The organism is Brucella sp. GW823-FHT04E01 (assembly GCF_058796175.1).
The window spans coordinates 931,352-988,589 of sequence record NZ_JBXAIK010000003.1; the positions used below are offsets into that span (position 1 = coordinate 931,352).

The following is a 57,238-nucleotide window of genomic DNA, read 5'->3' on the forward strand; positions in this document are numbered from 1 at the left end:
TTTCACCGTCCAGCATCTTCTGCGTCAGGGCCACGGTTTCCTTGTTCGCAGCCGCCTGATCCGGCAGAGTATAAGTAAAATCCGTGCCGTTCAGTTCCGCCTCGAAACGGGCCCGCCGGATTGCCATGGCAGTGATCTGCATCTGCAGGTCGACATATTCCTGCTGCGCGGAAATAAGCTGCATCCCGGCAGTCAGGGCTGGAGACTCCGCTTTTCCGGCTCCGCCACCCAGCGCCATGAGTTCAAGCACCACCATTCCGGGCCGGAACTGATATTTTCCCGGCGCCTTCACATCGCCAACGACAAATACCGGCGCATACTGATTGATCGTTGCTGTGACCGTCAGTCCCGGAATATGCTGGGATAGAGATCCCGCGATCTTCTCGCTGATCTCATTGGTAGTCAGCCCGGTGACGGAAATATTGCCCACGACCGGATAACCGATATTGCCGTCCACATCGACCGGGTAAAGCCCGGTGAGTGACGGTTGCCCATAAACGGTTACCTGCAGCACGTCATTTGCGCCAACCCGATAGGCTTGTCCGTCCGCAAGCGCTCCAAAAGTCCCGCCGACCAGAATGAGGCCCGAAAGCATAGTGGACCGAAGATGGGTACCAATGCGATTCTTGATGATCCTGTATGACATGGTTTGCCCTCACGCCTGTTCCTGTGCGCCATCCGCATCTGGTTTCCGGCGCCGCGCGAATATCGCGCTTATGCTCCGCCGTGCTTTCTGCAAGCCCAGTCCGCAAAGCACCACGGGGAGCACTATCCAGCTGCGATAAGACGAAGAATTATGGTTCACGACCGCCAGCGCGGGCTTGCGCCCGAACGACGCCATCGTCTGTATCAATGCATTGGTCGCAAGCTGGTCCTGTCGGTCGGACGGAACCACAAGAAGCGCCGTATCCGTCGCCCGCGACAGGAGAACCGAGCGCTTGTCTTCCATGACCGCCGGCAGATCGACGAGGATGATCTTGTGATCCGCGCGCAACTGGGCAATCAGCTCGGCCAGCCAGTCTCCGTCACGCATCTGCCTGTTCGGCTTGATGATATCGATCCCCGAACCGTGATCATGCACGAGCGTTGCACCGGAAAGCGGACGCCCTGTAGAAACAGCGCCGTAATCGCCATGCGGAAGCCCGAAGGCCTCCGACAGGCCCGACCGCTTGTTTGTCGCATCGATGACTGCAACCGTTAAGCCGGTCGCGGCGATCTGTTGCGCGAGCGCGGTGATCAACAGGGTCTTTCCCTCGCCATCGGACAGGGATACGACGGACAGCGCCAAGGAATCCCGGCCCCGTGTCAGTGCCCGCAGACGATCGTGCACGGATTTGATTGCACGACCGAACGGGCTTGCCGGATCGAGACCGCGATTGACGAGAAGCGGCACAGTCAGCTGCGGCGAAACCGGCAGCAACGTCGCAGCCGGAATGCCGGGCAGCATCAGAGATGCCGTCTGTGCGGGCCTGATCTTGTCGAATGTTTCCTTCAGCATGGTGCCTGCAAGTGAAACCAGTCCACCCAACCCCAGCCCCAGCAGCAGCCAGTTGGCGAGGTTCGGGCTGGCCTTGGCCATCGCCGGCTCCGCAGGCGAGATCATCTGCGCTTCGGGCGCGGCAATGCCGTCCTGTTCGATCAGCTGCTTGTAACGCGTGAGATAGCTTTCATAGACCGTGCGGCTGGCATTGGCCTCGCGGTCCAGCTGCCCGGCCCTGACTTGTGCCTGATTGGCTTCGGCAAGATCGGCTTCCGCATCTTTCAATGCGCCTTCCAGTCCGCTGCGCCGCTGACGCGCAATCTGGATTTCATTGCCAAGGCTCTTGATGATTTCGCCGACCTGGCTCGAAATCTGCTGCTTCAACGCTTCCTGTTCCGCCTTCAGCACAGGAATTTCAGCGCTCTTCAACGCGCCATTCGACTGCAATTCGCCAAGCTGGCGTTCGACGCGTGCTGCCTCATTGCGCAAGGTCTGGATCGCAGGCGAAGCCAGAACCTCGGCCAGTGCAGGCGCTTCATTGTTGTTCTTCAGCTCTGATGCCGTGCGCAATCGCGCTTCGGCGAGCGAAACTGCTCCCGTTGCGGCGACAATTTCATTGTTCAGCGCCGCGACGCGTTGGGCCTGAAAGCTGATCTGTCCCTGATCGCCCGCAAGCCGCGACTTCTGGCGGAACTCTTCCGCAGCACTTTCGGCACTTTCAAGATCGCTGCGCAAGGTACCAAGCTTTTCGCCCAGCCATTCGCTGATACGCCGCGTGGCCGATTGTTGCACGTCGATCTGATGATTGAGATAGGCCGTGGCAAAGGCATTGGCGACCTGGGCTGCATAAACCCGATCGGAAGCGCGATAAGAAATGAAGATCGTATAGGAACGGCCATCATTGGTGACCCGTAACCGCGAAAGAAGAAGGTCGATCTGCTGGCGTTCCCGCATGGCCGGATCGACATCGCGTGCGCTCTTCGCCTGCGATCCTGTATTCGAAGCAGACGACAACACCGTGCGCGAACGGAATTCCGTCGGCACGACAATGTTCTCCGCTTGCAGAATGTCGATGACCTTGCGCGCCATCATACGCGAATTGATGATATCGAGTTCGGAACGCAGAACCGGGCTGTCCTGCGGCAGTGGCGTGATCGCGCTTTCATTGGGAAGCGCCTGCAATCGCCGCATATCCAGCACCAGCACAGACTCCGACACATAACTGACTGGTGCTGTAAGATATCCTGCGAAGCCGACACCGATGCCTGCAAGCACCGGTACAATCAGCATCATCCTTCTACGTTTTATAGTGTCGAGCAGGTCAGCCACCGGCTGCCGCCCGTTTCCTGCTGAAACGTCGGAGATAATCACCAAAAGTCTCCTTCACGGAACAATTCTATCCGTCGGCCGGGCGGCTTCGCTGCCGCCAGTTGCGCCCTACTGCAAGTCGGAAAATGATGTTTCCGACGGGAACAGCTCGTTGATGATGCAAGCCACTTCGGTACGGTTGGACGCCTTCAGCTTCTTCATGATGTTGCGGATATGAACCTTGACCGTGCTTTCCCGCAGCTTCAGCTCATAGGCGATGATCTTGTTCGCCTTGCCCCGGCGCAGCGCATTGACCACTTCGGCCTGACGCTGGGTGAACATTCCGCCGAGAGGTTGCAGCCGCTGTGAGTTCGGATCGGTGGCGTGACGCAGAGCGAGCACACTGCTGGCTGGAACAAAGGTTCCGCCCGCCATGGCAAGCCGCAATGCTTCAACGCAGACATTCACATTCACCGATGTTGGAATATACCCCTTCACGCCATGGTCGAGCGCTTTGAGAACCTGCGAGATTTCTTCCTTGTCGGCCAGAAGAATGACCGGTGCCGGAGCGCAGTCAGTAACAATGCGATTGAGATAATTTCCGACAGCCGGGTCCGAAACCTTCTGGCCACCGATGTTGAAGAGCACGGCACCTGCGGTGCGGCCCTTGCGCTGATGTTGCCACTGCTCGAACGAGCTGAATGTGGCGATCGACATTTCGATGCTGTGGTTTGTCAGTCCATGTGCGAGGCATTCGCGATCCAACGCACGGTTGTCTATGATGACCAGTAGCGGCAACATGCTGTCGTTAGGCTGTTCAGGTTTAAAAGAACTATCTTTTGACGCCCCTAAGCCACTATTCTTTAATTCACTCGTCCTGCTACTGAATTGTGGAGAAATGTTCATCTGTTCGCCCTCTAATCCGACTTATGCGCACGACCCCATTGTTTGCACATCACAATCACGGAAGCGCATCGGTTACCTGTTTTATTTTTCTTCTTGAGATCTAGACAAAACCCCGGAAGCAATTCTTGTTTTTGTTCTTATTTTGATGAAAAGACTGCCTGAAAATTCTTTGAGTGTCATTAACCTAGATTAAGGGTTTCGGCAAAATATGGTTTAGACAAAGCGCGGATATATACCCAATTAGTGGTAGAAATTACTACCTTGCCAAAACAAATGGCCTCGCTGAAACTCTTTAGATACCTGGCCTCCTTGGAAGAGCCGGGGGAAACGAACCGTGGGGGGCGCTCGACTTAAAACTTATATGCACTCATGCTGGGCGAAACGGCAGGTAGGCTCTATGGTGGTAAATGCCGACGAAGCAAAAACGCTGCGCCATTTTCTGGAAAGCGCGCCTATCAGTGCGGTTTTCAATGAAAGCGACCTGAGCGTTCTTAGCGCCCTGCCCATATCCTCAAAAAACTATGCCCCGCACACCGTGGTGAGCAGCCAGGGAGACTGGGCCAATTCGGTTCACATAATAAAGAGTGGTTGGGGCTGCATCTATCGCGATCTTCCCGATGGTGATCGCCAGATTCTGGACTTTCCCATGAAAGGAGATTTTCTGGGTTTCCGAACCGGGCTCGGCTTCAACTATTATACCCTGATTTCGGTTACCGAGCTTTCTGTCCTCGAAATCTCCCTGGATCATCTCACCGAAAGCCTTCTCAACTCCCCTCGTCTTGCCATGACATTCATGGAACTGATGGCGCGTCAGCGTGCCATTCTGATTGAGCATCTCATCAGCATAGGCCGCCGAAGTGCACTTGTGCGTATCGCGCATCTCCTGCTCGAACTGGGGCACAGGGCGCGGATCAACGGAACGGGCGATGAAAACAGCTTTTTCTGTCCGCTGACACAAAGCGAGCTGGCCGATGCGCTGGGGCTTACGCCGATCCATATCAACCGGATGCTGCGTGAACTTCGTGAGGACGATCTTCTCGTCTTCCGCAACAATGAGGTCGAATTTCTGAACCGGTCAGCTCTCGTCCATATTTCAAGCTTCGATGAGCACTATCTGACCATGGAAATTTTCCCGCGCGTAAGGATCAGCCGGTGAGCGACACGCAAAATCACGGATTATTCCAGCAGGAAACTATCGTTGATAAGTCATCAAAACTCGCATACTAAAAATATTATTCATATATAAATTATACCTCAACTTACACACAGAACCAAAGATTAAAGCAGCTGTCATCGCACCGGATATATCGCTAAAGCCTCAAATACGTCGCCACATATTCATATATGCGCTATATATTTATCAGAGAATTGTGACTAGTTTCCGCTTCACCATCGTGCCCGGAGGGGCAGCATTGAGGAGGAGGCTCAACGATGCAAGACAATCTCGTCGATTCCGCCGTTGGCAAGGCGACTAAGCGACTTCTGCCATTTCTGGCAATCATGCTGATCCTGGCCTTTCTGGACCGCGCCAATATCGGTTTCGCCAAGTCCGAGTTTCAGGCTGACACGGGCTTAAGTGATGCTGCCTATGCATTCGGAGCCGGCATATTCTTTATCGGATATGCGCTTTTTGAAGTTCCCAGCAACATCATCATGCACAAGGTCGGCGCACGCCTCTGGCTGAGCCGGATCATGATTTCGTGGGGTATCGTCTCCGCCGCCATGATGTTCGCTCATACGGAAGGCGTCTTCTACACGCTGCGTTTTCTGCTCGGCGTTTGCGAGGCCGGTTTCTATCCGGGCGTCCTGCTTTATCTGACCTATTGGTTCCCCGCGAAGCAGCGCGCACGCGCGACCGGTATCTTCTATCTTGGCGTTCCGCTGGCGCTCGTCCTGGGAAGCCCGCTTTCCGGCTGGTTGCTGACCCATCACGGTATTTTTGGCCTCACCAACTGGCAATGGATGTTCGTGGTCGAAGGGCTTGGCGCATCACTGGTCGGGATCATTGCCCTTTTCTACCTGACGGATCGCCCCGAAAAAGCGCGCTGGCTCTCGGTCGAGGAGCGCGATGCCCTCACACGGGTTATCGCCGCGGAAGAAGCCGCAAAAGAAACACAGGCCCAGCATTCAGCCATGTCGGTACTGAAAGACCGCCGCGTCTGGGCTTTCATTGGCATCTACTTCTTTCTGCAGATCGGCACCGCGCCTTTGACCTTCTATTTCCCATCGCGCTTCGCACAGGCAGCATCGAATGGGCAGATGAATCTTCTTGTCGGCTCGCTTCTCGCCCTTCCCTGGCTGTGCTCGGTCATCGCAACCCGTTATTTCACGGTTCTGGCCGACCAGACCAATCAGCATCGGCTTGTCTGCATGGGCATGGTCATCGCTGGAACAGTGGCGCTCGCCGTCATCGGGCTTACCGGCAACCCATGGCTGATGCTTCTTGCGGCCTGCATTGCCGTGCCGGGCCTCACAGCTTCGCAACCTGTATTCTGGAGCCTGCCTACCCGTTATCTGGGTGGGATCGGTGCGGCCAGCGGCATCGCCTTCATTGTTTCCATCGGTAATCTCGGTGCATTCTTCGCGCCGCAAATCAAGAATTGGGCCGATGTCGCAGTGGGCAATCATGATGCTGGTTTCTACACGCTTGCGGCCCTTTGCGGCATCGCTGTTCTGCTTCTCGCAGGTGCCCGCAAGGCCGCTCCTGCAGAGCGAGTGGTCACTGCCAAATAAGGTTCATCTTCGCGAAATTATTGAAACAGAACCCTCGCTCCGGCGGGGGTTTTTCTGTTCCAAATATGTGAAGTCACTCTATATTCAGCGATCGAAATCAACCTTCGAAAGGACTGCACAATGAGGATAAGCGCCCGCAATCGACTAAAGGGAACAATCGTCGAAGTCACCAAAGGGGCAACCACATCCCATGTCCGGATCGATATCGGCAATGGTGTGATCGTTACCTCGTCCATCACCAATGAGGCTGTCGACGAGCTTGGCCTGAAGGCCGGCGCCGCCGCTTATGCCGTGGTGAAGGCATCCGACGTGATGATCGCAGTTGACTGAACTCTGCAATTGAAGCGTTTGTTGCGTGTGAAGAAAATTTTCTTCGCACGCAACCTCCCTTCTTCAACAGTTCGTCACTTGCGACGGGCTGGAATAGTTGCTCCCTTCGTCCTAGATTCAGGGCACATATCAAGGGAGCGCATATCATGACCTACAGCAAGAACCCCGAAGCGATTGCGAAGCTCACGCCGGAGCAATATCGCGTCACGCAGGAAAGCGGCACCGAGCGCCCCGGGACCGGTGAATATCTCTACAACAAAGAGCCGGGAATTTACGTCGATATCGTTTCGGGCGAGCCGCTCTTCGCCTCGGCCGACAAATATGAGTCCCATTGCGGATGGCCCAGCTTCACCAAGCCGATCGAACCCGCCAATGTTGCCGAACTGAACGATATCTCGCATGGCATGGTACGGACCGAAGTGCGCTCGGCACATGGCGACAGTCATCTGGGCCATGTCTTCCCGGATGGGCCGGTTGATCGCGGCGGCCTTCGCTATTGCATCAATTCGGCCTCACTCCGTTTCGTTCCAAAAGACCGGATGGAAGCGGAGGGATATGGTCAGTATCTCGATCAGGTCGAAGATATCGGTTGATTTCTATGTCAGGCCCGGACCCGTTTCGGGCCTGAATGCTCTCCAAAGATAGAGGCGACCTTGCCAGACGAAACAAAGAATTCCGTTCGGATTTTAAACCCTGACAATGTCGCACCGCCTATAGCGGCCTATTCACATCTGGCAGTCATTCCGTCCGGCACGGAACTTCTGGTTATTGCAGGCCAGGTCGGCATGGACTTGAGCCGTACAGTTCCCGAAGAGCCGGAAAAGCAATATGAGCTGGCTCTGCGCAACATTGTCGGCATCCTCGACAGTCAGGGCCTCACACCGGCCAGTCTGGTGAAGCTGAACATCTTCCTCGTGGACCGGCTCGACCCGGAACGCGCCAAAAAAATCCGCGCTGAGTTGCTGGGTGACAGCCTTCCACCGACCACGCTCGTTTATGTCGCCGGACTGGCACGGCCTGAGTTGAAGGTCGAAATCGAGGGCATGGCCGCGCGAAGTATTTGAAATAAAATGCCTGCGATATGAAAATAATTTGCATACAAATTAATTGATCCACAGGCATTACATCGGGCCATGAAGTAAGACTTCTTTCTGTCGCAATGATCACTAATCTGATCCAGCGCACCGCTTCGGCGGAATCAGGCAAATGCGCAGCCTCGGTATGATTATGCTATCACCACACATACCGAGGCTTTCCGGGGCTTTTGGCCGTTTCATGTCCATTACGCCGCCCCATTCCAGATAATTCTTCACTCTGTTAGGTAAATCAACCGACACAATGGTTGCAGCCACAGCATGATTTCCATTGCAAATAGCGAAAAACTATATTCAATATACTGTCTTACTATTAAAGGACGACCGATTTCGATAACGCAACATTTTGGGAGGCAGCTTGGACAGCGCAGTTGGGGCCTACCGGATTTATTCTGAAAAGGAGTGCTCGGACGCACCTGCACTCGACTGGCCCTATGTTTGCGCACTGCACCTGCTCCGAGAGCCCTTCGAGAACGCGATTTCGGAGTTTCTCGCCTTCGTGGGCAATGCATCGCGGGCTGATCGCGCCTGGATGATTGAGTATTCGCCTGATCTGCTGCGGTTTTGTAACACGCATGAATGGTGCAAAGGCGATACAACCGCCTATATTTCCGAACTTCAGGAAACCCCAACCACGCTGATTGGCTGGCTGCACCGCTATCTGACCGAAGGACAGGCCGTCGCCGTCCACGATGTCAGGGGGCTGCCGCGCACCGCGCGCGCCATCCAGGCTGAATTCCTGCGTCAGGGCAATCAAAGCATACTCAGCATACCGGTTTTTCATCAGCGTCGGCTGCGAGGGATCGTCGGTTTCGATACGACCGTGGAAGCCAGACACTGGTCGCGCGCAGAAATCAAAGCCATGTTCCAATGTGCGTGCCTGATCGCACAGGCGAAATATTCGACCTCCGATGAGGAAGCGGTGTCAGACGAAGAGCCCGACCCGACATCAGTAATCTATGTCAGCAAACGCGGAGTAATGCGCGGAGTGTCCCCGGAGGAAATCATCGGGGTGCGCTCGGCTGGCAATTACAGCGAGATATGGCTTGGCGATGGTTCCTCCGTTCTTGATTCCAGACCGCTTGGCATATGGGCAGGCATTCTTCCCGCTAGCGTCTTCTTTCGCATTCACCGCACGACGTTCATAAACGTGCTGCATGTATCGGACTTGGACAGAAGTACCATCGACAAATGGCTGGTCAGGATGCGCGGCATCGATCAGTCGTGGCCAGTCTCGCGATCCTATCGAAAAGCGTTGCGGGAGCGTCTGGGCTTCTAGCCTTTGTTTCGCCTTGTTTTCGTCCGCCCGTCGCCACAAAATTTGATGCAAAATAAGCAGGTTTTGCTCCAAGAAATGCCGCTTCAGCGCCGAACGGACACAAATCCCGAACTTGCCTTAATTTGAAATCGGCGCTTGGTGCATAATCCGATCGAAGTGAAAAGAGGATCGGTAAGATTATGCTTTGGGAAGAAAGGTTTAGAGCACCGATCTGATTGAATCAGATCGGTGCTCTAAGACAGGTCCAGATGTGCCTTGAGCGGCATGTCGTCATGAACCGGAACAGTCTGCCTTTCGATCATGCGATGGACGAGCGGCGGCTTGTCCCCCTTGTGCAAAGAAAGGAGCCGTTCCGACACTTCGGCATCGGCCTGGGTGCGACGCTGGTTATGGCGGACATACTCGACCCAGGTTGGCACGTGATAACTTTCCGTCCAGGTTTCCGGGTTCTCCAGATCACGCAGCAGCACCCATTGCCGGGCACCGTCGCGGATGCGCATACGGCGGCGCAAAGCCATGGCGGAAAGGAAGGCTGGAACATCTTCCTGTGCGATCTTATAGTCGACCATGATCATGATCGGACCGCTGCGCGAACGCAAATCCAGCCGAAGCTGCGGCTCGCTGAAACGGTTGAGCGGATCGAGATTGAGGTCTTCAAATTCAGGCTGCGGCAGGAGCAGACCGATCAGCGCGCCGAACATCAGCACCACGGCAGCAGCCAGAAGCGCGCCTGGCACGCCATATTCATCTGCGACAGAGCCCCAGAGCCAGCTACCTGCCGCCATCCCGCCGAAAGTCGCCGTCTGATAGAGCGCCAGAGCACGCCCCACCACCCAGCGCGGCGTGGAAAGCTGCACGGTGACGTTGAACAGCGACAGTGCCAGAACCCACGAAACACCGGCAGGCAGCAGGAAAATGCAGCTCAGCCACATATTCCGGCTGATCGACAGCAAGGCACAACTGATCGCAAAGGCCACGAAAGCACCGCGCACCAACCATTCATTGCCGAGAAGTTCGCGAAGCCGGGCACTGAGCAAGGCGCCGCCAATGGCGCCAAGCCCGAAAAAGCCCAGCATGATACCGTAGGTGAGCGCTGTTCCGTGGACGAGATCGCGCGCGACGAGCGGCAAAAGCGCCAGAATGACAATCGCGGACAGGCCGAACAGAAACCCCCGGAACATCACCTTGAGCAGGTTCGGCGACATGGCGACATAACGCAGCCCTGCCACCATGGCCGGTCCCAGCGTTTCGCGCGGCAGGGTGGATTTGACCGTTTCCGGCTTCCACTGCCATAGCGCCAGAATAAGCGCACAATAGCTGAACGCATTGAAAATGAAGGCAAAAGCAGCACCCGCTGCCGCAACGATGATGCCGCCGATGGCAGGACCAATGCTGCGCATGAGATTGAAGCTCATGCTGTTGAGCGCTACAGCTGCGGGCAGATTGGTGCGGGGCACGATGTCCCCCATCGACGCCTGCCATGACGGGTTGTGCAAGGCCCCGCCGCAGCCGATCAGGAATGTGAAGCTGAGCAGCATCCATGGTGTGAGAATGCCAAGATAGGCAAAAACCGCCAGTGCAACCGAAACAATCAGTAGTAAAACCTGCGCGGTGAGCATGATGCGGCGGCGGTCGAAATTATCGGCCAAGGCGCCTGCAGCAACTGAAAAGATCATCACGGGCAGAGTTGTCGAAGCCTGCACCAGTGCAACCATATCGTCCGAATGGGCGATGGTTGCCATCATCCAGCCAGCACCGACCGTCTGCACCAGACCGCCGAGGTTGGAAACCAATGTAGCTGACCAGAGCGCCCGAAATGTTTTGTATTGGAAAGGCGCCAGGGGGGAAATTCTCTGCGGCACCGGACGACCTCCCGTTCCATCTGCCTAATAGAGCGGATACGTGAATCTCTCCCAAGGGACAAGGGGTTAAAACCAAAACCGGCGCAGAACTTCTCCTCCAGTGAGACTTCCAAACGGTTTTTCTCCCCCGATTGACTCCACCTTTCAATTAGGTAGACTGGTCTACCTAATTATTCGGATGAAATATGATGAGCGATCCCGCGACACCCAGTTCAAAACCGGCACGCGAGCGGCTTCTGCAAGCGGCAGCGGAATTGTTTTACGATGCAGGCATTTCGGCGACCGGGATCGACGCAATCATCCAGCGTGCGGGCGTGGCAAAGCAGAGCCTCTACAACAACTTCGCATCCAAGGCGGAGCTGGTGGCCACCTATCTGGAGCATCGCCATGCCGAATGGTTGGGCCTCTATGACAAGCGCCTGGAAAAGGCAGCAAGCCCGATGGATGGAATACTGGCCATATTCGACGCTTATCGCGACCATGCGGAATTTGCCTACGAACACGGGTTTCGCGGCTGCGGGCTGCTGAATGCGGCAGCAGAACTGCCCGCTGGCGATCCGGGCCGCAAGGCGGTGAGAAAACACAAGGAAGAAGTCGAAGGCCTGCTTGTGACACATCTCACCGGCTTGATCCCGGACGATCCGCCCCGGGTCCGCCAGCTCGCCGTGCAGCTCTCCTTCATTCTCGAAGGAGCAATCATGCGGGCTGGCCTTGAAGGCAATAGTGCGCGTCTTGGCGAGGCCAAGGCCATGGTCACGACAATTTTGAAACCAGTGTAAAATGCAATCATCAAAAAACTATCTTCTGGGAGTGACCGCCATCATCGTCGCTTCCACCATCTGGGGCACGACAGGCACCGCAGCAACCTTTGCGCCCGAGGTTGGCGCGGCGGCGATCGGCGCCGCGGCCATGGGACTTGGCGGACTGGCGCAGGCAGCAATCGCCTGGCGCGGGCTGATCGCTTCACGAAAGGCGCTGGCCGATCAATGGCGCGTCCTGTTAGTGGGAGCCGTCTGCGTCGCGATCTATCCCCTCGCCTTCTATGGCTCCATGCGGATGGCTGGCGTGACCATCGGAACGGTCATTTCGCTCGGTTCCGCCCCGCTTCTTTCGGCAGGGATTGAGTATCGGCAAAGCGGCTTTCGCCCTTCGCTGCGCTGGCTGGCAGGTGCGATCATCGGCATTGTCGGCATGGTCCTGCTCAGCATGTCGGAGGACGGCGGCGGCCATACCGCATCAGCAGAGGGCTCCGCGCTCATGGGGGCCTTGGTCGGATTGGTGGCGGGCTTCACCTATGCGCTTTATTCCTCATGCGCGCGCCAGCTGATGCAGGGCGGCATATCATCGACAACCGCCATGGGCGCGACTTTCGGTATAGGCGGTCTTTTGTTGATGCCGGTTCTGCTCGCAACCGGCGGACCGTTCCTCGCCTCGTGGAACAATGCAGCTGTCGGCCTATACATGGCCTTCGTGCCGATGTTCCTCGGCTATGTCTGCTTCGGTTACGGGTTGAGCCGCGTTGAAACCAGTGTGGCGACGACGATCACACTTTTTGAACCGGTTGTCGCCGCATTCTTCGCAGTGGTGATTGTCGGCGAACGCCTTTCCGCCCTCGGCTGGTTTGGTGTTCTTCTGGTTGTCATCTGCCTTGTCTGCATCACCATACCGACCCGCAGCCAGAAAGCCCCGCTGGAAGTGCCCGAGCCATCAACCTGACACGCACTGTCTGTCCGAAAACCATTTCACACTTTTCGGGATGCAGTTTGTTTCAACGCGCATCTTAGTCCGAAAACCGTTTCACACTTTTCGGGATGCGCTTTTTAACCAGGCTTTGACTGCATCGACCGATTCCGGATGACGCGGCTTTCGCAGGGAAACCGCATAGAAATCCGCGCCCACCCGCAGCTCGGTGGCCATTGGCTGGACGAGGCTGCCCGCTGCAACTTCCTTTTCCACGAAGAAGCGGCTTGCCAGCGCCAGCCCCTGCCCGGCAATCGCCGCATCGATGGCAAGTGACGTCTGGTTAAAGCGGATATTCTTCGGCGATGTCGACACGCCGTCCGGAAAAGCCTTTTCCAGATATTGCGGCCAGAAATTATGTGCGTCGTGCAGCAGCGGATAGCGTTCCAGGTTTTCCGGCAGCCCCGGATCACCAAGCCTTTCGACCAGCACCGGGCTTGCCACGGCGACAATCACGTGCTCGAAAAGCAGCTCCGCGTTCAGTCCCGGACCGAAAGGCGGCTCGCCGTAGCGTACCGCCAGATCGACGGCATCGGTCTGGAAATTGGCGACCTTGTCGCTGGCGACAATGCGCAATTCTATATCGGGATGTGTGTGCGTAAATTCCGCCAATCGCGGGATCAGCCACTTCGACGCGAAGGTCGGCGTCACGCTGATGGTCAGGTGCTGCGGCTCGGGTCGCAGCATTTCGGTCGCCTCCGAAAGCAGGTCGAAAGCCCGTCGCACATTGGCAATATATGCACGAGCCGGTTCGGTCATGACCAGCGTGCGGGGTTGGCGTTCAAAGAGTTTCAGTCCAAGCTCTGCCTCAAGCCCGCGTATCTGCTGGGCCACTGCTGCCTGTGTCACGCCAAGTTCTTCCGCTGCCAGCCGGAAATTCAGATGTCGCGTGACGACTTCAAACACACGCAGACCATTGAGCGAGGGAAGCCTTTTCATGAGTTAAACTCGATAGAATTTCTATTGATTAACGTTACGCGTTTTCGTTCGTCACGATAATGGCTCTCCGCTATAACGTCAAATAATGGTTGTCGACAGTTGCGACCTGGTGCAACATTTCGGAAAAAGGAACGCATCATGACAGTAGAAAAAGTAGCGATTGTAACGGCTGGCGGAAGCGGCATGGGTGCGGCCGCCGCACGCAGGCTTGCGCAAGACGGTTTCAAGGTTGCAATCCTCTCATCCTCCGGCAAGGGCGAAGCGCTGGCACAGGAGTTGGGTGGCCTCGGCGTCACCGGCTCGAACCAGTCGAATGATGATCTGAAGCGCCTCGTAGACCTTGTTCTGGAAAAATGGGGCCGTGTCGACGTGCTGGTAAACAGCGCAGGTCATGGCCCGCGTGCGCCGATCCTCGAAATTACCGATGAAGACTGGCACAAGGGAATGGACACTTATTTCCTGAATGCAGTTCGCCCGTCGCGTCTCGTCGTGCCGACGATGCAGAAGCAGAAGTCTGGTGTCATCATCAATATCTCGACCGCATGGGCATTCGAGCCGAGCGCCATGTTCCCAACCTCGGCGGTGTTCCGCGCAGGGCTCGCCTCTTTCACCAAGATTTTCGCCGACACCTATGCTGCCGACAATATTCGCATGAACAATGTTCTTCCGGGCTGGATCGACAGCCTGCCGAAGACGGAAGAGCGCCGGGCAAGCGTTCCATTGCAGCGCTATGGCAAGAGCGAGGAAATCGCGGCGACGATCGCCTTCCTCGCATCGGATGGCGCCGCCTACATCACCGGCCAGAACCTGCGTGTGGATGGCGGGTTGACGCGGGCTGTTTAAACTACGACTCGACGGTGAGCCGCCGCATGGCGGCTGCCGTTTCCTCATTGGCGGGGAAGAAGGTCTCGATGACCACTTCCGACAGCGTGATATCGACGGCGGTGCCGAATACCGTCGTCGCGCTCAAAAACTCCAGCGGGCCTTCACGGCTGTCGATCCTGAGCGGAATGGCCACCGGATTATCAGTGACAGTTCCCCCACCCGAAGACACCGCGCGCGCGGGGACCGGATAGGATTTCAGTTCATCGAGAAGTGCTGCCAGTCGCGGATCGGCTGAATTGTCCGCATCGCGAGCAAGGCGCGCAAGAATATGGCTGCGCCACTGCCGAAAATTCTGGATGCGCGGGGCCAGTCCTTCCGGGTGCAGGCTGAGGCGAAGCGCATTCACCTCCCCCTGCAGAAGATGTTCCGCCACACCCTCCGTGAGAACACCTACCGCCTTGTTCGCCAGAAGCAGGGTCCAATGCCTGTCGATTGCAAGGGCCGGATGCGGGTTGTGTCCGTGCAGCAGGGCTTCAATCACGCTTCGCGCGACGGCAAATTCCGGCGCTTCCAACCCTCGCTCGCTGTGAACGGGCGCATATCCGGCGGCAACCAGTATCCGGTTGCGCGCCCGCAGCGGCACGTCCAGATGTTCGACCAGACGCAGAACCATGTCGCGGCTCGGCACCGAGCGCCCCGATTCAAGAAAACTCAGATGACGCTGCGAAATCTCGGCGTCGACCGCCAAGGATAGCTGGCTGAAGCGGCGGCGCTGCCGCCATTCCCGGAGAAGCGAGCCGACTGTCTGTTGTGTTTCGGTCATAGGCTTGTCCGATCCCTTCAACGATTTGACTGCCCATCATGGCTGGCAGGTGCATTCTGGAATGCGCCGCAAAATTCATAGCAACAATTACCTCTCACGTAATCGACCCCAGAACGCAACAGGGCAAATATGCAGCCAGCCCGAAGAACGGGACGCCAAATTGAAAGGTCGATAGGATGAAAACCGCACACCCAATATTTGCCCTCAAACCGCTCGTCGCCGTTGATGCTGTTACCTGCGCAGCGATGGGTGCCGCGCTTGTCACTGCCTCAGCACCGGTGGGCGAACTGACTGGAATTCCAGCGTCGTTGCTTTACTGGGCAGGCGTACTGCTGCTGCCAGTCGCAGCCTTTATGGCCTGGGTGTCGCGGAGCGCAAATCCTCCCGCATGGGCGGTAAACCTCGTCATTCTTGGCAATGGCGCATGGGTAGCAGCCAGCCTTTTCCTGCCTGTTGCGGGGATGATTTTTCCCAATCTGTTCGGCTGGGTTTTTCTCGTTGGACAGGCCGCGGCTGTGACTGTGCTTACCTGGCTTGAAGTTCGCGCCGCCCGCATCCCTCAAACCGCATTCTGATCGAACGGAGACCTCAAATGACCGCTTATGCAATCGCCCAGCTTCGCAATGTCAGGGTCAATCAGGGAATTGTCGATTATCTGAAAGCCATCGATGGAACTCTGGCGCCCTTCGACGGACACTTCATCATTCACGGTGGACCGAAGGATGAACTGGAAGGTCTGTCACCGGACGATCTGATCGTCATCGCTTTTCCCGATCTAGCAACAGCACGCAACTGGTATGCCTCGCCTGCCTATCAGGCGATTATCGAATGGCGCCGGCAAGGATCGGAAGGAGAGGTGTTTCTGATCGACGGCGTCGATAAACATCACCGCGCCGCCGATATTCTGTGAAGCCGAACCAATCCGGCGACAGTTTTCGTTCTGTCGCCGGATTTTTCCGTCAGGCCGTGTAACGTCTGGTGCCATCCATCCAGGTTTCGCTGACCTTGATCTTGCCGATCTTCACATCCGGCGCAGTCGGGTCTTCTTCCAGAATGGCAAAGTCTGCGAACTTTCCGGTTTCCAGCGAACCGATCTGGTCTTCCATATGACACTGCCAGGCCGCATCGATGGTAACAGCGCGCAGCGCTGCATCCACCGGAATACGTTCTTCGGGGAAGAACACGTCGCCACCTTCGTTCATCACGCGGGTGACGGCATCCTCGACATAGCGCAGCGGCTCAATCGGTGTCACGTTCCAGTCGGAATGAAGCGAAATCTTGAGACCCGCAGCCAGCGCGGAAGCACACGGATCATAGAAGCGGGCGCGCTCAGGCCCCAGAAGACGGTCGCGGAACGCCTTGCCCCACCAGCGCACATGGCCGATCAGGAAGGACGGCGAAAGCCCCATATCCTTCATACGTACCATCTGCTCCGGGTGGAAAACGCTGCAATGTTCGATGCGATGGCGAAGATCGCTGTTCGAGGACTTTCCGAGAACGGCCTCGTAAGCATCCAGTACCATGTCGATTGCCGCATCGCCATTGGCGTGAACGCCAACCTGCCAGCCGCCTTCATGCGCCCGGCGGATCACTTCCGTTACCTGCTCAAGGCTGTAGTTCAGGGCGCCGCGCGCATCGGTGCCCAGATAGTTCTCGCGCTGATAACCGGTCTGCGCCTGATTGGAACCGTCGGCCCACGCCTTGATGCCATCGACGCGGAAAAGATCATTGCCGCGACCGGGTTTGATCCCCTCCTTTTCCCATTCGTCCATGATCGTTGACACGAGCATACCGCGATAGCGTACCGGGGCCTTGCCTTCGCCCAGAACCGCATCGAGGATTTTGAGATCCTGCGCACCGGCCATGATGCCGATGCCGCAATCGTGCAGCATGGTGCAACCGACAGAACTTGCATGATCTAGAAAACGCTGGACGCGACCGATCATATCCGCCGCCGAAGGAGACGGCATGACGCCAAGGAATTCCTGTTGCGCCGCCATCTCTTCCAGGCGCCCGGTCAGGCTGCCATCAGCATCCTTTACAAAGCGCGCGCCGGACGGATCAGGCGTCTCGCGGGTGATACCGGCGGCCTTGAAGGCGGCACTGTTGGCATAGGCGATATGGCCGTTGCTTTCCTGCATGAAGAATGGATTGTTGGGCGCAAGTGCATCCAGTTCGGCAATCGTCGGAATTTTGGCATCGCGGGTGATGCTGGCATCAAACTGCTGCGCGCGCACCCATTCCCCCGGCTTGGCATCAGCCACGCCTTTCTGCAACTTCGACCAGACGGTCGCGTAATCCGGTGTCGTGATCGGGCTGACATCGATCCAGTCCTCGAATGCCGTGAACACGAAATGCATATGCGGATCGATCAGGCCCGGCATCAGGATGCGGCCCTGAAGATCCACCACCTGCGCTCCGGAACCGATGGCGGATTGCACGTCATCCAGCTTGCCGACGGCCAATATCTTGTTGCCGCGAATGGCAATCGCTTCGGCACGCGGCGCCTTGTCATTCATGGTCAGGATTGTCCCGCCCTTGAAGATGATATCGCCCGCGGGTGCTGCAGCCTGCTGCGCGAATGCCATGCCCGGCGAAGAACAGGCAAAGGCCGAAGTCGCGGCGGCAGCGCCGAGATATTTGAGAAAATCGCGCCTTGAGGCCGTGGACCGCAGAAACGCCACCATACCCGGATTACAGGCTATACACATCTGAATATCCTCTTTACCGCCATAACAAAAAAGCCCTAGATCAAGTGGCAATTATTTTTGTATCGAAACGATACTTATACAATATTACAATTTATTAAATAGATATTATTGTTACTTTCATTAGTATTTACTAAAATAAACACTCTACAAGATGACCAATTATAAGAAATAAAGATAGACATAGATACATGTTTTGTCTTCGCGATTTCGTGTGCTCGTAACTTTGAGACTGCCTTTTGCACGACAGACACGCACCCGAGCATCGAAATGCGCATTAAAAAATCCGCCGCAAACCGACGGATTTCACAAAAATTCTCGCAAATTAGGGGGGGGGGGGGCAATCAGCTGCGTTTGGTTTTTCGCTGCGCCCGCTTGGCTGTATTATGCGCTATGGCAGCTTGAACGAGTGCGATGAAGGCATCTTCGTTGACCTCTTCACCTTCGCTTATGTCCAGCGCGCGGCGCGTATTGCCTTCAAGACTGGAATTAAAGATGCGGGTGGGATCGTTCAGCGCTGCGCCATTGGCAAAAGTCAGCTTCACGACCTTCTTGTAAGTCTCGCCGGTGCAGATGATGCCGTCATGCGACCATACCGGCACGCCACGCCATTTCCATTCCTCGATCACGTCGGGATCGGCCTTCTTTATGAGCGCCCGCATTCGGGCGAGCGTCTCGCCGCGCCAGTCATCGAGCTCGACAATCCGCCCGTCAATAAGCTTTGAAGCGTCATTATCATCTGTCATGAAACCCCTCCCAGAGCGTCTTTCGATCTGTGCTCCAACCTACATTTTCTCGCCCGGTAGCTGGCTTGCCTGCCTGATCCAGTCCGTCAGCTGGGCTTCATCCACATCGTCGTGCTCATGAATGTGGAAATAGCGCGTATCCTGGCTCTTGGATTCAACCGGCGGCACCGGCTTCAGCTTTGCGCCGCGAAAGAATGCCACCTTTATATATTTGTCGAAACAATGATAGCTGAGGAACCACCCCTCTCCCTTCATTCCGTAGAAGGGGGAATTCCATTTGACCGCTTTATGCACATCAGCAACGGTACGCACGATGAGAGCATCCAGGCGGCGACCTGCTTCGCTTTTCCATCCCGGCATGGCAGCGATATAGGTCTGAACCGGCGCATCCCCTTCTCCTTTTGCAATCTGGGGATTGCCGCCCGACAAAAGTACCGGACCGTCAGGTTTTTTATCGGTCATTACGTTTCCTCCACTGATCGCGTCTCCCGCCGGTTCTTCGTTGCTGGGACCATACATCTCATCCGGTTTGCGACCAAGCTTTGGATGACAGGAAAGAACAACTCCCGTTTCAGCCATGTCTCGTGTAAGCAAAGCTGACCACATCAAACAAGCAGATGGCAATGAGACGATTTTTCCACCTCGCGGCACTCGGAATTTGTCTGGCATTTCTATCGCCAGGCCTGACGAACCTTGCTTTCGCGGAAGAAAATCTTCCTCGCCTTCTGCCAGAACCGGGCGTGAGCGCGCATATCGAAAGACGCAAAGAGGGTTATGTTCTGACCCAGCCCGATGGATCGAAACTCGTTTTGCTGGATTCCGATTGGCTCAACGGACTGGACGGGCCTGTCAGCTTCGAAACCGGCGACTATGACTTCGATGGCTACACCGATTTTTCTTTGGGCGCCCGCGAAGCGGGAAGCCTCGACGTTGGCGTCGCGCTTTATCTCTATAATCCAAAAGCCAAAGCCTTTTCCCCACTGATTATCGAGGACGAACTTGGCGGAAAACTGAATTGCGGCGAGCTGTGGAATGTCGAACGCATCCCGGAACGAAAGCTGATCAAAAGCAGCTGTAGTCTGGATGGGCATTATAACCGCGTCGACATCCTGTCGATTGATCGCGACCAGACGGTGCGGCTTGTGGAACAATCGCGCCCGGAAGAGCAGATGTCTGGCTGGCCCTACCTGATGAAACCCATGCGCATGGTCACCTATGACGCACAGGGAAACAGCGTTCTTGAAGTGCCTTTGGCACCGGATGAAACGGAACAAGGCTGGGAGGTTCCTGTAGAAAAGCTGGCCCTGTACAGCGATCCTGACCGGCAAAGCACCACAAAATCCTATCTGGACAAGGGCGACAAGGCGCGCAAGCTTGTCTTTGCCGGCGATGACTGGATGAAAATTGCCTATCAGGGCAAAACCGGGTCGCTGGAGGGCTGGATATCCCTGAAAGAAGCCTACGATCTTGCGGCCTGGCAGGCGGAAAACGGGCAAAAACTACAATCCTTGCAGCTCGGTCTCGCGGATTACAGCGATGTCGACAAGGATCAGGATTATTACAAGCACCTGTTCACGCTGACGCTGGCCAATGAAAGCCGCGAAGCCGTAGAACTCGGCTATGGTGAATTGCACCTGATTTTCACATCTGCCGACGGCCAGCAGACCACGCATAAGCTCTATGATCTCTTCAACAAGACCCTTGAGCCGGGAAAGAGCGAAACACTCGATGATAATCCCGTACAGAAGCGCGGCGGGCAATTTGTGATCTATCACCCGGTCGGCGACGATGACGCCCATTCGCCGTTCTTTCCCGAAGGGCTGACTACAGGAAAATACAAGATCCGCCCCATCCTGACCGGCCCCAACCTGAAGAGCCCTATTTACGGTCAGGACGAAATCGAGATGGATTATCCACCTAAACTACCGGACAGCCTGATCGAACCGTGAGCTGGCACTCGCTTTGGCAAGGGCATCAAGAGCCATGCTCGCCGGCAAAGCTGGTGAAAACAGGAAGCCCTGCCCGGCATTGCAACCGAGCTTACAAAGCATGTCGCGATCTTCCTCGGTCTCGATCCCTTCGGCAGTGACCTTGATGCCAAGAGCATCGCCCAGCTCGACCATGGCGCGCACGATGTGCTGATCGCCTTCGGATTCGGCAATGCCGCGCACGAAAACCTTGTCGATCTTGATCTTGGTGATGAGGCCCTTCTTCAAGGAGGCGAAAGTAGCAAAGCCGGTGCCAAAATCGTCAAGTGCGATAGAGACACCAGCGCTCGACAGCACTCCGAGACTGTCACTCATCCCCCGCTGATCGAAGGGAGCTTCCTCCGTTATCTCGATTTCAAGCATGGACATCGGAAGTTCGCGTTTTTCCATCTGGGACAGGATTTCGTGCGGAATGCGTCCCCCCGCCAGTTCGCGAGGGGAAAGATTCATGGCAACTGTCAGATCGCTGCGCCCACCTTCGGTGAGCTTGTCGATCATCTCGCAGCAATTGAAGAGCACATTATTCGTCAGCTGACGCACCACACCCACTTCGCACGCAACATCGATGATTTCCGGCGGGGGAATTGTGCCGTGCTGTGGATGATCCCAGCGCAGCAATGCCTCAAAACCAACCATGCGCCCACTGGAGAGTTGCACCACCGGCTGAAAGTAGGTTTGCACCTGCCCGGTTTCGATTGCTATGCGCAGGTCTCGCTCGATGCTTTGCTTGCGCTCCCACTCGTGCTGCAGACGCTTCTCGAAAAAATAATATTCGTTGCGTCCGCGTTTCTTGGCCGCATAAAGCGCGAAGTCGGCGCGCAACAACATTTCGACCGGATCGAGACGCTCCAGCCGGCAAATGCCGACACAGGCGCCGATCTCCACCGACAGAATCCCCTCATAATGGGCGGTCAGGCTGCCGATGATGCGTGCGGCCACCAATCCGGCCTCGATCTTGGCTGAAGGCTCGGGATAAGCGAGCACGAATTCATCGCCGCCAATACGCGCCAGAACGGAACGCTCCGGCGAGACCTGACGGATACGCTGCGCAATGGCGACAAGGAGGTCGTCACCCACCTTGTGACCATAGGTGTCGTTGACGGACTTGAACCCGTCGAGATCGATCAGCATGACGATGAACGGGCCGTCTTTCACAGGATAGAGGCGAATGGAGGTTTCAAGGCCGCGCCGGTTGAAGAGCCCCGTCAACGGGTCCTCCTGCGACTTGAGTGCCATTTCGTCAGCCAGCTGCTTGGCTTCGTGTTTCAACCTGCTGGTCTGGATGAAGCGGTTCTGCCCCAAAAGTGCGCCACGCGTAAGCCCGAGCCAGAACAGAACAACAGCAACGGCAATCACGCCATATTGCAGGTCGGCTTGCAGGACCAGACACACCACCGTCACGACAAGCGGCGGCGTTATGAAATTGATTGCAACCGCGGCATAGGACGAGCCATAGGTGACGGCGCCCGCGCAGATACCGGCCAGAATGACCAGATAGACCGACGATTGCGGATCAGAGAACCCATGGGAAAGAATGGCGATACCGGCCCAGACGAAACCGGCCATAGCACCAAGCAGTTGAAAGCGGGCGAGCTGGCGCTGCAGAACCGCGATATTCTCAACTGGCGCAGCCGGGCTTCTATAATAGGCTATCGCATCGATAAAGCGCAGCGCATTGATGATATTGACCAGCGCGAACCAGATGATGGGCATCCAGAAATGCCCCGCAGCAATCTGGACCAGCAAAATGAGCACGGACAGAATCGTGCTGATGGGCATCGAGAAGCGCGCGCCGTCGCAAATCTCCCTGAGCTGGTCCGCAAGTATCTTGTCGGCTATCGGGCTGTCCTGCCTGCCATAGGCCGACCTGACCAGTTGAAGCCAATATTCAGTTCTCGACCCCATTTAAACGCCACCACTGGCCAGAGCACGTTCAGCTTTTTTCCAATCGGGACGCCCCTCGTGTCCTGATTAAAAAGGAATGACAGCAAACCTGCCCCCGACTGACAACTATAACATGCATACAATCTAAAATGCCAATGGTACGGCAGTTCAATCAAGACGATCACTTCGGCGGACAAGGCATACCATCGACATGCCGCTTGAGGCGCGCGCTCAACAATAGTTAGGGACGCGCAGGAACCCATGCCATGCGCCACAGGCGGGACACGATGGTGAGATAGCAGATACTGTAAAACAGGCTGATAGCGCATTGCCCCACAGTTCGGACAAACCGGGGAATGTTCTATCCCGGAATTACTCGGTCGACTGTTCTTCCGCCGTCAGCAGCAGCTTGTCGATGCGGCGTCCGTCAAGGTCAACGATTTCGAACACCCATCCGTTCTTGACGAAGGTTTCCCCCACATCCGGCAGATGCTTCAGTTCCTCAAGCGCCAGCCCGGCAACGGTGTTGTATTCCGCATCGTCGTCAATCGGGAAACGCAAAAACTCCGAGAACTCGTCAATCGGCATCCAGCCCGAGACGAGGTAAGAACCATCCGCCCGGCGCACGATAGCCTTTTCCTCGATATGGTCCTCCTGCATGGCGCCGATGATCGCTTCCATCACGTCGCCCGCAGTAATCACACCTTCAAAATGACCGTACTCGTCATAGACAAGCACCATATGCGTTGGCGTGCCGCGAATGGCTTCCACCACGTCGAGCGCATCGGAAAAGTCCGACACGACCGGAACATCACGGACGATCTCGCGCAGATTGACACTGCCCCTGGAGGACAGCTGATTGAAGAAGTCGCGCACCTGTAAGACGCCGATCACTTCATCGGAATCTTCGCCGCGCACAGGAAGCCGCGAGCGGCTTGTATTGTGCAGTTGCAGGCGAATTTCATCGAAACTATCGTCCACATCGACCATTTCGACATCCATGCGCGGCGTCATCAGCCCGCGTGCCGTTCGGTCCGCAAGGCGCATAACGCCTGCAATCATGCGGGATTCCTCCGTCTCGATCACGCCCGCGCTATGCGCTTCGGCCAGAACGGACTTGATCTCTTCGTCGGTCACGCCGTCGCTCGACTTGCCCGACTGGCCAAGCAGCCTCAAGACCAGACGGCCCGATGTATCGAGAAGCCAGACCAGAGGTGCTGCCATCTTGGACAGCAATGTCATGGTCGGCGCTACACGGCTTGCAACCGCTTCCGGCTCACGCAGTGCGATCTGCTTTGGCACGAGTTCGCCGACAATCAGCGACAGATAGGTGATGACCACGACCACCGAACCGACGCCAACAGCATCGGCAAGGGCTGGCGACAAGCCTTGCCCAAGAAGCCAGCCCGACAAACGGGCACCCAGCGTCGCGCCAGAAAATGCACCCGACAGAATGCCGACCAGCGTGATGCCGATCTGGACGGTGGACAGGAAACGGCCGGGATTATCGGCAAGCTCGATGGCCATGCGGGCGCCGCGGCTGCCCTTGTCGGCCATTACCCTCAGTCGTGCCGGGCGGGAGGAAACCACTGCGAGTTCCGACATGGCGAGAACACCATTGAGGATCGTCAACAGCACGACCGTAATTATTTCAAAGTACAAAACTGCCCCTCGGGATCAGATAATCGGAATATAATGATAGAAAGGAACCGCCCCTCTTTCCAGAGGCCGCGACACAAAATACTGCGATACTGTCGGAATTGCAGTACTTATGTGCTCTCTTCTCGCCAGCAGAAGCTGCCTTTTCTCTTCTTTCCAGTAAATGATTCACGATGCAGGTAAAACCGCAAAACCATCGTCTGGTCAGGCCAATTAGGTTTAATAACCGAAATTCTGGAGGGCCAGTCCGCCATGTAGCGGGTTTTTTGCTGCTCGCGCAAAATTGGCTTGACCAGAAACCAGCAGGCTTCTACTTCTTCCATTCATAGGTGACGAAACTTTGCGCGAGGGAGGAAGCGCGATGGGAGGATTGCCGTCAGCGACTGCGCGCGCCGATACCGCGCCTATCTTGCTCAAGCTGGATTCCGTTTCCAAAGAATTTCCAGGCGTCAAAGCCCTGTCGAATGTCAGCTTCGAATTGCGGGCGGGCGAGATTCATGCTGTCTGCGGCGAGAATGGTGCGGGCAAATCGACGCTGATGAAGATCGTCAGTGGCGTCTATCAGCCGGATGGCGGGATGATCCATTATCGCGACCAGACTGTCCGCTTTGCTTCCACGCTTGAATCGGAAGCGGCGGGCATCGCCATCATCCATCAGGAACTGAACCTCGTTCCGCACCTGAGCGTTGCCGAAAACATCTATCTCGCTCGCGAGCCGAAACGCGGCTTCTTCGTCGATCGCCGCAAGCTGAAGCAGGACGCACAGCACTGCCTCGACCGGCTTGGCGTCAAGATCGACCCGTCTGCACAGGTTCTGAACCTGTCCGTCGCCCAATGCCAGATGGTTGAAATCGCCAAGGCCCTCTCGCTCAATGCCTCCGTCCTCATCATGGACGAGCCGACCTCCTCGCTGACCGAGCAGGAAGCGCAGCTTCTGTTCAAGGTCATCCGCGAACTGAAAGCGCAAGGCACCGGCATCGTCTATATTTCGCACCGTCTCGATGAAATGGCGGAGATCGTCGACCGCGTCACCATCCTGCGCGACGGACGCTATGTCTGGACCAAGGACTTTGACGCTGTCACCGTCGATGAAATCGTGGCCGGGATGGTCGGGCGCTCGCTTGATGAAAAGTTTCCGGAACCGACCCGAAAGCCGACGGAGGAAGTGATTTTCTCCGTCGGCGGACTGACACGAAGCGGCCTCTTCGAGAATATCGGCTTTGAACTCCGGCGCGGAGAAATCCTCGGCTTTGCCGGACTGATGGGCGCAGGGCGCACGGAAGTAGCGCGGGCGATTTTCGGCGCCGATCCGCACGATGCCGGAACGATTGTGCTTGAAGGCGAGACGCTTTCCATCTCCAGCCCGCGCGACGCCATCGAGGCAGGCATTGCCTATCTGTCGGAAGACCGCAAGGCGCAAGGACTGGCGGTCAAGATGCCGGTCGATGCCAATCTCACACTCGCCAATATGGAAGCGGTCAGCAGTGCCTATGGCGTGATCGATTTCGAGCGACAGCGGCAGGCGAGCCAGCGTTATGTCGATCTTCTCAGTATCAAGACGCCGGGGCTGGCCCAGCCCGTTCGACTGCTTTCGGGCGGCAATCAGCAGAAGATCATCATCGGCAAATGGCTGTTCCGCGAACCGCGTATCATGTTCTTCGATGAACCGACGCGGGGCATTGATGTCGGTGCAAAATTCGCGATCTACCAGATCATGGACGAACTGGCCGCAAGGGGCATCGGCATTGTGCTGATCAGCTCGGAGCTACCGGAAATTCTTGGGCTTTCGGACCGTGTGGCGGTCTTTCACGAGGGGCGCATCACCGCCGTCCTGAACACGGCCGCGACATCGCAGGAAGAAATCATGACCTATGCCTCCGGTCGGGGCCGGCAGGACAAATGAGGACGCAGTAATGGCCGAAATCACTACGGACAAGCCCCAGCAGACGGTAAAATCCAAGGGGCTCAGCGACCGTCAGAAGGATATCATCCAGAAATTTGCGGCTGTCGGCAGCCTTATCATTCTGGCGGCGATCTTTTCCGTCACCAGCAGCGCCTTCATGACCGTCAACAATGCGATGACCATCGCCTTACAGGTGACCTCAATCGCGTTTCTCGGCATCGGCGCAACCTATGTCATCATAACCGGCGGCATCGATCTTTCGGTCGGCTCGGTTCTGGCACTCGCCGGTGTTGTGGCCGCACTTGCGGTCAAGGACCTTTCGCTGCCGATCCCGCTCGCCATGCTGCTCGGTATATTGACGGGATCGCTCTGCGGCCTCATCAACGGCGTCGTCATCACAAAACTCAAACTGCCGCCCTTCATCGCCACACTTGGCATGATGCTGATCGCGCGCGGTGTAGCCCTTCAGATCACTGGCGCACGCGCCGTCTCCGGCCTTGGCGAATCCTTCGGTGTGCTGGGCAACGGCTCGCTGTTTCGCATCGAGAGCATCGACGAACAGGGCTTTCCGGTCGTCACCTTCCCCGGCATCCCCTACCCGGTTGTGCTGATGATCGTGATCGCGATCGTGGCCGCACTCGTGTTGAACCGCACCGTGCTTGGCCGCCACATCTATGCCATCGGATCGAATGCCGAGGCTGCACGGCTTTCGGGCGTCAACGTCGCCCGTGTAACGGCCTTCACCTATGTCGTATCGGGAACACTGGCGGGTCTGACGGGCTGCGTTCTCATGTCCCGCCTCGTGACCGCACAGCCCAATGAAGGCGTCGCCTATGAGCTCGACGCCATTGCGAGCGCGGTCATCGGCGGCACTTCGCTCATCGGTGGCGTTGGCACGATTTCGGGCACGTTCATCGGCTCGTTCGTCATCGGAATCCTGCGGAACGGCCTCAACATGAACGGCATTTCCGCTTTCACACAGCAGATCATCATCGGCCTCGTTATTCTGGTCACAGTATGGATCGACCAGATGCGCAACCGTCGATGAGAGGGGAGACGGAATGTGTCAGGCATTCCGGAAAAGGGTAGAGCCAAGAGCTCGATAACAGGAGGAAAACATGCGTAGACTGGTTTCTGCATTGATGGCTTCGGCCTTTGTGCTTACTGGAGCGGCAAGCGCTTCGGCGGGCGAAATCGCCGTTATCGTGAAGACCGTGAATTCGACTTTCTGGCAGAACGTCCAGAAGGGTGCCGAAGCTGCGATCAAGGATTCCAACGATCACACCATGACCTTCCAGGGTCCGGCGGCTGAATCGGCCATCGCCGATCAGGTGAACATGGTGGAAAATGCCGTGAACCGCAAAGTGGATGCAATCCTTCTTGCCCCGTCCGATCCGGATGCGCTGACGCCTGCTGTGAAGAAGGCGTGGGAAGCCCGCATTCCGGTCGTCATCATCGACTCGCAGCTCGCCGATGGCGCCGACAAATACTACCAGTCGTTCCTCGCCACCGATAACCGCAAGGCCGGTGAAGCCGCAGCCAAGGCCCTGATCGACAAGGCAGGCACGACCGGCAAGATCGCCGTCATGTCCTATGTTGCGGGCGCTGGCTCGGAAATCGGTCGCGTCGGCGGCTTCGTGGATTACATCAAGGCCAATTCCAAGCTGGAAGTCGTCGGTCCTTACTACTCGCAATCGCAGATGGCGACGGCGCTCAACCAGACCACCGACGTTCTGGCGGCCAATGGCGACCTCGTCGGCATCTTCGGTGCCAATGAACCGACCGCCATCGGCATGGGCCGCGCGATCAAGCAGGCAGGCAAGTCCGGCAAGCTGACCGCCATCGGCTTCGACGGCAATCAGGACCTGCAGGAATTCGTCAAGGACGGCACGCTCAATGCCATCGTGGTTCAGGGTTCCTACCAGATGGGCGAAAAGGGCATCGAAACCCTGTTGAAGGTGCTGAACAAGGAAAAGGTCGAGAAGGTTGTCGATACGGGCGCCGTCGTCGTCACCAAGGACAATATCGACCAGCCGGAAGCCAAGAACGTGCTCTACTAAAACACGGCAACAAAGCTGCATGAAAAAGGGAGGCGTAACGCCTTCCTTTTTTTTGTTTTGTCGCGATTCTTATCCGGAAACCGTTTCACACTTTTCGGGATGCGCTAACGGCCATTTTGTTCGCGCCAGTTCTCAAACTTGCGCTCGGTCTCTTCTTTCGTGCACGGATAGAGGCCGACAATGGTAGCGCCGTTCAGCACTTCTTCCAGCACGAAATCCTCATAAGTTTCCATGCTGATACATTCGGTTGCGATTTCATCCGCAAGACCAGCCGGAATGACCATGACACCGTCAGCATCGCCAACCAGCACATCGCCCGGAAACACTGCCGCATCGCCGCAGGCTATCGGCACATTGATATCCACCGCCTCATGCAACGTGAGATTGGTCGGCGCAGATGGCTTTGAGCAATAAGCAGGCATATCAAGCTCGCCGATCCCGCTGACATCGCGAAATCCGCCGTCAGAAACAATGCCCGCCGCGCCGCGCAAGGCAAGCCTTGTCACGAGGATAGACCCCGCAGTCGCCGCACGCGCATCCTTGCGCGCATCCATCACCAGCACGAAACCGGGTGGGCAAGTCTCTATCGCAACGCGCTGCTTGTGGTCCGGATTACGAAAAACCGTGATGGGATTCCGGTCCTCACGCGCCGGGATGTAGCGCAGCGTGAAGGCCTGACCGACCATGTTCTCGCGCTTGCGCGCCACCGGCAACACACCCTGAATGAACTGGTTGCGCAGGCCACGCTTGTAAAGCGCCGTCGCAACGGAAGCCGTCGAAACCGTCTTCAGCTTGGCCCGCGTTTCCTCGGAAAGCACATAATCTGACATCGAAACTGCCTCTCAATAGATGACCGGTTCGTCGACAGGACGGCCGAAATCGGTTTTCAGGAAGTCGAAATCGCAGCCCTTGTCAGCCTGTTCGACATGCTTGGAAAAGACAAAGCCATAGCCGCGTTCATATTTGGGTGGTGGCGTCTGCCAGGCTGCGCGCCGTGCCGCCAGTTCCTCGTTCGAAACCAGCATGTTGAGGCTGCGGGCTGGAATGTCGAGTTCGACGATGTCGCCCGTCTTCAGCAGGGCGAGTGGTCCCCCGATGAAGGATTCCGGCGCGACATGCAGAACACAGGCACCGAAACTGGTTCCCGACATGCGCGCATCCGAAATCCGCACCATATCGCGCAGCCCAAGTTTCAACAGCGCTTTCGGCATGGGGATCATGCCCCATTCCGGCATTCCCGGCCCGCCCTGCGGACCGGCATTACGCAGCACCAGAACCGTATCCGGCGTCATGGGATAATCGGGGTCGTCGATGATCTTTTTCAAGTCGGGGTAACTGTCCGCGACAAGCGCCGGGCCACTATGGCGGTGAAAGCGGGGGTCGCAGGCAGCAGGTTTTATCACCGCGCCATCGGGGCAGAGATTGCCTTTCAGCACCGCAAGCGAGCCTTCATGATAGACCGGATTGGAAAGCGGGCGGATCACGTCATCGTTCCAGATATGAGCCTCATCCAGACCGTCGGTCAGCGGCTTGCCGGTCACGGTCACGGCCGAAGGATCGAGTTTGTCGCCAAGCTGCTTCATGAGCGCTCGTAACCCTCCCGCATAGTAGAAATCTTCCATCAGATAGATCGTGCCGGAAGGCCTGATATTCGCGATCACAGGCGTCGTGCGTCCGATGCGATCCAGATCGTCCAGTTCCAGTGGCACGTCTGCCCGGCGCGCCATCGCAATCAGATGAATGATGGCATTTGTCGAACATCCCGTTGCCATCGCAACAGTGACCGCATTGGTTATTGCAGCGGGCGTCATAATCTTTTCCGGCGTCAGGTCTTCCCAGACCATTTCCACAATGCGGCGACCGCACTGCGTGGACATGCGCTGATGATTGGCATCCGCAGCCGGGATCGATGATGCACCGGGAAGCGTCAGCCCCATGGCTTCGGCAATCGCGGTCATGGTCGATGCGGTTCCCATGGTCATGCAATGGCCGTAGGACCGTGCGATGCCACCTTCAATCCCCTGCCATTCCTCCTTGGAAATGGTGCCTGCGCGGCGCTCGTCCCAGTATTTGAAGCCATCAGTGCCGGACCCCAGATATTTACCGGCATAATTGCCGCGCAGCATTGGTCCGGCGGGCAAGAAAATGAACGGCAGTCCCATACTGACGGCCCCCATGACGAGACCCGGCGTTGTCTTGTCACAACCGCCCATAAGCACCGCACCATCGACAGGATGCGAGCGCAGAAGTTCCTCGGTCTCCATCGCCAGCAGATTGCGATAGAGCATGGTTGTCGGCTTCACGAAGTTTTCCGACAGCGACAATGCTGGCAACTCCATCGGGAATCCGCCTGACTGCAGGATGCCGCGCTTGACCCATTCCACCCGATCCTTGAAATGCATGTGGCAAGGCTGGGCCTCGGACCAGGTGTTTATGATGGCGATGATCGGACGACCTTCCCAGTCGACCGGATCATATCCCATCTGCATGGTGCGCGAACGATGGCCGAACGAGCGTTGATCATCGGGCAGCATCCAGCGCGCCGAACGCAGATCTCCATAGGTCTTTCTGGTCATTTCCCTACCTTCCCGATCAGAAAATATCCCGAAGGGCGTAAAACGGCTTCGAGATGATATTCAATTCAAAACAAATATTCAGGAGTGCCTGCGCGATCACGTTACACTCCGTTCATCCGGGCCACAGGGGCTCCTGCAACCGAAGCCTGCGCCAGAAATACGCCACCCGACCGAGGTGCGGCCTCCAGGGTCGCTTCCAGCAGCTGGCGATGCGAGGTGATGGCCAGAAGTGTCAGGTCTGGTCCGCAAAAACAGGGCATTGTTGGAGCCGGAACCGGTACCGGAACCTTTTCAAGCAGATTACCCTCGCGGTCGAAGCGATTCAGAATGCCAGCGGATACACCCGCGCTCCAATAAGCACCCTCAGCATCGCAGGCGCCGCCATCCGGCCTGCCGCTTTGCTCATCGAGGTCGCAAATGCGCTTGCGCCCACTAATCTCACCGGTCTCCGGGTCGAAGTCATAACGGTCGATCCACGGCCCGCGGGAATCCGTATGGAACATGGTTCTGCCGTCCGCCGTCCAAGCGAGACCATTAGAAATCTCAAAACCCTCGGCCTTAACAGAAGCCTCGCCGTCCCATGTTACTCGGTAGAGCCTCGCGATGGCTTCCCGCTCATGACGGCCATCCATGCTGCCGATCCAGAACGCACCGTCAGGACCGACCTTGCCGTCATTGAGGCGGGATGTTCCCGGCTCATCGTACCCCGCCCATAGCGGTTCACGAATGCCGGTTTCAGGATCAAACAGGACAACCTCACGTGAAAGCGCCACCACGAGACGTCCGCTTTCTGTCAATCCGAAGCTTGCTACCTCGCTTGTAAAGGACCATTCACGAAGCACACCCCTATCGGCGTAAATGTCGATTTCATATATGCGGCGCCCATAGATATCGCAGGCGAAAAGTGTTCCCCTGCGGTCATCCCAGACCGGACTTTCCATCAGTTGCCCACGCAGATCGGCTATGCAGCGAAACGGTCCCATCATTCAGCTCCCGTCTTTTTCCGAATGACATCGGGATGACTGAGTACGAAATCAGACAACTCCAATCCCAGACCCGCTCCTTCGAACGGATAGATCATGCCCTTCTCTATGCGCGGCATCACCGTCACCAGATCGCGATACCATGAGGTGTAATAGGCCCGCACAGATTCCTGAAAGATCGCGTTGGGCGCATTGAGCGACAGATGGACGGAGGCCGCGAACACCACCGGACCAGTGCAGTCATGCGGCGCAATGGGGCGCTGAAATGCTTCGGCCATGGTGGCGATCTTCTTCGCTTCCGAAAGCCCGCCACACCATGAAATGTCGAGCATGACATAATCGGAGGCATCGGCGCGTAGGACATCGAGAAATTGCGCACGCGTCGCCATGGTTTCGCTGGCACAGACCGGAATGCCGGACTGGCGTGCGTAAACGGCCAGCGCCTGCGGGTTCATCATCTTGATCGGGTCTTCCGACCAGAACGGTCGGAAGACTTTCAGTTCGCGCGCAATGGCCAGAGCCGACGTCAAGTCCCACATGGAGTGGAACTCGACCATGATTTCCATCCGCTCGCCGACCGCATCGCGTATCTGGCGAAACGGTGCCAGCGCCTTGTCGAGATCGCCGGCATGGATGAAGTTTCCGCCGGATGCGACAGCGAACGGGTCGAAGGGCCAGATTTTCATGGCCGTGATGCCTTCCGACAGAAGGCTTTCGGCAAGTGCACCTGCGTCCCTATGAAAAGCCAGCTGGTCCTCGTAGGGCCCTTCCGTTGCCTCATCGGCATCACCGATATATCGGCGCGCGCCGCTTTTGTTATAGGTGTAGCCCGCGCAGGTATTGTAGGTGCGGATCGATTGTCGAGACAGACCACCGAGCAACTGATGGATTGGCTGGCCGGTCACCTTGCCAAAAATATCCCAAAGCGCGATGTCTATCGCCGAGGCGGCACGGATTTCCACGCCTGACGAGCGAAAGCCGACATAAGGCTCCAGCAGCAGTTTGGAGATACGGTCGATCTCCAGCGGGTTCTGGCCGACGAGCAGCGGTGCGATATCGCTGTGGATATAGGCGGCAACCGCATTTGCACCACGGAAAGTCTCACCAAGTCCGACAATGCCCTCATTGGTGTGGACCTGCACCCACACTATGTTGTTGAGGTGCGGAAGCTGCACCGTTTCGATAGCGATGATTTTCATCCTGTTGTGCCTCAATGCGCGGACGGTTGACGGTTGCGCGCAACGATCTGCGTCGGATTGACGAAACGCAGGGCCAGAAGCAGCCAAACCAGCGAGGTGACCATGTAAATGACCGCCATGGCGTCGATGGACTGGACGGAGCGGACCCCGGCAGCGAACACCGAATAATAGAGCGCGACGACGAGCGTTTGCGATGTCGGTCCTGCGGTCAGGAAGGTCAGCTCGAACATCGCGACCGTGCGCACCAGAACCAGCAGCATGGCCGCAAGCACACCGGGCAACAGCATGGGCAGAAGCACATGGATGAAGAGCTTGAATGTGCCTGCGCCAAACACACGCGCCGCCGCCTCGACCTTCGGGTCGATCTGCTCGATGAAGGGGATCATCACCAGAATGACGAAGGGTACCGTCGGCACGAGATTGGCTAGAACGACGCCCCAGAAGGTACCGCCCACCCCGAACTTGTAAAGCACGGTTGCCAGCGGAATGCCGAAGGTTATCGGCGGCACCAGAAGCGGCAGCAGGAAGATCAGCAGCACAAGCTTTTTGCCGGGAAAATCGCGGCGCGCCATGGCGTAAGCTGCCGTGACGCCCAGAACACCCGACAGGATCACCACTGCAAAGACGACCTGAAAGGTGACCAGAAGCACTTGATCAAGCTGGAATTCGGCCCAGGCGGCTGCATACCAGCGCGTGGTAAACGCGTCTGGCAGCCATGTACCCAGCCAGCGCGTGCCGAAACTTGAAACCACCACGGCCACGATGACAGCAAGAACATTGAGCACGAAGAAGCCGGTTACGAGCCAGACGAGAGTGATCCAGAGCTTGGAAAGGGTGGAAGTATCGCGGATCATGATCTATCCCTTTCCGCCAGCGGTCGAGCCGCGATAGAAGAGCGAGCGCACACCGAGCAGTGCCCCGACGACGAGCAATTGCACTGCCGCCATGATCATGGCGATGGATGAAGCCATGGAGTCGTCATATTGCTCGAAGGCCGCCTGTGCTGCAGCGATGGATATCACGCGGGTCGGTCCCGACGGCGCGCCCAAGAGGACAGCGGATGGAAACACAGCAAATGCCTGCACGAAGGTGAGGCAGGCCGCGACCACCAGCCCCGGCACCAGCAATGGCAGCATGACATGGCGAAAGCGCTGCCAGCTATTGGCGCCATGCGTGGCGGCGGCCCGTTCCAGTGCGGGATCAATGCCGGTTATGTAGGAAAGCGTCAGCAGGAAGGTGAACGGAAAAACCGTAATGACCAGCGATGCAAAGACCCCCCAGTAATTATTAGTGAGCTTCAGCGGATTATCGATCAGGCCAATATAGATCAGCGTGCGGCTGAACCAGCCTTGCGGCCCCAGATAATTCAAAAGACCTTCAGCAATCAGAACCGTGCCGAGCGTCACCGGCAGAACGAGGATCGTGGTCAGCAGGCGCTGGCGCGGCATCAGACGCACGCGCATGGCGATGGGAACCGCGAAAAGAACACTGATGACGGTGACAGGAATCGCAAGCCAAAGCGTCGCGCCGATGGTCTTGTAAAGATAGGGATCGGAGAAGAACTTGGTGTAATTGGCCAGTGCACCGCCGCCATCAATTGGATTGAAGGACAGAACTAGCCCGTACAGAAACGGATAGATGAATACACCCACCACAAAGAGCAGCGCGGGCAGGATCAGAAGGGTGACGCCGTCGAAGCCGCGATTTGCAAGCCGTTGTCGCAAACCGGGCTTAAGCGGTGCATCCGCGTAGGTCTCAGCCACCATCGCTCAGCCCTCCGCCGGGAAAACCAGCGCATGGCCAGCATCGACGCCCAACACGATACGACTGCCGGGCTCCACGCCCTGCGGCCCATGAAAGATCAGCTCCATCCCGGTTTCGGTGCGGGCTGTACCGACATATTCGCGCCCTCGATATTCGATGGTCTCGACGGTCGCCTGCAGGTCATTGCGATGACCCGAACCGGACACGACATCATCGCCGCGTGCCATCAGCACGGCATCGTCACCCGGCTCAAGCCCATCCATCGCACGGCCAACGAGTTCGTTCCCCGCTACGGAAATGATCGCCTGCCCGTTCTCGACGCGCACGACCTTGCCTGGCAAGGCGTTGCGGAAACCCATGAAGGCGGCGACATCACGATAGCGGGGCTCTTCGTAAAGCTCGTGCGGTTTGCCGACCTGACGGATTTCACCGTCGCGCAAGACCACGATGCGGTCGGCCAGCGACAGGGCTTCGTCTTGATCGTGGGTCACATAGATCGTCGTTGAGCCGAGCTGGTTATGGATGCGGCGGATTTCAGCGCGCATCTCAAGCCGCAGCTTCGCATCGAGATTGGAAAGCGGCTCATCCATGAGAACCACCGGCGGCTCGATGACGATGGCGCGGGCAATTGCCACGCGCTGTTGCTGGCCACCGGAAAGCTGTCCCGGCAGTTTTTCTTCCTGTCCTTGCAAGCGCACCAAAGCCAATGCGGCGCGCGCACGTTCGTTGATCTCGCTTTTTGCCAGACCGCGCATCTTGAGACCGAACCCGACATTTTGCAGGACATTCATATGCGGAAACAGCGCATAGTTCTGGAACACCATGCCGAAACCGCGATCCTCCGGTTTCAACTGGTCCACGCGCCGTTCATCGATATAGATGCCGCCGCTCGTCGTGCCGAGAAGTCCGGCGATGCAATTGAGAGCCGTCGATTTCCCGCAGCCGGAAGGTCCCAGAAGTGCGATGAACTCGCCTTTCCGGATTGTGAGGTTGATTTCCCTCAGCGCATTGAAAGTTCCGAATGATCGGCTCATCCGGTCGAGCCGGAGTTCTTGAAAGGACATTGACACAAGCACCATGATTTAGAATTGGCGACTATCAGCGGCCAGTGGCGAGCCCTTCACGGCTCACCACCCAGCCTTCGGTCAATCAACCAGCGGCGACGTCTTCGTCCCAGCGGCGGAATGCAGCGACCAGCGCCTCCGGTTCGAGCGGCAGCTCGATCGGATTATTGGCAATCCAGTCGGCATATTCCGGACGGCCAAACTCCGCGATGATGTTCTGGCTTTCCTTCGGCGCCATTTCGATGGTGACGTCCTTCACAGCAGGACCCGGATAGAAATAACCGGCATCGTAGGAATAGGCCTGCTGGTCGGGCTTGAGCGAGAACTTGATGAACTCCATCAGCACTGCGATTTTTTCCTCGGACACGCCCTTGGGAATGGCGAAGTAATGCGCATCGCAAACCCAGTGGAAGCCTTCCAGCTTGCTGACGCCCATTTCCTTCGGCACCACACCGAGCGCACGCGGATTGATGTCCCAGCCAGTGGTGGTCACCGTCATATCGCGCGTGCCTTCGCCCAGTTCCTTCATGAGCGCGCCCGTACCTGCCGGGTAGTATTCAATATTCTTGTGCAGTTCCTTCAGATAGGCCCAGGTTTTGTCCCAGCCCTTGACCGGGTCCTTCGGATCACTATCACCCAGAAGATAGGGAAGCCCCATCAGGAAGGTGCGCCCCGGACCGGAATTGGCCGGGCGAGCATAGATGAACTTGTTCGGGTTTTCCTTCGTCCAGGCCAGCAGTTCTTCAGCGGTCTTGGGCGGTGTCTTCACCTTGTCGGGGTGATATTCAAGAAGGGGGCCAGATGGATAATAGGAAACCACAACGCCCTTGCCCTTCGACATTTCCTGCATACGCCATGCTGGTTCAAGATAGATATCCTGAAGCTTCGGCAAGCCGATATCCGGCAACGCGATGATGTCGGTCCATATGTCATCGGCAAGTCCGGCGGAAAGCGCATCCGGCCCGACGATCACCATGTCTATGTCAATTCGGTTGGCGCGCTGCTGCGCCTTGATTTTCCCCGGCAGTTCCGGCGCCGGTGCCTTGTTGAAGGTGAAGCGCGAAACCAGCGCTTTCTGCTCGGCTGCGAAATTGTCGAAGATCGGTTGGGTCAGGGCCAGATTGCCAGCGGCATCAATGACGTTGAGCGCTACTGGCGACGACGGCAGTTTCGCCGACTGTGCCCATACGCCTTTCGGCAGCATGATACCCATGCCGGTCGCAATCCCGGCCCCCGCCATGAATGTACGACGTGAAATTCCCTTATTCATGTTCTCCTCCACTTTTTGGTTTTCCGGTGCGCCCCTCTTCTCCCTGTCAGGACGGCCGGGTTTCATTTGTCAGACAATGCCATCAGTCTCCCAGCCCGAGACGATTGTCTGGAGCACCTCGCGATCATTCGCTTCAAGCTGTGGCAATCCGGGTAGTCGCACTTTTCCGACCTCAAACCCCTGAATTTGCAACGCTTCCTTCACAACAGTCACGTTCGCGCCATTACGGTACTTGGTGCGCATGGTCTCGAAATCGGCAATGCTTTCGACTACCGCCCGCGCTTTTGCGAAATCTCCCGCTTCCAGCGCATTCCAGACCGCCAGCGAACGCTTCGGTGCAACATTCACGAGGCCAGAGGTAAAGCCGCGGCCACCAAGGGCATAGAAAGGCAAGGCCCAGCTTTCCGCCAAGCCGCAGATCCAGGTCGCATCCATGCCTTTTGTCGCCCGACAGCATTCGAAGAAAAGCATCGTGTTTTGCGATGCAAACTTGACGCCTGCGACCTTGGCATGGGTCGCAAGGCGCACCATTTCATCGAGCGGAATCAGATCCGAACGGATATAGGCAACGATTGGCAAGTCTATGGCTTCGGCAATCGCGATGAAATAATCCACCTGCGCATGCGGCGCCGCAAAGGGATCAAGCGGATGATGGATCATCACGCCATCGGCACCTTCGGCTTGTGCTGCTTGTGAAATCCTGATCGCATCACGCACGGAACGGCCGGCTGCGGCTGTCACAGCAGCCTTGCCATTTGCCGCTTTCACCGCGATAGCCTGCAAGCGGATGACCTCATCCACAGTCATGCTGTAGAACTCGCCCGTATTGCCGCCGGTAACGATATTATGCACACCGGCGCCGGCGATCCGCTCGACAATTTTCGCCGTCAGCGCGTCATCGATTTCACCATCTGTATCATAGGCAGTCGCGTGCACACCCGAAATGCCCCGAAGCACCCGGCGGTATTCCGCTAGATCCATTATTTCCTCCCAATGTACTGGTCAGAAGACCAGTTCGATATGCGTGTCTCCCGCTTTCACGATGTGTTCGCGCATCAGACGCTCAGCCAGATCGCCGTTACGTGCCGTAATTGCCTTCATGATTGCTTCGTGCTCGTTGAAGGACTGCCGACGCACATCCTCGCGCGACAGAACAGTCACCCTTGCGGCGTGGTCGTACATGCGCTGTGCATTTTGCAACCGGCGCAGATATTCACATCCCGATGCCTCATGGATGCCGTCGTGGAACTTCTCGTTCAGCTCGATCAGCTGATCGACATTGCCTGCCTCGACCGCCGCCCGCATTTCTTCAATCACCGCGCGAAGAAAGCCGAACGCCTCCTCGCCGCCATGCTTGGCCGCCTGCCGCGCAATGATGCTTTCAAGCGCGGCACGAGCGAGCGTCATCTCTTCGGCCTGCCGCGCATTGAACGACACGAACGTTCCACGACGGGCCTCCGTGCGCACCAGCCCTTCTCCTTCCAGCTGGCGCAGCGCTTCTTTCAAAGGGCTCGTGCTGATGCCCAGATCGGATGCCAGCTGCCTCTCATTCAGCTTTTCGCCGGACTTGATCCGCCCGGAAATAATCGCCTCCCGCAGATTGTCATGCACATGGTCTCTGAGGCTCTTCACCTTGATCGGAGAAAGGGGGGAAACGTTATCACCCAAGGCAACACCTGTTTGTCACTGAATTCACGCTCCGATCCTGAAACAGCGAATCTGATATGTCAATATCTGATACATCAGATATCAAAGGAAACTCTTCCGCTCGTTGTCAGACAATAAAAAAGACGGCCAAAGGCCGCCTTTATTAAGCGTATCCTGATATGCAGATCAGCCTATTCCGCCGCTGAATAATGCCCCTGATCCAGCCCGGCCTGCGCAATATGCAGGCGCTTGTAGCGTCCGTCCTTCATGGCCAGAAGCTCGGCATGACTTCCCTGTTCGGCAATCCGCCCGCCTTCCACCACCAGAATGCGGTCGGCATTGACGATGGTTGCAAGGCGATGTGCGATCACCAGCGTCGTGCGCCCCCGCGAAAGCTCGGCGAGCGATTGCTGGATGGCACGTTCGGTTTCCGTATCGAGTGCGGAGGTCGCCTCATCGAGGATCAGGATCGGCGGGTTTTTCAGGAATATGCGCGCAATGGCCATGCGCTGCTTCTGCCCGCCGGAAAGTTTTACGCCGCGCTCGCCAATGACGGTGTCGTAGCCTTCCGGCAGATTGGCAATCACGCCATCAAGTCGCGCGCGGCGCGCAGCATCGACGATTTCCGCGTCGGTCGCATCGAGACGGCCATAAGCGATGTTTTCCCGGATCGTTCCGGCGAACAGGAACACATCCTGACTGACAATACCGATATTCGACCGCAGAGACTTCAGGGTCATATCGCGAATGTCGCTGCCGTCGGCAAGAATCGCGCCCTTCGTCACATCATAGAAGCGCGGCAGCAGCGAGCAGATCGTCGTCTTGCCCGCACCTGAAGGACCAACAAAGGCAATCGTTTCACCAGCACGAATGGAAATATCGAGACCATCGACAATGGGGCGCTCGGTACTATAGCCGAAACTGACATCGCGATATTCGATATCGCCGGTCAGACGTGCAACGGACTGCGCACCGGGGCGGTCTGCAATATCCGGGCGCGTATCGAGAAATTCCGTATAACGCTGAAAACCGGCAATGCCCTTCGGATATGTTTCGATGACCGAATTGATCTTTTCAATCGGGCGGAAGAACACGTTCACCAGCAGCAGGAAGCCGACAAATCCACCAGCCGTCAGTTCGCCGCGCACCACGAACCATGCGCCCGCCAGCATCACCACGACCTGCACAAAGCGCATCGACAGATAGGACAGAGACATCGACGCGGCCATGATCTTGTAGGCGGCGAGCTTGGTGGTGAGATACTTGTCGTTGCTCTCCGCGAAAAGCTGGCGTTCATGATCTTCGTTCGTGAAGGCCTGAACGACACGGATGCCGCCGACATTCTCCTCGATACGCGCGTTGAAATCACCGACGCGCCGGTAAAGCGCGTGCCATGTGTGCGTCATGCGTCCGCCATAGCGGGCGGTGACATAGGCCGACAGCGGTACGATGACGGCGGTAATCAGCGCAAGCTGCGGATGCACCCACAGCATCAGGATGAAGGCGCCGATCACGGTCATGATCGCGATGAAGACATCTTCCGGCCCGTGATGCGCCACTTCGCCGATCTCTTCCAGATCCTTGGTCAGCCGCGCCACAAGATGGCCGGTCTTCTGATTATCGAAGAAGCCGAAGGAGAGTTTCTGCAGATGATCGAAGGCCTTGCGGCGCATCTCTGTCTCGATCTTGATACCAAGCATATGCCCCCAATAGGTCACGATGACCTGCAGGAAGGCATTGACGACGTAAATGGCCAGCAAGCCGACCGCAGCAATAGCGATCACACCAAGCTGGCCGGTCGGCAACAGCTTGTCGATGAAAAGCGTAACGGCAACCGGAAAGGCAAGCTCAAGCAGGCCGGACGCCACGGCGCTGGTGAAATCCAGCGCGAACAGCCCACGATGCGGACGATAATATCCGGCAAAACGTTTCAGCAATCCAGCCATGGCACGGTTCCCTCAAGATCGTTCAGAGGGTGCCTAACTCATTCATCTCCCTATTAAAAGGGTAATTTGACCAAAGAGTTCAAGATTTGAATGCTTCTACTGCCTTTTGTCCGGAATTTCGCCGCCCGGAATGATTTTCCTATGAATACTTCGTCATAATACGATCGTGGAAAATCATTCCCAAAACCATCATCGCAACGAAGAGCCATACCTGCGGCAACCCCATGGACAGTGCGGACACGACAGGGCCGGGACAAAAGCCTGCCAGCCCCCAACCCGCGCCGAAGATGGCAGAACCGGTAATCAACCGACGGTCGATCTCAGTATTCTCCGGCAAATGGAAAGACTGGTCCAGCACCGGCCGCGCCATACGCCGCTGCAACATCACGCCGGGGATAGCCACCAGGAGGGCACCGCCCAGCACGAAGGCAAGGCTCGAGTCCCAATGGCCGCTGGTAACATTCAGGAAGCCCGTCACCCGCGATGGATCGATCATGCCCGACAGCGACAGGCCAAAACCAAAGATCGCGCCCGCAAGCAGCGTCATGGCCAGACGCGCATATGCCGACTGTTTCATAGCAATGCTCCCGAAATGCTGGCCACCACAATGCCGGTTACAAGAAAGGTGAGCGTTGCGGCTATCGAACGCCTGGAAAACCGCGCCATGCCGAGGATGCCATGACCGGATGTGCAGCCCGATCCCATCCGCGTTCCGATGCCGACCAGAAGTCCTGCCACGACGATGACGGGCCAGGACATAGCCATCGTGACCGGGGGAAATGAACCATAAATCGCCGCATAGATAATCGGCCCCAGAACGAGGCCGACGACAAAGACCGCATTGGCTGGAATCTGTTTGCCACCCAGAAGCCGCCCGACGATGCCACTGATCCCGGCGATGCGCCCATTGAAGACGAGCAGCAGGACTGCGGAAAGACCGAGCAACATGCCGCCTGCCAATGATTGCAGATAGGTTGTGATCATGCCCGTTCCTCCGGTGCGCAAAAAATGCCGTAAAGCGCCTCGATGAGTTGTGCGGCCTTGGCTTCCGTCAGCCGGTAGAAAATCTGCTTCGCTTCGCGACGGGTTTCGACAATGCCCGCTTCGCGCAGCACGCCCAGCTGTTGCGACAACGTCGGCTGGTGAATGCCAAGCGCTTCCTCCAGCTCTCCAACCGAATATTCCCGTTCTGCAAGCGTGCAGGCCAGCATAAGCCGCGCCGGATGCGACAGCGTCTTGAGGAGTTCGGCAACCTCGGTTGCCCGCCCCTCCATTTCCGTGCGCGTCATCTTGTTTTCATGGGCTGGCACTCGGCCCGAAATCGCATCCATCATAGCACCCCACTTTCAATATACAATTAAATATAATGTATATTGTTTTTTACAAGAGAGCCAGAACAATAATGCCGCCGTCCAAAATTGAACGGCGGCTTTGAGCTCAATTCTGGAGCAGTGACTGAACGGCGGCCAGTTCCGTCTGGCGCAACTCGTGCCCGCCCGGATGCCAGACCAGCTCGACATCAGCTTTCTGGCGCTCGAAATAATGTGCAAGCGCTTCTGTCAGATCCGGCGGACAGATCGGGTCCATCCGCCCGGCAGTCATCAGAATTTTCGCGCCTTCGAGCGCCGGATTGTCCTTCGGCCTGAATGGCACCAGCGGATGCAGAAGTGCCGCCTTGTCGAACACCCTACCTTTCTCGATCAGCAGGTTCGCCATGATATTGGCGCCATTGGAATAGCCGAGCCCGATCACTTCGGATGGCTTGTGCTGAGCCACAAGGCCAGCGATGAAATCGGCCATCTTGTCGGTGGCGCGAGCGAGGTCTTCCATATCGTAGACGCCCTCGCCTGTGCGGCGGAAGAAGCGCGCAGCGCCATATTCCGACACATCACCGCGTGGCGACACGATGGTCGCTTCCGGCAAAAGCTGTTCCGCCAGACCGAAAAACTGGTTTTCATCGCCGCCCGTACCGTGAAACACGATGAACAGCGGCGCTCCGTTCGCACCGGCCTTCAGCCGGTGCTCATAGGTTTGGGTTGTCATGTTCGATCTCCTGTCCCGACGTCTTCAGATCTTGTCCAGATGCTCTTCGAGATAGCCACGCAGATGCTGGTGCTGCTCCGGCAGCTTCAGCGCTTCACCGAGATGGGCCGTATCCTCGTCGCGGTCGAAACCGGGTTCGTTGGTCGCCACCTCGAACAGCACGCCGCCCGGCGTGCGGAAATAGATCGCCCAGAAGTAATCGCGGTCGATGACCGGTGTGACGTGATAGCCCGTATCCATCAGCGCCTTGCGCACCTCCAGCTGCTTCTCGCGGTTTTCGACAGCGAATGCCACATGATGCACGGAACCGGCACCCTGCTGGTTGCGACCAACTGCTGGCAAGGTTTCCAGATCGATGACGCTCGCACCATTGCCTTCCGGCATGATGAGCCGGGTGACACCATCCTTCGCATCGAGCTTCTGGTATCCCATATATTTCAGCAATTCCGAGGTCGCGCCTTCGTCGCGAAGCCGCATTGAGACCGAATGAAAGCCACGGATGGCGTGCTCGGCATCAATCCCCTCATGTGCCCACGGCGCACGCGGATCGTCCTTCACTTCAACCAGTGCAAAACTGTCGCCATCCGGTCCACGGAAATGGATACGCTTTTCGCCGAACGCCTCGTCTCCGGATTCAATCTTGACGGCGGATTGCTCGAAACGATCCTTCCAGAAGCCAAGAGAACCCTGCGGCACGGCAAATACCGTCGTCCCCACCTCGCCCGTACCATCGCGACCGCGCGGCATGCCGGGAAATGGAAAATAGGTCATGACAGTGCCGGGCGTGCCTAGTTCATCACCATAATAGAGATGATAGACACTCGGATCGTCGAAATTGACGGTCTTCTTGACGCGGCGCAGTCCCAGAATATCGGTGAAAAAGCGGTTATTGGAGCGCGCATCGGCGGCAAGCGAGGTCACGTGGTGGAGGCCCTTGATCTGATTAAGCATGGCTATCTCTCCTGTTGTGTTACCGCCAATATAGCCATCAGTATGATCATTGAAACATTGACAATCATGCACAGATTGTATCGATTTCAGATACAGTTGCAGGCAATGATGATTTCCATCTAGACGTACTGCCCATTCAAAGTTTAGCTACCTGCAACAGCAATATAGAAAGGTTCCCCATGGCGTCCGGTTTGTTCGCGCTTCTCGATGATGTCGCAGCCATTGCGAAAATGGCGGCAGCTTCGCTCGACGATGTTGCAGGACAGACGGCAAAGGCCAGCGCCAAGGCAGCAGGCATCGTAATTGATGATACGGCCGTCACGCCGAAATATGTTGTGGGGCTGAAGCCGGAACGTGAATTGCCGGTCATCTGGAAAATCACCAAGGGATCGCTGCGCAACAAGCTCATCGTCCTGCTGCCGCTGGCGCTCATCCTCGGCTATTTCGCACCATCCTTCATCATGCCGCTTCTGATGATCGGCGGTGTCTATCTGGCCTTTGAAGGAACGGAAAAGCTGGTGGAGTTCTTCATCCCGCACAAGGAAGAGGAACATGAGGAAACCAAGGGCACGACTGCCAAGGAGATCGAGGAAACAACCGTCAGCGGTGCGATCCGCACGGACTTCATCCTGTCGGCGGAAATCATGGCGCTGACGCTGGCGGGCCTGGCTCCGTCGAGCATTTATACGCAGGCGGCCATCCTCGCCGCAGTCGGCATATTGATCACCTTCGCCGTTTATGGCGTGGTCGGCATCATCGTGAAGCTCGACGATATGGGCGTCTCGCTCGTGCGCAACAGTCACACGGCTTTCGGCAGGCAACTCGGCAAGGGGCTGGTCGCGGGCATGCCCATCATATTGAAGGTTCTGAGCACTGTCGGCACCATCGCCATGCTTTGGGTCGGCGGCAGCATCATCGTACATGGGCTGGATTCCATCGGCATCCATAGCGTTGAAGCCTTCATCCATTCCATCGTCTCGCACCTGCCGACCGAGGGCACCCGGTTTGCAGCCGCCTTCGAATGGATCGCCACCTCCTTCCTACAGGCTGTACTTGCGGTTCTAATCGGTATTGTCGTCGTGATAGCCGTCAACGTCTTCAAGGCCCTGAAAGCGAAGGCCTAGAGCGCGTTTCGATCTGATTGCATCAGATCGGCGCCCTATCTGTTTGTTTTCACGCATGTCTTCATCCCGAAACCGGTTCTCACTTTCGGGAGACATGCTCTAACTTCAGGCCAGATAGCGCTTGAACCATTCGATTGTCCGATCCCATGCGAGCTTCGCCGCCGCTTCGTCGTAGCGCGGTGTGGAATCGTTGTGGAAGCCATGATTGACGCCCGGATAGATGTAAGCCTCGTAGGTCTTGCCGTTCTTTTTCAACGCTTCCTCATAAGCGGGCCAGCCCTCATTGATGCGGGTATCCAGTTCGGCATAGTGCAACAGGATAGGCGCCTTGATGCGCGGCACTTCATCCGCCGGAGCCTGCCTGCCATAGAAAGGCACAGCGGCTGCGAGTTCCGGAAAGGCGACCGCCGCCGCATTGGCAACACCACCGCCATAGCAGAAGCCGGTAATGCCGACCTTTCCGGTCGTCAGATCGCTTTTCATCATGAAATCGACCGCCGCAAAGAAGTCGTTCATCAGCTTGGTCGGGTCGACCTGCTGCTGTAATTCGCGGCCCTTATCGTCATTGCCGGGATAGCCACCAACCGAAGTGAGACCGTCGGGCGCGAGTGCGATGAAACCGGCCTTTGCGACCCGGCGGGCGACGTCTTCGATATACGGGTTCAGTCCGCGATTTTCGTGCACGACCACGACGGCGGGCAGCTTGCCCTGCAGCTTGGCCGGTCGCACCAGATAGGCTCGAACCTCACCGTTTCCTTCCGGTGACGGATAGGTGATGTATTCGGGATGGATGTCGGGATCGGTGAATTCGACCTGTTGCGCCATCGCATAATCGGGACTGAGCGAGGCCAGTATGGTTGTGGCCGTCATGGTGCCGACCGCAAACTTTGCAGCCTTGTCCAGAAACTCTCGTTTGGTTATCCGGCCATGGGCATAGAAATCGTAGAGTTCGAGAAGTTCTTGCGGGAAATCCTTCGCCGTCAGACGTGTCATGGTCAGCCCTTCCTCTCAAAGAAGGTCAGTCTAGCACAAGGTTGAAATGGAGCCACACCGCTGCCAGCAATGCATGTCGGCAGCTTCTTCACATTGATTGAAACCAACTTTACTGCATTCGTCTTTCAAAACAAAAGGCCCGGCAAAAGCCGGGTCTTTTCAATGAATTATATCCGAGAGCATCAGATATTCGGCTCGATCTTGCCCTTGCCTTTAGCCCCGCCTTTATCCTTGGCCGTGAGCTTGTCGATATAGGCGAGGAACAGCGCCGAAAACACGAATGCCAGATGGATGATGGTGAACCACAGCAACTGGTTTGACGTGTAGGTGGTGGCGTTGAGGAATATCTGCAGCAGATGAATCGACGAGATCGCCACGATGGTCGAGGCAACCTTGATCTTGAGCGAGCCCGCATCGATGGTGCCAAGCCAGTGCACCTCGTCGCCAGCCTGATCGAAGCGGCTGACGAAATTCTCATAGCCCGAAATGATGACCATCACCACGAGGCTCGCAATCAACGCCGCGTCGATGAGCCCGAGGACTTTCAGGATCGTGTCGGTATCATTCAGCGCGGTAACTTTCGTTGCAAAATCGAACAGCTTGCCCACGAAGGATACAGCATAGATCGCCAGCGCAACGGCGAGGCCGAGATAGAAGACAACCAGCAGCCAGCGTGACGCCAGAATGATATTTTCGATCAGAAGTTCAATTCGTTTCATCGATCCGGTTCCAGGTAATCATATCGACACCTCTTAAAAAACCGCGCGCTTTTGGCAAGCGCGTCAGATATTGAATGATGTGCAAAAGTAGGATCGCGACTGCTTTCTTACAATATCAGCTTTCGTCTGCTGCTTGCAGCAATTCCAGTGCGAGCTTGCGCGCGCCCGCAGAAATATCCGGATTGAAGACCAGCCAATAACCCTTGTCGCTCGTCTGCGACACCTCGCAAGCATGGACAAGCTGCCCGCGCTGCACGGCCCCGTCGATCAGCCCCGCCCAGCCAAGCGCCACCCCCTGATCGGCAATGGCTGCCTCGATCACCAGATTATAGGTGTTGAAGACCAGCCCGTAATTGCCGTCCTCGATGTCCTCACCGATAGCATCGAGCCATGACTGCCATGTGAACCAGCGATCACCCTGCAGCGTATCCAGATGCAGCAGTGAAGCGGCGCCAAGCCGTTTCCCATCCGGAAACGGGCCATGCTCGGCAAGATAGGTTGGCGAACAGACCGGCACGACTTTTTCACCGATGAAGGCGATAGCGTCCTTCGGGAAATCCTCGCGACCGCCGAAAAGGACCGAAATATCCGCGTCACGCCGGTCGAGTGGCTGAAGCATGGATGATGCCGTGATGCGCACATCCACCTCCGGATGTTTCGGGCGAAACTGCGCGACACGCGGCATCAGCCAGAATGTCGCGAAGCCATAGTCGGTCGCGATCCGCAGTCCCGGCGCGCGCTGACGGCGTTTGATCTGCTGCACCGCCTCATCGATTCCATCGAGACCGGAGCGCACTGCCTCATAAAGAATGCGGCCTTCGGGTAATATCTCAACGCCGCGCGCCCGCCGGGCGAACAGCGCAACGCCCAGACGCTCCTCGATACGTTTTATTTGATAGCTGACCGCCGGTTGCGTCATGCCGAGTTCACGCGCTGCAAGGGTCAGATTTTCCAATCGTCCCACCGCTTCGAAAACGCCAAGGCTGCCAAGGTCCCAGGATGGAGAAACCATAAATACTTTCTATAGCTTCGATAAAAAATGAATGGGTTTTTCCTTAGCCTAAATGATGTTCTCCTTAAAGTAGAAACATAAGACATAACTGGTCTTAATCTATAGGAGGGGTCACAAAATGCGCTACTTGAAGATTGCGGCACTGGCGTTCACGGCACTGGCGGGGCTTTCAGGAGCGGCTTCTGCTGCCGATCCCGCCGCTTGCGAAACCATCCGGCTGTCCGATCCGGGCTGGACCGACATCACCTCCACCAACTCCGTCGCAAGCGTGCTGCTGGAAGGTCTCGGCTATAAGCCCGATGTAAAAACCATGTCCGTGCCCATCGGCTATGAGGCGCTCAAGACTGGCAATCTTGACGTTTTCCTCGGCAACTGGATGCCCGCACAACAGAAGTTCCGTGACGATCTCGACAAGGCGAAAGCCGCCGAAGTCATCGTGAAAAACCTCGAAGGGGCAAAGTTCACGCTGGCCGTGCCGGATTATGTGGCAAGCGAAGGCGTGAAGGACTTTGCCGACCTCGCCGCCCATGCGGACAAATTTGGCAAGGAAATCTACGGCATCGAGCCGGGTGCACCTGCCAACCAGAACATCCAGAAAATCATCGAGGACCACAAGTTCAAGCTCGACGGCTGGAAGCTGGTGGAATCGAGCGAGCAGGCCATGCTCGCGCAGGTGGATCGCAAGAACAAGGATAAGGCATGGGTCGTGTTTCTGGCCTGGGCGCCGCACCCGATGAACAACAAGCTCAAGATAGAATATCTGGCGGGTGGCGATGACTATTTCGGCCCGAATTTCGGCGGCGCGGAAGTCTACACGCTTGGCCGCACCGGCTGGGCCGCACAATGCCCCAATGCCGCAACGTTCTTCAAGAACCTCACTTTCACTGTCGATATCGAGAATGAGCTGATGGGCAAGATTCTCGATGAAGGTGCGGAAGGGCCTGCAGCCGCCAAGGAATGGCTGAAGGCGCATCCGGACCAGATCGACAAATGGCTTGCGGGCGTCACCACCTTCAAGGGCGAACCGGGCGCGGAAGCCGTCAAGGCAAACCTCGGTCTTTAACCGAGAACAACACGCACTTTGCAGGCGGGCGTTTCAGCGCCCGCCGTTTCGCGTTCCCACACTTGCCAACGGTCCCGCACAATGAAAAAGCCGAATATCCTCATCCTCATGGTCGATCAGCTGAACGGCACGTTCTTTCCGGACGGCCCGGCCGAATTCCTGCATGTTCCCAATCTGAGAAAGCTTGCCGAACGTTCCGCACGTTTTGCCAACTGCTACACGGCAAGCCCTCTTTGCGCCCCGGCGCGTGCGTCGTTCATGTCGGGCCAGTTGCCGTTTCGAACTGGCGTCTATGACAATGCGGCGGAGTTTTCGTCTGAAATCCCAACCTATGCGCATCACCTTCGCAACGCTGGCTACCAGACGGCGCTTTCCGGCAAGATGCATTTCGTCGGTCCGGATCAGCTGCACGGTTTCGAGCAGCGGCTCACCACCGACATCTACCCGGCAGATTTCGGCTGGACGCCGGATTATCGCAAGCCCGGTGAACGTATCGACTGGTGGTATCACAATCTCGGTTCGATCACCGGAGCGGGTTCCGCCGAAATCACCAACCAGCTCGAATATGACGATGAAGTTGCCTATCAGGCCGAAGCGAAGCTCTATGATCTGGCGCGCGGCCACGACGAGCGGCCATGGTGTCTGACTGTCAGCTTTACCCACCCACATGACCCTTACGTAGCGCGCAAGCGCTTCTTCGATCTCTATGCGGACATTCCCGAACTTGATCCGAAAATCGGACCGCTGGCTGAAAGCGAGATCGACCCGCACACCGAACGCCTGTTACGGGCCTGCAAGGCCGAGGACTACGATCTGACCCGCGAGCAGGTTCGCACGGCACGTCAGGCCTATTTCGCCAATATCTCCTATGTGGATGACAAGATCGGCGCCCTGCTCGATGTCGTCGAACGCTGCGGCATGGCGGAAGACACGATTGTCGTCTTCACTTCCGATCACGGCGATATGCTTGGCGAACGCGGCTTGTGGTTCAAGATGAGCTTCTTCGATGGCTCCGCTCGCGTCCCGTTGATGATTGCGGCCCCGCAATTGCGGGCTGGCCGCGTGGATGCGCCCGTCTCGACGCTCGACGTTCTGCCGACACTGGCCGACCTTGCCGGGATCGACCTCAAGGGCATCATGCCGTGGACCGACGGCGTTTCACTGACAGATGTTGCCTCTGGCGCGGAGCGCGGGGCGGTGCCTATGGAATATGCAGCCGAAGGCACCATTGCGCCAATGATCTCGCTGCGGGATGGCGACTGGAAGCTCAACCTGTGCCGCGCCGACCCGCCACAATTGTTCAACCTTGCCGACGATCCCGACGAGCTGCGCAATCTGGCGGAACTGCCGGAATTCAAAACCGCTCTGGACGACCTTCTGGCCAAAGCTGAAAAACGCTGGAATCTGGAACGCTACGATGCCGACGTCCGGGCCAGTCAGGCGCGTCGCCACGTCGTCTATCCGGCGTTGCGCAACGGCGCCTACTATCCATGGGACTACCAGCCGCTGCAAAAGGCGTCCGAGCGCTATATGCGCAACCACATGGACCTGAACGTGCTGGAAGAAAACCAGCGCTTTCCGCGCTGATTAGCAAAGCGGGGCCTCACAGCCCCGCTTGCTCAAACCCTTACTGTTCCGAGAACTCCAGAACCGTGCCGCTGGCATTTTCCGGCGCCACGGCGATGCCCGCAGATGTCTTCACGTGGGAAATTCCGTTGGTATCGAGAACGCCGCGCGCCTCGTCCAGCGAAGCGACCCGGATGCGCAGAACGGCGAAAGCCTTGCCCGGTGTCCGGGCAAAATCCACACCGGGATAGATTGCAGCGGCTTTCTCCTCACTCACAACCCATATGTCTGCCGAACGTGAGCCTGTCGAAACCTTCCAGCCACCATCCTGTACCTCTGCCTTGCCATTGGCGTACAGGCGGGCAAAACCATTGGCAGCAGCTTCCGGATCGGATGAGATGGCAACAATGGCGGAAAGGCCATTTGCACCATTTGCATGTTCGATCAGTTCCGGCAGCCAGACTGTTTCGCGGGTCTTGTGCTGGCACATGAAGACCATACCTTGCGGCACTTCACTTTCCGCGAAAGACACCGTTTCAAAAGCCGCAACACCCTCGCCGCCGCCCGGCAGTTCTACGGGACGCTGAAACGCGCCAACCTCGCCGGTCTTGATGCCAAGTGCGTCCAGTTCCGCCTTGGCATCGCGCGCATTGTCGATGCGGCAGGCAATGGCATGGAGTCCTTCGCCCTGCGCTGCCAGCTTCTCGCGCTGATGCAGATTGCCCGACGTCTCGGCGACGATGCCGAGCAGCTCGAAATAATCTTCCGGAAACATGATGGTGTAGTTGCCGGTGCCCTTTTCCTTGCTGTGGAGGCCACGTGGGCTCAGCGTAAATCCGAAACGGCGATATTGTTCGGCACTTTTCTCCAGATCGCCGACCAGCAGGAAAATATGATCGACGCCTTTGACCGGATGAGACATACAAAACTTCCTTTTCTATTTCTTGGTCGGAGCCAGAACGATCTCGTGGATCGTAACCTTGGGATTCATATTGGCAACATAGAGCGCGGTTTCAGCCATATCCTCGGGCTGGATGACATCATCCATGCGAGAGAGATCGAAGCCCGGACGACGCGCCAGAAGCGGCGTCGCCACCTCACCGGGGCATAGCACCGTCGACCGGATGCCGTTTGGTCCTTCCTGCGCATTCAGGCTGGCGCTCAGATCGTTGAGCGCATGTTTGGACGCACCATAGGGGACGCCGCCGCCGGGCGACGAGAACCGCCCTGCCCAGGACGATGTGTGGATCATCAACCCACCACCCTGTGCGCGCATGGGCGTCAGGGCAGCGGCAATCACATTGATCGCACCCTTGATGTTGATGTCGATGACATCGTCCCATGAATCGAAATCAATATCCGCCCAGCTACGGCGCGGAATATTGAGACCGGCATTGTTGCAGAGCACATCAAGACGACCTGCCCATTCGACGATAGCTCCGGCAGTAGCGGCAACTGCCTCCCGGTCGAGAACATCCGCCGGAAATATCTGCGCCTCGCCACCATTGGAGACGATCTCCTCGGCAATCGCTGCAAGTGCATCCGCCTTGCGGCCCGTCAGCGCGACGCGCCAGCCTTCACGCGCGAACCGTCGTGCCATGGCAGCGCCGATGCCGGACCCGGCGCCGGTGATCCAGACCGCGCCGCGCTCGTTTTTGCCCGAGTTTGCATTCTGCTCGGGGGAATTTTGGCTCATCAACAAACTCCGTCGTAGAAAATCGACATTTATTAACGCAGGCTGGTCGAGAAATTTTACCAATTTTGCCCGCGATATTAGTTTATCTTGACATTATCGCCACGGATTCTAGCATATCAATGCTTGCATACAATAAAGACCCTCTGAGGTGGCATTTCGTTGCGATTTCAGGGGCTTGAACAATATTGGGACGTGCGGGAAAAGAGGCTAGAAAGCCCTCCCTCAACGTCCTTCAGGGGAACAGAGAATGCATATCAGAAAAGCTGGCCTTGGCCTGTTTCTAGCGGCGTTTTCGCTTGCGACGGCGTCTTCGCACGCCGAAGAAGTGAAGCGCGGCGGCACTGTCATCGTCCATATGAACACCGAGCAGGGTGTGCTTAACCCTGCGCTGCGCGCCTCCACCGGCGTCTATCAGATCACCGGCCGCATCATGGAACCGCTGATCGACCGCACTTATGAGGGCTACGTGCCGGTTCTGGCGACCAGCTGGTCTTCCTCGGAAGACGGCAAGGCCATCACCTTCAAGCTGCGCGAGAATGTGCGCTGGCACGACGGCCAGCCCTTCACCTGCGATGACGTTTCGTACAGCGCGATGAATCTCTGGAAGAAGCTGCTCAACTATTCGACCACGCTTCAGGCCAATCTCGAAGCCGTCGATTGCACCGATCCGCACACGGCAGTGTTCCGCTATTCCAAGCCGATGCCGCTGGAGCTGCTCGTCGCCGCCATGCCTGATCTCGGTCATCCGGTGCCGAAGCATCTTTATGAAGGCACGGATATTCTCAAGAACAAGTACAACGCCGCACCGGTCGGCACGGGACCGTTCAAGTTCGTCGAATACGAGCGCGGCCAGCACATCATTGCCGAGCGCAACGACGATTACTGGCGTGGCAAGGAATATCCTTATCTCGACCGCATCGTCTGGCGTTTCATGCCGGACAAGGCCGCTGCTGCCGCAGCGCTTGAAGCCGGTGAAATGATGGAAACCGCCTTCAACGGTATTTCCATGTCGGATACCGAGCGCCTCCAGAAGGATGGCCGCTTCGACACCGGCACCAAGGGTTTCGAAAACAACGTTGCCCACTCGACCATCGAGTTCAATCTGCGCAATCCGATCCTTGCCAATCTGAAGGTTCGCCAGGCGATCTATCACGCGCTCGATATCGACTTTGCGATCAAGACGATCATGCGCGGCTATGCCAAGCCGGGCCGTGGCCCGATCCCAAGCGCCGGCGGCGCCAATTACACGGATCAGGTCCAAACCTACCCGTATGATGTTGAAAAAGCGAAGAAACTGCTCGACGAAGCCGGTTATCCGGCTGGCTCCGACGGCATCCGCTTCAAGCTGCGTCATCGCCCGGCACCATGGGGTGAATATACGCAGCTCTGGGCCGAATATTATGCTCAGGCGATGAAGGAAGTCGGTATCGACGTCCAGATCCTGACCAACGATGCGCCGGGCTTTCTGAACGGTGTCTATCGTGACCATGACTTCGACACGGCAAGCGGCTGGCACCAGTTCCGCTCCGATCCGGCTGTTTCCACCACCGTCTGGCTGCGTTCCGGCGCTCCGGTCGGCACCGCATGGTCCAACCAGTTCGACTACAAATCGGACGAAATGGACAGCCTGATCGACAAGGCCGCGAGCGAGCTCGACCCGACCAAGCGCGCCGATCTTTATCACCAGATCCAGCAGCTTGAGATGAAAGACCTGCCGGTCATCTTCGCCATCGAACATCCGTTCGTCGGCGTGACCAATAAGGTCTTGAAGAACCACCACAACACGCCGCGCTGGGATTCTTCCAGCTGGTACGATCTGTGGATTGATCAATAAACAATACCAGCCGCTGCCGGTCATCCGGCAGCGGCTCCCCAGTTTTATGAATGCTGAAATGAATATCTTGCAGGATAACCCGCAATGCCCCTGCCCCCGATCCTGACTTTTGCGCTGCGGCGCATCTTGCAGGCGATCCCCGTCATTCTTCTCATCATGATCGGGTCATTCCTGCTGATCAAGCTTGCCCCTGGCGATACGGTGGACGCGCTTGTTGGCGACATGGGCGGCGCAGACCCGCAATTCGTCGCCAATCTGCGCGCCGAATACGGCCTCGACCAGCCGGTCTGGACGCAGCTGTGGATCTACATGACCAAGCTGGCACAGTTCGATTTCGGCTGGTCCTATGTCTACGAGCAGCCGGTGCTGGACGTGTTGATGGCCCGCCTCGTGCCGACGCTCCTGCTCATGGTTTCCTCGCTTTCGGTGGCCTTCATTTTCGGCATTGCGCTCGGAGCTTTCGCCGCGCGCAAGGCTTATTCGCTGACCGACAATGCGATTTCCACGCTCGGCCTTGTCTTCTACGCCATGCCGAGCTTCTTCCTAAGCCTCATTTTGATGTTCATCTTTTCGGTCAAGCTGGGCTGGCTGCCGGTCGGTGGCTACAAGACGATTGCCGGTTTCTATACCGGCTGGAAGAATGTCTGGGATATTGCCGTGCACCTCGTCATGCCGACGACGGCGCTTTCGCTCATCTATCTCGCCTTCTACATGCGCCTGATGCGCACCAGTGTGCTGGAAGTGGCCGATCTTGATTATGTTCGCACCGCACGCGCCAAGGGTGCAAGCGGTGCAAGGCTGATGTTCCATCACATCATGCGTAACGCATTCCTGCCCGTCGTCACGCTGCTCGGACTGCAATTCTCGACTGTGCTTGGCGGCTCGGTCGTGATCGAGACAATCTTTTCGCTGCCCGGCCTCGGTCAGCTTGCCTACACTTCCGTGATCAAGCGCGACCTCAACACGCTGATGGGCATCATCTTTCTGTGCTCGGTGCTGGTGGTGATCGTGAATTTCATCACCGACCTCATCTATGCGCGGCTTGATTCCAGGATCGAACTGTCATGACTCCACAGGACCTCTCCCTCACCCGCCCGCAGGTCTCGCGCGCAAAAATTCTGTGGCAGCGCTTCAGCCGCAACCGCGCCGCCGTACTGGGCCTTATCCTCTTCATCGCCGTGGTCCTGATCGCGTTGCTGGCTGATGTCATTGCGCCCGGCGACCCGCTGCGGCGCGCAAGCGATCCACTCGTCTGGCCATTCGTCAATGCTGCAACGCCGCTTGGTACCGACCAGCTTGGGCGCGATATCATGGCAGGCATTGTCCATGGCGCGCGCATTTCGCTTCTGATCGGCGTGGTCGCCACCCTGATTTCTATCGTGATCGGCATCATCATCGGCGCTCTTGCCGGCTATTATGGCGGCTGGGTGGATGACGTTCTGATGCGCATCACCGAAGCCTTCCAGACCGTTCCAAGCTTCGTACTGCTTCTGACACTGGTGGCAATCTTCGGTTCATCGATCGAAAATATCATCATCTGCATCGGAATCGTGTCATGGACCGCGCCTGCCCGCATGGTACGCGCCGAATTTCTGGCGCTGCGCAAGCGCGAATTCATCGATGCAGCGCGCAATCTCGGTGTTGGCAATGCCTCAATAATCTTCCGTGAAATCCTGCCGAATGCCCTGCCGCCGGTGATTGTCTTCGCATCCGTGGTGATGGCCACCTCCATCCTGATGGAAAGCGCGCTCGCTTTCCTCGGTCTCGGTGACCCGAACTATGCGAGCTGGGGCAACATGATCGGTCAGGGTCGTGCCGTGCTGCGCACCGACTGGTTCTGCTCGGTCATTCCCGGCATCGCCATTCTGCTCACCGTTCTCTCCTTCAGCCTGCTTGGCGAAGGCCTGAACGACGCGCTCAATCCGAGGCAGAAAAAATAATGACCGTCGCACCTGTTCTCGAAATCAAAAACCTGCAGATCGCGCTGCCAAAGGGCGCCGACCGTCCTTACGCCCTGCAGGACCTGACACTGACCATCAACCCCGGTGAAATCGTCTGCCTCGTCGGCGAAAGCGGCTCCGGCAAATCGCTTTCGGCAGGCGCAATCATGCGCCTTCTGCCGGAACCGCATGTGCGCGTGACCAATGGCATAATCAGACTGGAAGGCACCGATCTCTATTCGCTCAGCGAAACCGACATGAAGAAGCTGCGCGGCGACCGCATCGGCATGATCTTTCAGGAGCCGATGACCGCACTCAACCCGCAGAAGACGGTCGGCTGGCAGATCGATGAAGTGTTGCGCCTGCACACGAAGCTCGGTCGCAAGGAACGTCGCGCCGCCGTGCTGAACATGCTGGCAGAAGTGAAAATTCCGGACCCGGAATCCGCTTACAACGCCTATCCGCACCAGATTTCGGGCGGACAGCGCCAGCGTGTCATGATCGCCATGGCGCTGATCCTGAAACCGCGCCTCATCATTGCCGATGAACCAACCACCGCGCTCGACGTGACCACGCAGGCACAAATCCTGAAACTGATCCGCGACCTGCAACGCGAACACGATACCGGCATCCTGTTCATCACGCATGACTTCGGCGTGGTGGCGGAAATTGCCGACCGCGTCGCCGTTCTGCGGCTTGGCGAACTGGTCGAGGAAGGCCCGGCAAACGACGTGCTGAACCATCCGCAGCACCCATATACCAAGGCGCTGATTGCATCGGTTCCAGCTCTCACTCCGCCCGAACCGAAGCCATCGGTAGACGCACAGCCAGTCATTCTCAAGGCGAGCGCTTTACACAAAACCTTCAAGGCGCGCGGCGGCTTGCTCACCGGCAAAAGAAGTGCCGTTCCTGCCGTGAAGGACCTTTCGTTTGAACTACGTCAGGGTGAAACGCTTGGCGTCGTGGGCGAAAGCGGGTCGGGCAAGACAACCGTTTCGCGCATCGTCACCCGTCTGCTTGAAGCCGATAGCGGCAAGGTCGATGTGAATGGCAAAGATTTTCTGAGCGCCAGCCCGCGTGAAGTGCGGGCCATGCGCAAGGACATCCAGATGGTCTTTCAGGACCCGATGGCCTCGCTCAACCCGCGCCGCCGCGTCGTGGACCTGATCGCACAGGGGCCAATCGTCCATGGCGTACCGAAGGCAGAGGCGCACGCAAAGGCCCGCGAGTTGCTGGAGCTGGTCGAGCTTTCGCCTGCCGCAGCCGACCGTTTTCCGCATGAATTTTCCGGCGGGCAGCGGCAGCGCATCGGCATCGCCCGCGCGCTGGCGCTGGAGCCGCGCATCATCGTCGCCGACGAACCGGTCTCCGCGCTCGATGTCTCCGTACAGGCTCAGGTGTTGCGGCTTCTGGCCGACCTCCGCGAACGGCTCAATCTGTCGCTTCTTTTCGTCACGCATGATCTGCGCGTCGCGGCCCAGCTTTGCGACCGCATCATCGTCATGTCCAAGGGTGAGATCGCCGAAGCAGGTCCGACGGCTGAGGTCTTCGCTAATCCGCAACATGAATATACACAGCGCC

General features: G+C 57.2%; 55 protein-coding genes (2 of these 55 cut by a window edge). 22 read left to right on the plus strand and 33 right to left on the minus strand.

The genetic code is table 11. From position 1 onward, the window contains the following. The 3 genes from AC1RHM_RS14670 to AC1RHM_RS14680 all read right to left on the minus strand — a co-directional run. Positions 1–646 carry the 5' portion of a polysaccharide biosynthesis/export family protein gene (locus AC1RHM_RS14670; protein WP_010658568.1) on the minus strand. Its footprint begins 602 nt before the window's first position, so the window shows 646 of its 1,248 coding nt (coding positions 1–646); its start codon is at positions 644–646; its stop codon lies beyond the left edge, outside the window. A gap of 9 nt (positions 647–655) precedes the next feature. Next, positions 656–2,851 carry a GumC family protein gene (locus AC1RHM_RS14675; protein ID WP_010658567.1) on the minus strand — a complete coding sequence of 732 codons (2,196 nt, stop codon included), beginning with the start codon at positions 2,849–2,851 and terminating at the stop codon, positions 656–658. 66 nt (positions 2,852–2,917) lie between these two features. Further along, positions 2,918–3,589 (minus strand): response regulator transcription factor, encoded by a 672-nt coding sequence (locus AC1RHM_RS14680; RefSeq protein WP_010658566.1) that lies wholly within the window; start codon positions 3,587–3,589, stop codon positions 2,918–2,920. Between the two features lie 502 nt (positions 3,590–4,091). Between AC1RHM_RS14680 and AC1RHM_RS14685 the strand changes: the two genes are divergently transcribed. From AC1RHM_RS14685 to AC1RHM_RS14710, 6 genes are all read left to right on the plus strand, one after another. Beyond that, entirely contained in the window at positions 4,092–4,850 is a 759-nt protein-coding gene (locus AC1RHM_RS14685) for a Crp/Fnr family transcriptional regulator (RefSeq protein ID WP_010658565.1), read from the plus strand. A 275-nt stretch (positions 4,851–5,125) separates the two neighbouring features. Next, on the plus strand, positions 5,126–6,427 hold the full coding sequence (locus tag AC1RHM_RS14690; protein ID WP_010658564.1) for an MFS transporter: 1,302 nt from the start codon (positions 5,126–5,128) through the stop codon (positions 6,425–6,427). Between the two features lie 120 nt (positions 6,428–6,547). Then, positions 6,548–6,757, plus strand: coding sequence for a TOBE domain-containing protein (locus tag AC1RHM_RS14695; protein ID WP_010658563.1), 210 nt, complete (start codon positions 6,548–6,550; stop codon positions 6,755–6,757). A 146-nt stretch (positions 6,758–6,903) separates the two neighbouring features. After that, the gene (gene msrB / locus AC1RHM_RS14700) at positions 6,904–7,350 is read left to right on the plus strand and encodes a peptide-methionine (R)-S-oxide reductase MsrB (protein ID WP_010658562.1); all 447 of its coding nucleotides are present in this window, start codon (positions 6,904–6,906) and stop codon (positions 7,348–7,350) included. 60 nt (positions 7,351–7,410) lie between these two features. Next, entirely contained in the window at positions 7,411–7,821 is a 411-nt protein-coding gene (locus tag AC1RHM_RS14705; RefSeq protein WP_010658561.1) for a RidA family protein, read from the plus strand. Between the two features lie 388 nt (positions 7,822–8,209). After that, positions 8,210–9,130: a LytTR family transcriptional regulator DNA-binding domain-containing protein gene (locus AC1RHM_RS14710; protein WP_010658560.1), complete on the plus strand. Its 921-nt coding sequence runs from the start codon at positions 8,210–8,212 to the stop codon at positions 9,128–9,130. A gap of 233 nt (positions 9,131–9,363) precedes the next feature. Here AC1RHM_RS14710 and AC1RHM_RS14715 read toward each other — a convergent pair whose 3' ends face one another. Beyond that, complete coding sequence (locus AC1RHM_RS14715; RefSeq protein WP_010658559.1) at positions 9,364–10,992, minus strand: MFS transporter; 1,629 nt, start codon at positions 10,990–10,992, stop codon at positions 9,364–9,366. Between the two features lie 188 nt (positions 10,993–11,180). Here AC1RHM_RS14715 and AC1RHM_RS14720 point away from each other — a divergent pair, with 188 nt between their 5' ends. Together AC1RHM_RS14720 and AC1RHM_RS14725 are read left to right on the plus strand one after the other, a co-directional pair. Next, on the plus strand, positions 11,181–11,771 hold the full coding sequence (locus AC1RHM_RS14720) for a TetR/AcrR family transcriptional regulator (protein ID WP_010658558.1): 591 nt from the start codon (positions 11,181–11,183) through the stop codon (positions 11,769–11,771). 1 nt (position 11,772) lies between these two features. After that, positions 11,773–12,708, plus strand: a complete 936-nt coding sequence (locus AC1RHM_RS14725) for a DMT family transporter (protein WP_010658557.1) — start codon at positions 11,773–11,775, stop codon at positions 12,706–12,708. 81 nt (positions 12,709–12,789) lie between these two features. Here AC1RHM_RS14725 and AC1RHM_RS14730 read toward each other — a convergent pair whose 3' ends face one another. Beyond that, entirely contained in the window at positions 12,790–13,671 is an 882-nt protein-coding gene (locus AC1RHM_RS14730) for a LysR substrate-binding domain-containing protein (protein ID WP_010658556.1), read from the minus strand. 138 nt (positions 13,672–13,809) lie between these two features. On the opposite strand from AC1RHM_RS14730, the gene AC1RHM_RS14735 reads away from it, so the two are divergent. Then, positions 13,810–14,514, plus strand: coding sequence for an SDR family oxidoreductase (locus AC1RHM_RS14735; protein ID WP_010658555.1), 705 nt, complete (start codon positions 13,810–13,812; stop codon positions 14,512–14,514). A 1-nt stretch (position 14,515) separates the two neighbouring features. On the opposite strand, the gene AC1RHM_RS14740 is transcribed toward AC1RHM_RS14735, so the two are convergent. Then, on the minus strand, positions 14,516–15,319 hold the full coding sequence (locus AC1RHM_RS14740; protein ID WP_010658554.1) for a helix-turn-helix domain-containing protein: 804 nt from the start codon (positions 15,317–15,319) through the stop codon (positions 14,516–14,518). Between the two features lie 176 nt (positions 15,320–15,495). On the opposite strand from AC1RHM_RS14740, the gene AC1RHM_RS14745 reads away from it, so the two are divergent. After that, positions 15,496–15,894, plus strand: coding sequence for a hypothetical protein (locus AC1RHM_RS14745; RefSeq protein ID WP_010658553.1), 399 nt, complete (start codon positions 15,496–15,498; stop codon positions 15,892–15,894). Positions 15,895–15,911: 17 nt separating this feature from the next. Continuing rightward, positions 15,912–16,229, plus strand: coding sequence for a DUF1330 domain-containing protein (locus tag AC1RHM_RS14750; RefSeq protein ID WP_010658552.1), 318 nt, complete (start codon positions 15,912–15,914; stop codon positions 16,227–16,229). 49 nt (positions 16,230–16,278) lie between these two features. Here the strand turns inward: AC1RHM_RS14750 and AC1RHM_RS14755 are convergent, their stop codons facing one another. The 3 genes from AC1RHM_RS14755 to AC1RHM_RS14765 all read right to left on the minus strand — a co-directional run bounded on the left by AC1RHM_RS14755 (position 16,279) and on the right by AC1RHM_RS14765 (position 19,235). Next, on the minus strand, positions 16,279–18,030 hold the full coding sequence (locus AC1RHM_RS14755) for an amidohydrolase (RefSeq protein ID WP_029375923.1): 1,752 nt from the start codon (positions 18,028–18,030) through the stop codon (positions 16,279–16,281). A gap of 341 nt (positions 18,031–18,371) precedes the next feature. Further along, on the minus strand, positions 18,372–18,773 hold the full coding sequence (locus AC1RHM_RS14760) for a DUF1801 domain-containing protein (RefSeq protein WP_010658550.1): 402 nt from the start codon (positions 18,771–18,773) through the stop codon (positions 18,372–18,374). A gap of 39 nt (positions 18,774–18,812) precedes the next feature. Continuing rightward, on the minus strand, positions 18,813–19,235 hold the full coding sequence (locus tag AC1RHM_RS14765) for a DUF1801 domain-containing protein (protein ID WP_010658549.1): 423 nt from the start codon (positions 19,233–19,235) through the stop codon (positions 18,813–18,815). Between the two features lie 161 nt (positions 19,236–19,396). On the opposite strand from AC1RHM_RS14765, the gene AC1RHM_RS14770 reads away from it, so the two are divergent. After that, a complete protein-coding gene (locus AC1RHM_RS14770; protein WP_235691740.1) occupies positions 19,397–20,722 on the plus strand; it encodes a hypothetical protein in 1,326 nt (441 codons plus the stop codon). Here the strand turns inward: AC1RHM_RS14770 and AC1RHM_RS14775 are convergent. The 3 genes from AC1RHM_RS14775 to AC1RHM_RS14785 form a co-directional block, all read right to left on the minus strand. Next, positions 20,696–22,666 carry a putative bifunctional diguanylate cyclase/phosphodiesterase gene (locus AC1RHM_RS14775; protein WP_010658547.1) on the minus strand — a complete coding sequence of 657 codons (1,971 nt, stop codon included), beginning with the start codon at positions 22,664–22,666 and terminating at the stop codon, positions 20,696–20,698. The genes AC1RHM_RS14770 and AC1RHM_RS14775 overlap by 27 nt on opposite strands. Before the next feature lie 351 nt (positions 22,667–23,017). Next, complete coding sequence (locus AC1RHM_RS14780) at positions 23,018–24,307, minus strand: hemolysin family protein (RefSeq protein ID WP_012092780.1); 1,290 nt, start codon at positions 24,305–24,307, stop codon at positions 23,018–23,020. 107 nt (positions 24,308–24,414) lie between these two features. Next, positions 24,415–24,627 carry a hypothetical protein gene (locus AC1RHM_RS14785; protein WP_146113257.1) on the minus strand — a complete coding sequence of 71 codons (213 nt, stop codon included), beginning with the start codon at positions 24,625–24,627 and terminating at the stop codon, positions 24,415–24,417. A gap of 38 nt (positions 24,628–24,665) precedes the next feature. Here AC1RHM_RS14785 and AC1RHM_RS14790 point away from each other — a divergent pair, with 38 nt between their 5' ends. The 3 genes from AC1RHM_RS14790 (at position 24,666) to AC1RHM_RS14800 (ending at position 28,267) form a co-directional block, all read left to right on the plus strand. Then, positions 24,666–26,207 carry a sugar ABC transporter ATP-binding protein gene (locus AC1RHM_RS14790; protein ID WP_010658545.1) on the plus strand — a complete coding sequence of 514 codons (1,542 nt, stop codon included), beginning with the start codon at positions 24,666–24,668 and terminating at the stop codon, positions 26,205–26,207. Between the two features lie 10 nt (positions 26,208–26,217). Further along, the gene (locus AC1RHM_RS14795) at positions 26,218–27,255 is read left to right on the plus strand and encodes an ABC transporter permease (protein WP_010658544.1); all 1,038 of its coding nucleotides are present in this window, start codon (positions 26,218–26,220) and stop codon (positions 27,253–27,255) included. A 70-nt stretch (positions 27,256–27,325) separates the two neighbouring features. Continuing rightward, a complete protein-coding gene (locus tag AC1RHM_RS14800; RefSeq protein WP_010658543.1) occupies positions 27,326–28,267 on the plus strand; it encodes an ABC transporter substrate-binding protein in 942 nt (313 codons plus the stop codon). 104 nt (positions 28,268–28,371) lie between these two features. On the opposite strand, the gene AC1RHM_RS14805 is transcribed toward AC1RHM_RS14800, so the two are convergent. The 16 genes from AC1RHM_RS14805 to AC1RHM_RS14880 all read right to left on the minus strand — a co-directional run bounded on the left by AC1RHM_RS14805 (position 28,372) and on the right by AC1RHM_RS14880 (position 43,710). After that, a complete protein-coding gene (locus AC1RHM_RS14805) occupies positions 28,372–29,097 on the minus strand; it encodes a ribonuclease activity regulator RraA (RefSeq protein WP_010658542.1) in 726 nt (241 codons plus the stop codon). Positions 29,098–29,109: 12 nt separating this feature from the next. Next, complete coding sequence (gene araD, locus AC1RHM_RS14810; RefSeq protein WP_010658541.1) at positions 29,110–30,843, minus strand: L-arabinonate dehydratase; 1,734 nt, start codon at positions 30,841–30,843, stop codon at positions 29,110–29,112. A gap of 101 nt (positions 30,844–30,944) precedes the next feature. Next, positions 30,945–31,829 carry an SMP-30/gluconolactonase/LRE family protein gene (locus AC1RHM_RS14815; RefSeq protein WP_029375921.1) on the minus strand — a complete coding sequence of 295 codons (885 nt, stop codon included), beginning with the start codon at positions 31,827–31,829 and terminating at the stop codon, positions 30,945–30,947. Further along, complete coding sequence (locus tag AC1RHM_RS14820; RefSeq protein ID WP_010658539.1) at positions 31,826–33,025, minus strand: mandelate racemase/muconate lactonizing enzyme family protein; 1,200 nt, start codon at positions 33,023–33,025, stop codon at positions 31,826–31,828. The genes AC1RHM_RS14815 and AC1RHM_RS14820 overlap by 4 nt, the downstream gene beginning before the upstream one ends. 11 nt (positions 33,026–33,036) lie before the next feature. Continuing rightward, positions 33,037–33,879, minus strand: a complete 843-nt coding sequence (locus tag AC1RHM_RS14825) for an ABC transporter permease (protein ID WP_010658538.1) — start codon at positions 33,877–33,879, stop codon at positions 33,037–33,039. Positions 33,880–33,882: 3 nt separating this feature from the next. Beyond that, entirely contained in the window at positions 33,883–34,791 is a 909-nt protein-coding gene (locus AC1RHM_RS14830; RefSeq protein WP_010658537.1) for an ABC transporter permease, read from the minus strand. Between the two features lie 3 nt (positions 34,792–34,794). Next, the gene (locus AC1RHM_RS14835; protein ID WP_029375919.1) at positions 34,795–35,868 is read right to left on the minus strand and encodes an ABC transporter ATP-binding protein; all 1,074 of its coding nucleotides are present in this window, start codon (positions 35,866–35,868) and stop codon (positions 34,795–34,797) included. 70 nt (positions 35,869–35,938) lie between these two features. Further along, positions 35,939–37,093: an extracellular solute-binding protein gene (locus AC1RHM_RS14840; protein WP_226622730.1), complete on the minus strand. Its 1,155-nt coding sequence runs from the start codon at positions 37,091–37,093 to the stop codon at positions 35,939–35,941. A gap of 99 nt (positions 37,094–37,192) precedes the next feature. Next, a complete protein-coding gene (locus tag AC1RHM_RS14845; protein WP_010658534.1) occupies positions 37,193–38,104 on the minus strand; it encodes a dihydrodipicolinate synthase family protein in 912 nt (303 codons plus the stop codon). Positions 38,105–38,125: 21 nt separating this feature from the next. Further along, positions 38,126–38,734, minus strand: a complete 609-nt coding sequence (locus tag AC1RHM_RS14850; protein WP_010658533.1) for a GntR family transcriptional regulator — start codon at positions 38,732–38,734, stop codon at positions 38,126–38,128. Positions 38,735–38,961: 227 nt separating this feature from the next. Next, a complete protein-coding gene (locus AC1RHM_RS14855; protein ID WP_010658532.1) occupies positions 38,962–40,716 on the minus strand; it encodes an ABC transporter ATP-binding protein in 1,755 nt (584 codons plus the stop codon). A 139-nt stretch (positions 40,717–40,855) separates the two neighbouring features. Next, positions 40,856–41,293, minus strand: coding sequence for a YeeE/YedE family protein (locus tag AC1RHM_RS14860; RefSeq protein ID WP_010658531.1), 438 nt, complete (start codon positions 41,291–41,293; stop codon positions 40,856–40,858). Beyond that, complete coding sequence (locus AC1RHM_RS14865; RefSeq protein ID WP_010658530.1) at positions 41,290–41,700, minus strand: YeeE/YedE family protein; 411 nt, start codon at positions 41,698–41,700, stop codon at positions 41,290–41,292. Before AC1RHM_RS14865 ends, AC1RHM_RS14860 begins: the two co-directional genes overlap by 4 nt. After that, positions 41,697–42,047 carry a sulfite-sensing transcriptional repressor BigR gene (gene bigR / locus AC1RHM_RS14870; RefSeq protein WP_036563524.1) on the minus strand — a complete coding sequence of 117 codons (351 nt, stop codon included), beginning with the start codon at positions 42,045–42,047 and terminating at the stop codon, positions 41,697–41,699. Before bigR ends, AC1RHM_RS14865 begins: the two co-directional genes overlap by 4 nt. Positions 42,048–42,153: 106 nt before the next feature. Then, the gene (locus AC1RHM_RS14875) at positions 42,154–42,759 is read right to left on the minus strand and encodes an alpha/beta hydrolase (RefSeq protein ID WP_010658528.1); all 606 of its coding nucleotides are present in this window, start codon (positions 42,757–42,759) and stop codon (positions 42,154–42,156) included. 24 nt (positions 42,760–42,783) lie between these two features. Then, positions 42,784–43,710: a VOC family protein gene (locus AC1RHM_RS14880; RefSeq protein WP_010658527.1), complete on the minus strand. Its 927-nt coding sequence runs from the start codon at positions 43,708–43,710 to the stop codon at positions 42,784–42,786. Positions 43,711–43,889: 179 nt separating this feature from the next. Between AC1RHM_RS14880 and AC1RHM_RS14885 the strand changes: the two genes are divergently transcribed. Next, the gene (locus AC1RHM_RS14885; RefSeq protein WP_010658526.1) at positions 43,890–44,834 is read left to right on the plus strand and encodes a DUF808 domain-containing protein; all 945 of its coding nucleotides are present in this window, start codon (positions 43,890–43,892) and stop codon (positions 44,832–44,834) included. Positions 44,835–44,939: 105 nt separating this feature from the next. Here the strand turns inward: AC1RHM_RS14885 and yghX are convergent, their stop codons facing one another. The 3 genes from yghX to AC1RHM_RS14900 all read right to left on the minus strand — a co-directional run bounded on the left by yghX (position 44,940) and on the right by AC1RHM_RS14900 (position 47,558). After that, positions 44,940–45,827 (minus strand): YghX family hydrolase, encoded by an 888-nt coding sequence (gene yghX / locus AC1RHM_RS14890; protein WP_010658525.1) that lies wholly within the window; start codon positions 45,825–45,827, stop codon positions 44,940–44,942. A gap of 182 nt (positions 45,828–46,009) precedes the next feature. After that, positions 46,010–46,546, minus strand: a complete 537-nt coding sequence (locus AC1RHM_RS14895) for a TIGR00645 family protein (RefSeq protein WP_010658524.1) — start codon at positions 46,544–46,546, stop codon at positions 46,010–46,012. A 115-nt stretch (positions 46,547–46,661) separates the two neighbouring features. Continuing rightward, positions 46,662–47,558: a LysR substrate-binding domain-containing protein gene (locus tag AC1RHM_RS14900; protein WP_010658523.1), complete on the minus strand. Its 897-nt coding sequence runs from the start codon at positions 47,556–47,558 to the stop codon at positions 46,662–46,664. 118 nt (positions 47,559–47,676) lie between these two features. Here AC1RHM_RS14900 and choX point away from each other — a divergent pair, with 118 nt between their 5' ends. Next, entirely contained in the window at positions 47,677–48,621 is a 945-nt protein-coding gene (choX, locus tag AC1RHM_RS14905) for a choline ABC transporter substrate-binding protein (protein ID WP_010658522.1), read from the plus strand. 81 nt (positions 48,622–48,702) lie between these two features. Then, positions 48,703–50,208, plus strand: coding sequence for a choline-sulfatase (gene betC / locus AC1RHM_RS14910; RefSeq protein WP_010658521.1), 1,506 nt, complete (start codon positions 48,703–48,705; stop codon positions 50,206–50,208). A 40-nt stretch (positions 50,209–50,248) separates the two neighbouring features. Here the strand turns inward: betC and AC1RHM_RS14915 are convergent, their stop codons facing one another. Both AC1RHM_RS14915 and AC1RHM_RS14920 read right to left on the minus strand, forming a co-directional pair. Continuing rightward, positions 50,249–51,109: a VOC family protein gene (locus AC1RHM_RS14915; RefSeq protein ID WP_010658520.1), complete on the minus strand. Its 861-nt coding sequence runs from the start codon at positions 51,107–51,109 to the stop codon at positions 50,249–50,251. A gap of 15 nt (positions 51,110–51,124) precedes the next feature. Further along, positions 51,125–51,883 (minus strand): SDR family oxidoreductase, encoded by a 759-nt coding sequence (locus tag AC1RHM_RS14920; RefSeq protein WP_010658519.1) that lies wholly within the window; start codon positions 51,881–51,883, stop codon positions 51,125–51,127. A 247-nt stretch (positions 51,884–52,130) separates the two neighbouring features. Between AC1RHM_RS14920 and AC1RHM_RS14925 the strand changes: the two genes are divergently transcribed. The 4 genes from AC1RHM_RS14925 to AC1RHM_RS14940 all read left to right on the plus strand — a co-directional run. After that, a complete protein-coding gene (locus AC1RHM_RS14925) occupies positions 52,131–53,717 on the plus strand; it encodes an ABC transporter substrate-binding protein (RefSeq protein WP_151576805.1) in 1,587 nt (528 codons plus the stop codon). 84 nt (positions 53,718–53,801) lie between these two features. After that, a complete protein-coding gene (locus tag AC1RHM_RS14930; RefSeq protein ID WP_010658517.1) occupies positions 53,802–54,785 on the plus strand; it encodes an ABC transporter permease in 984 nt (327 codons plus the stop codon). After that, positions 54,782–55,657, plus strand: a complete 876-nt coding sequence (locus AC1RHM_RS14935; protein ID WP_010658516.1) for an ABC transporter permease — start codon at positions 54,782–54,784, stop codon at positions 55,655–55,657. Before AC1RHM_RS14930 ends, AC1RHM_RS14935 begins: the two co-directional genes overlap by 4 nt. Continuing rightward, positions 55,657–57,238 carry the 5' portion of an ABC transporter ATP-binding protein gene (locus tag AC1RHM_RS14940; RefSeq protein WP_010658515.1) on the plus strand. Its footprint extends 56 nt past the window's final position, so 1,582 of the gene's 1,638 nt are visible here — the first part of the coding sequence; the start codon lies at positions 55,657–55,659; its stop codon lies off the right edge, out of view. Before AC1RHM_RS14935 ends, AC1RHM_RS14940 begins: the two co-directional genes overlap by 1 nt.

Bases quoted from the DNA above. Each gene is read 5' to 3' on its own strand.
- araD (WP_010658541.1), bottom strand. From the start codon at position 30,843: ATGACCAGAAAGACCTATGGAGATCTGCGTTCGGCGCGCTGGATGCTG.
- choX (WP_010658522.1), top strand. From the start codon at position 47,677: ATGCGCTACTTGAAGATTGCGGCACTGGCGTTCACGGCACTGGCGGGG.
- AC1RHM_RS14825 (WP_010658538.1), bottom strand. From the start codon at position 33,879: ATGATCCGCGATACTTCCACCCTTTCCAAGCTCTGGATCACTCTCGTC.
- AC1RHM_RS14840 (WP_226622730.1), bottom strand. From the start codon at position 37,093: ATGGCGGGGGCCGGGATTGCGACCGGCATGGGTATCATGCTGCCGAAA.
- AC1RHM_RS14795 (WP_010658544.1), top strand. From the start codon at position 26,218: ATGGCCGAAATCACTACGGACAAGCCCCAGCAGACGGTAAAATCCAAG.
- AC1RHM_RS14725 (WP_010658557.1), top strand. From the start codon at position 11,773: ATGCAATCATCAAAAAACTATCTTCTGGGAGTGACCGCCATCATCGTC.
- AC1RHM_RS14770 (WP_235691740.1), top strand. From the start codon at position 19,397: ATGAGACGATTTTTCCACCTCGCGGCACTCGGAATTTGTCTGGCATTT.
- AC1RHM_RS14735 (WP_010658555.1), top strand. From the start codon at position 13,810: ATGACAGTAGAAAAAGTAGCGATTGTAACGGCTGGCGGAAGCGGCATG.
- AC1RHM_RS14765 (WP_010658549.1), bottom strand. From the start codon at position 19,235: ATGACCGATAAAAAACCTGACGGTCCGGTACTTTTGTCGGGCGGCAAT.
- AC1RHM_RS14785 (WP_146113257.1), bottom strand. From the start codon at position 24,627: ATGGAAGAAGTAGAAGCCTGCTGGTTTCTGGTCAAGCCAATTTTGCGC.
- AC1RHM_RS14820 (WP_010658539.1), bottom strand. From the start codon at position 33,025: ATGAAAATCATCGCTATCGAAACGGTGCAGCTTCCGCACCTCAACAAC.
- AC1RHM_RS14860 (WP_010658531.1), bottom strand. From the start codon at position 41,293: ATGAAACAGTCGGCATATGCGCGTCTGGCCATGACGCTGCTTGCGGGC.
- AC1RHM_RS14800 (WP_010658543.1), top strand. From the start codon at position 27,326: ATGCGTAGACTGGTTTCTGCATTGATGGCTTCGGCCTTTGTGCTTACT.
- AC1RHM_RS14935 (WP_010658516.1), top strand. From the start codon at position 54,782: ATGACTCCACAGGACCTCTCCCTCACCCGCCCGCAGGTCTCGCGCGCA.
- AC1RHM_RS14680 (WP_010658566.1), bottom strand. From the start codon at position 3,589: ATGTTGCCGCTACTGGTCATCATAGACAACCGTGCGTTGGATCGCGAA.
- AC1RHM_RS14720 (WP_010658558.1), top strand. From the start codon at position 11,181: ATGAGCGATCCCGCGACACCCAGTTCAAAACCGGCACGCGAGCGGCTT.
- AC1RHM_RS14885 (WP_010658526.1), top strand. From the start codon at position 43,890: ATGGCGTCCGGTTTGTTCGCGCTTCTCGATGATGTCGCAGCCATTGCG.
- AC1RHM_RS14760 (WP_010658550.1), bottom strand. From the start codon at position 18,773: ATGACAGATGATAATGACGCTTCAAAGCTTATTGACGGGCGGATTGTC.
- betC (WP_010658521.1), top strand. From the start codon at position 48,703: ATGAAAAAGCCGAATATCCTCATCCTCATGGTCGATCAGCTGAACGGC.
- AC1RHM_RS14750 (WP_010658552.1), top strand. From the start codon at position 15,912: ATGACCGCTTATGCAATCGCCCAGCTTCGCAATGTCAGGGTCAATCAG.
- AC1RHM_RS14685 (WP_010658565.1), top strand. From the start codon at position 4,092: ATGGTGGTAAATGCCGACGAAGCAAAAACGCTGCGCCATTTTCTGGAA.
- AC1RHM_RS14740 (WP_010658554.1), bottom strand. From the start codon at position 15,319: ATGACCGAAACACAACAGACAGTCGGCTCGCTTCTCCGGGAATGGCGG.
- AC1RHM_RS14915 (WP_010658520.1), bottom strand. From the start codon at position 51,109: ATGTCTCATCCGGTCAAAGGCGTCGATCATATTTTCCTGCTGGTCGGC.
- AC1RHM_RS14730 (WP_010658556.1), bottom strand. From the start codon at position 13,671: ATGAAAAGGCTTCCCTCGCTCAATGGTCTGCGTGTGTTTGAAGTCGTC.
- bigR (WP_036563524.1), bottom strand. From the start codon at position 42,047: ATGGATGCGATTTCGGGCCGAGTGCCAGCCCATGAAAACAAGATGACG.
- AC1RHM_RS14695 (WP_010658563.1), top strand. From the start codon at position 6,548: ATGAGGATAAGCGCCCGCAATCGACTAAAGGGAACAATCGTCGAAGTC.
- AC1RHM_RS14880 (WP_010658527.1), bottom strand. From the start codon at position 43,710: ATGCTTAATCAGATCAAGGGCCTCCACCACGTGACCTCGCTTGCCGCC.
- AC1RHM_RS14895 (WP_010658524.1), bottom strand. From the start codon at position 46,546: ATGAAACGAATTGAACTTCTGATCGAAAATATCATTCTGGCGTCACGC.
- AC1RHM_RS14835 (WP_029375919.1), bottom strand. From the start codon at position 35,868: ATGGTGCTTGTGTCAATGTCCTTTCAAGAACTCCGGCTCGACCGGATG.
- AC1RHM_RS14690 (WP_010658564.1), top strand. From the start codon at position 5,126: ATGCAAGACAATCTCGTCGATTCCGCCGTTGGCAAGGCGACTAAGCGA.
- AC1RHM_RS14875 (WP_010658528.1), bottom strand. From the start codon at position 42,759: ATGACAACCCAAACCTATGAGCACCGGCTGAAGGCCGGTGCGAACGGA.
- AC1RHM_RS14830 (WP_010658537.1), bottom strand. From the start codon at position 34,791: ATGGTGGCTGAGACCTACGCGGATGCACCGCTTAAGCCCGGTTTGCGA.
- AC1RHM_RS14815 (WP_029375921.1), bottom strand. From the start codon at position 31,829: ATGATGGGACCGTTTCGCTGCATAGCCGATCTGCGTGGGCAACTGATG.
- AC1RHM_RS14755 (WP_029375923.1), bottom strand. From the start codon at position 18,030: ATGTGTATAGCCTGTAATCCGGGTATGGTGGCGTTTCTGCGGTCCACG.
- AC1RHM_RS14920 (WP_010658519.1), bottom strand. From the start codon at position 51,883: ATGAGCCAAAATTCCCCCGAGCAGAATGCAAACTCGGGCAAAAACGAG.
- AC1RHM_RS14925 (WP_151576805.1), top strand. From the start codon at position 52,131: ATGCATATCAGAAAAGCTGGCCTTGGCCTGTTTCTAGCGGCGTTTTCG.
- AC1RHM_RS14805 (WP_010658542.1), bottom strand. From the start codon at position 29,097: ATGTCAGATTATGTGCTTTCCGAGGAAACGCGGGCCAAGCTGAAGACG.
- AC1RHM_RS14930 (WP_010658517.1), top strand. From the start codon at position 53,802: ATGCCCCTGCCCCCGATCCTGACTTTTGCGCTGCGGCGCATCTTGCAG.
- yghX (WP_010658525.1), bottom strand. From the start codon at position 45,827: ATGACACGTCTGACGGCGAAGGATTTCCCGCAAGAACTTCTCGAACTC.
- AC1RHM_RS14845 (WP_010658534.1), bottom strand. From the start codon at position 38,104: ATGGATCTAGCGGAATACCGCCGGGTGCTTCGGGGCATTTCGGGTGTG.
- AC1RHM_RS14855 (WP_010658532.1), bottom strand. From the start codon at position 40,716: ATGGCTGGATTGCTGAAACGTTTTGCCGGATATTATCGTCCGCATCGT.
- AC1RHM_RS14775 (WP_010658547.1), bottom strand. From the start codon at position 22,666: ATGGGGTCGAGAACTGAATATTGGCTTCAACTGGTCAGGTCGGCCTAT.
- msrB (WP_010658562.1), top strand. From the start codon at position 6,904: ATGACCTACAGCAAGAACCCCGAAGCGATTGCGAAGCTCACGCCGGAG.
- AC1RHM_RS14790 (WP_010658545.1), top strand. From the start codon at position 24,666: ATGGGAGGATTGCCGTCAGCGACTGCGCGCGCCGATACCGCGCCTATC.
- AC1RHM_RS14865 (WP_010658530.1), bottom strand. From the start codon at position 41,700: ATGATCACAACCTATCTGCAATCATTGGCAGGCGGCATGTTGCTCGGT.
- AC1RHM_RS14745 (WP_010658553.1), top strand. From the start codon at position 15,496: ATGAAAACCGCACACCCAATATTTGCCCTCAAACCGCTCGTCGCCGTT.
- AC1RHM_RS14900 (WP_010658523.1), bottom strand. From the start codon at position 47,558: ATGGTTTCTCCATCCTGGGACCTTGGCAGCCTTGGCGTTTTCGAAGCG.